The sequence below is a fragment of the Desulfohalobium retbaense DSM 5692 genome, assembly GCF_000024325.1.
Classification (GTDB): domain Bacteria; phylum Desulfobacterota; class Desulfovibrionia; order Desulfovibrionales; family Desulfohalobiaceae; genus Desulfohalobium; species Desulfohalobium retbaense.
Genome location: NC_013223.1, coordinates 2,598,850 through 2,656,520, shown reverse-complemented (window position 1 = coordinate 2,656,520; position 57,671 = coordinate 2,598,850). Strand labels below are relative to the sequence as shown.

Annotated in this window: 47 protein-coding genes, 2 tRNA genes, 1 pseudogene and 1 riboswitch (1 of these 51 running past the window's edge); of the genes and pseudogenes, 30 read left to right on the top strand and 20 right to left on the bottom strand. The window is 54.5% G+C overall.

Features of this window, described 5'->3' with window-relative positions; genetic code table 11:
- The first annotated feature begins 243 nt into the window (after positions 1 to 243).
- Positions 244 to 705, top strand: coding sequence for a PaaI family thioesterase (locus DRET_RS11700; RefSeq protein WP_015752751.1), 462 nt, complete (start codon positions 244 to 246; stop codon positions 703 to 705).
- A 293-nt stretch (positions 706 to 998) separates the two neighbouring features.
- Here DRET_RS11700 and DRET_RS13150 read toward each other — a convergent pair whose 3' ends face one another.
- The 5 genes and pseudogenes from DRET_RS13150 to nrdD all read right to left on the bottom strand — a co-directional run.
- Positions 999 to 2,735 (bottom strand): sensor domain-containing diguanylate cyclase, encoded by a 1,737-nt coding sequence (locus tag DRET_RS13150; RefSeq protein ID WP_015752750.1) that lies wholly within the window; start codon positions 2,733 to 2,735, stop codon positions 999 to 1,001.
- A gap of 234 nt (positions 2,736 to 2,969) precedes the next feature.
- Positions 2,970 to 5,852, bottom strand: coding sequence for a diguanylate cyclase domain-containing protein (locus DRET_RS13145; RefSeq protein ID WP_015752749.1), 2,883 nt, complete (start codon positions 5,850 to 5,852; stop codon positions 2,970 to 2,972).
- A complete protein-coding gene (locus DRET_RS11685; protein WP_015752748.1) occupies positions 5,852 to 6,985 on the bottom strand; it encodes an ABC transporter substrate-binding protein in 1,134 nt (377 codons plus the stop codon). The genes DRET_RS13145 and DRET_RS11685 overlap by 1 nt, the downstream gene beginning before the upstream one ends.
- 380 nt (positions 6,986 to 7,365) lie before the next feature.
- The gene (locus DRET_RS13975) at positions 7,366 to 7,926 is read right to left on the bottom strand and encodes a lipid-A-disaccharide synthase N-terminal domain-containing protein (protein ID WP_244147913.1); all 561 of its coding nucleotides are present in this window, start codon (positions 7,924 to 7,926) and stop codon (positions 7,366 to 7,368) included.
- 1,831 nt (positions 7,927 to 9,757) lie between these two features.
- Positions 9,758 to 9,982: pseudogene (nrdD, locus tag DRET_RS14065) on the bottom strand (anaerobic ribonucleoside-triphosphate reductase); the annotation flags it as partial.
- An 850-nt stretch (positions 9,983 to 10,832) separates the two neighbouring features.
- On the opposite strand from nrdD, the gene DRET_RS11665 reads away from it, so the two are divergent.
- Positions 10,833 to 11,171, top strand: coding sequence for a TraR/DksA family transcriptional regulator (locus DRET_RS11665; RefSeq protein WP_015752746.1), 339 nt, complete (start codon positions 10,833 to 10,835; stop codon positions 11,169 to 11,171).
- 42 nt (positions 11,172 to 11,213) lie between these two features.
- Here the strand turns inward: DRET_RS11665 and DRET_RS11660 are convergent, their stop codons facing one another.
- Positions 11,214 to 12,782 carry a sigma-54-dependent Fis family transcriptional regulator gene (locus tag DRET_RS11660; RefSeq protein WP_015752745.1) on the bottom strand — a complete coding sequence of 523 codons (1,569 nt, stop codon included), beginning with the start codon at positions 12,780 to 12,782 and terminating at the stop codon, positions 11,214 to 11,216.
- 269 nt (positions 12,783 to 13,051) lie between these two features.
- Here DRET_RS11660 and larAH5 point away from each other — a divergent pair, with 269 nt between their 5' ends.
- From larAH5 to DRET_RS11565, 20 genes are all read left to right on the top strand, one after another.
- A complete protein-coding gene (gene larAH5, locus DRET_RS11655; RefSeq protein WP_015752744.1) occupies positions 13,052 to 14,314 on the top strand; it encodes a nickel-dependent malate racemase, LarAH5 family in 1,263 nt (420 codons plus the stop codon).
- 45 nt (positions 14,315 to 14,359) lie between these two features.
- On the top strand, positions 14,360 to 14,638 hold the full coding sequence (locus DRET_RS11650) for a UxaA family hydrolase (RefSeq protein WP_015752743.1): 279 nt from the start codon (positions 14,360 to 14,362) through the stop codon (positions 14,636 to 14,638).
- Between the two features lie 3 nt (positions 14,639 to 14,641).
- Positions 14,642 to 15,805: a UxaA family hydrolase gene (locus tag DRET_RS11645; RefSeq protein WP_015752742.1), complete on the top strand. Its 1,164-nt coding sequence runs from the start codon at positions 14,642 to 14,644 to the stop codon at positions 15,803 to 15,805.
- Between the two features lie 62 nt (positions 15,806 to 15,867).
- Complete coding sequence (locus DRET_RS11640; RefSeq protein WP_015752741.1) at positions 15,868 to 16,722, top strand: NAD(P)-dependent oxidoreductase; 855 nt, start codon at positions 15,868 to 15,870, stop codon at positions 16,720 to 16,722.
- Between the two features lie 72 nt (positions 16,723 to 16,794).
- Entirely contained in the window at positions 16,795 to 17,793 is a 999-nt protein-coding gene (locus DRET_RS11635; RefSeq protein WP_015752740.1) for a TRAP transporter substrate-binding protein, read from the top strand.
- 33 nt (positions 17,794 to 17,826) lie between these two features.
- The gene (locus tag DRET_RS11630; protein WP_015752739.1) at positions 17,827 to 18,354 is read left to right on the top strand and encodes a TRAP transporter small permease; all 528 of its coding nucleotides are present in this window, start codon (positions 17,827 to 17,829) and stop codon (positions 18,352 to 18,354) included.
- Between the two features lies 1 nt (position 18,355).
- Positions 18,356 to 19,660, top strand: coding sequence for a TRAP transporter large permease (locus DRET_RS11625; protein ID WP_015752738.1), 1,305 nt, complete (start codon positions 18,356 to 18,358; stop codon positions 19,658 to 19,660).
- Positions 19,661 to 19,710: 50 nt separating this feature from the next.
- Positions 19,711 to 21,591 carry an aldehyde ferredoxin oxidoreductase family protein gene (locus DRET_RS13515; RefSeq protein ID WP_015752737.1) on the top strand — a complete coding sequence of 627 codons (1,881 nt, stop codon included), beginning with the start codon at positions 19,711 to 19,713 and terminating at the stop codon, positions 21,589 to 21,591.
- A 7-nt stretch (positions 21,592 to 21,598) separates the two neighbouring features.
- Complete coding sequence (locus DRET_RS11615; RefSeq protein ID WP_015752736.1) at positions 21,599 to 21,823, top strand: MoaD/ThiS family protein; 225 nt, start codon at positions 21,599 to 21,601, stop codon at positions 21,821 to 21,823.
- Between the two features lie 117 nt (positions 21,824 to 21,940).
- The gene (locus DRET_RS11610; RefSeq protein WP_015752735.1) at positions 21,941 to 22,582 is read left to right on the top strand and encodes a 4Fe-4S dicluster domain-containing protein; all 642 of its coding nucleotides are present in this window, start codon (positions 21,941 to 21,943) and stop codon (positions 22,580 to 22,582) included.
- 2 nt (positions 22,583 to 22,584) lie between these two features.
- Positions 22,585 to 23,487: a CoB--CoM heterodisulfide reductase iron-sulfur subunit B family protein gene (locus DRET_RS11605; protein WP_015750658.1), complete on the top strand. Its 903-nt coding sequence runs from the start codon at positions 22,585 to 22,587 to the stop codon at positions 23,485 to 23,487.
- Between the two features lie 85 nt (positions 23,488 to 23,572).
- Positions 23,573 to 25,555, top strand: coding sequence for a CoB--CoM heterodisulfide reductase iron-sulfur subunit A family protein (locus DRET_RS11600; protein WP_015752734.1), 1,983 nt, complete (start codon positions 23,573 to 23,575; stop codon positions 25,553 to 25,555).
- On the top strand, positions 25,522 to 25,968 hold the full coding sequence (locus DRET_RS13870) for a hydrogenase iron-sulfur subunit (protein WP_015750656.1): 447 nt from the start codon (positions 25,522 to 25,524) through the stop codon (positions 25,966 to 25,968). The genes DRET_RS11600 and DRET_RS13870 overlap by 34 nt, the downstream gene beginning before the upstream one ends.
- Before the next feature lie 27 nt (positions 25,969 to 25,995).
- The gene (locus tag DRET_RS11590; RefSeq protein WP_015750655.1) at positions 25,996 to 26,952 is read left to right on the top strand and encodes a 4Fe-4S dicluster domain-containing protein; all 957 of its coding nucleotides are present in this window, start codon (positions 25,996 to 25,998) and stop codon (positions 26,950 to 26,952) included.
- Positions 26,952 to 28,001, top strand: a complete 1,050-nt coding sequence (locus tag DRET_RS11585; protein WP_015750654.1) for a 4Fe-4S dicluster domain-containing protein — start codon at positions 26,952 to 26,954, stop codon at positions 27,999 to 28,001. The genes DRET_RS11590 and DRET_RS11585 overlap by 1 nt, the downstream gene beginning before the upstream one ends.
- Complete coding sequence (locus DRET_RS11580; RefSeq protein WP_015750653.1) at positions 27,994 to 28,839, top strand: FAD/NAD(P)-binding protein; 846 nt, start codon at positions 27,994 to 27,996, stop codon at positions 28,837 to 28,839. Before DRET_RS11585 ends, DRET_RS11580 begins: the two co-directional genes overlap by 8 nt.
- 15 nt (positions 28,840 to 28,854) lie before the next feature.
- The gene (locus DRET_RS11575) at positions 28,855 to 29,343 is read left to right on the top strand and encodes a ferritin-like domain-containing protein (RefSeq protein WP_015752733.1); all 489 of its coding nucleotides are present in this window, start codon (positions 28,855 to 28,857) and stop codon (positions 29,341 to 29,343) included.
- Between the two features lie 29 nt (positions 29,344 to 29,372).
- Entirely contained in the window at positions 29,373 to 30,134 is a 762-nt protein-coding gene (locus DRET_RS13510; protein ID WP_167317806.1) for a class II fructose-bisphosphate aldolase, read from the top strand.
- A 46-nt stretch (positions 30,135 to 30,180) separates the two neighbouring features.
- A complete protein-coding gene (locus DRET_RS11570; RefSeq protein WP_015752731.1) occupies positions 30,181 to 33,870 on the top strand; it encodes a pyruvate carboxylase in 3,690 nt (1,229 codons plus the stop codon).
- Positions 33,871 to 33,979: 109 nt separating this feature from the next.
- On the top strand, positions 33,980 to 35,434 hold the full coding sequence (locus tag DRET_RS11565) for an NAD-dependent succinate-semialdehyde dehydrogenase (protein WP_015752730.1): 1,455 nt from the start codon (positions 33,980 to 33,982) through the stop codon (positions 35,432 to 35,434).
- A 25-nt stretch (positions 35,435 to 35,459) separates the two neighbouring features.
- On the opposite strand, the gene DRET_RS11560 is transcribed toward DRET_RS11565, so the two are convergent.
- The 6 genes from DRET_RS11560 to DRET_RS11535 all read right to left on the bottom strand — a co-directional run bounded on the left by DRET_RS11560 (position 35,460) and on the right by DRET_RS11535 (position 39,922).
- Positions 35,460 to 36,899 (bottom strand): ATP-binding protein, encoded by a 1,440-nt coding sequence (locus DRET_RS11560; RefSeq protein WP_015752729.1) that lies wholly within the window; start codon positions 36,897 to 36,899, stop codon positions 35,460 to 35,462.
- Complete coding sequence (locus DRET_RS11555; protein WP_015752728.1) at positions 36,899 to 38,068, bottom strand: FIST signal transduction protein; 1,170 nt, start codon at positions 38,066 to 38,068, stop codon at positions 36,899 to 36,901. Before DRET_RS11555 ends, DRET_RS11560 begins: the two co-directional genes overlap by 1 nt.
- 610 nt (positions 38,069 to 38,678) lie before the next feature.
- Positions 38,679 to 38,756: transfer RNA gene (locus DRET_RS11550), tRNA-Glu, on the bottom strand.
- Positions 38,757 to 38,769: 13 nt separating this feature from the next.
- Positions 38,770 to 38,843 (bottom strand) — tRNA-Gln (locus DRET_RS11545).
- A gap of 173 nt (positions 38,844 to 39,016) precedes the next feature.
- Positions 39,017 to 39,361, bottom strand: a complete 345-nt coding sequence (locus DRET_RS11540; RefSeq protein ID WP_015752727.1) for a hypothetical protein — start codon at positions 39,359 to 39,361, stop codon at positions 39,017 to 39,019.
- 90 nt (positions 39,362 to 39,451) lie between these two features.
- The gene (locus DRET_RS11535) at positions 39,452 to 39,922 is read right to left on the bottom strand and encodes a DciA family protein (RefSeq protein ID WP_015752726.1); all 471 of its coding nucleotides are present in this window, start codon (positions 39,920 to 39,922) and stop codon (positions 39,452 to 39,454) included.
- A 221-nt stretch (positions 39,923 to 40,143) separates the two neighbouring features.
- Between DRET_RS11535 and DRET_RS11530 the strand changes: the two genes are divergently transcribed.
- The 4 genes from DRET_RS11530 to ltrA all read left to right on the top strand — a co-directional run bounded on the left by DRET_RS11530 (position 40,144) and on the right by ltrA (position 45,752).
- A complete protein-coding gene (locus DRET_RS11530; RefSeq protein WP_015752725.1) occupies positions 40,144 to 41,073 on the top strand; it encodes an ArsR/SmtB family transcription factor in 930 nt (309 codons plus the stop codon).
- A gap of 152 nt (positions 41,074 to 41,225) precedes the next feature.
- Complete coding sequence (gene ahcY / locus DRET_RS11525) at positions 41,226 to 42,641, top strand: adenosylhomocysteinase (RefSeq protein ID WP_244147942.1); 1,416 nt, start codon at positions 41,226 to 41,228, stop codon at positions 42,639 to 42,641.
- Between the two features lie 59 nt (positions 42,642 to 42,700).
- Entirely contained in the window at positions 42,701 to 43,870 is a 1,170-nt protein-coding gene (gene metK / locus DRET_RS11520) for a methionine adenosyltransferase (protein ID WP_015752723.1), read from the top strand.
- A 625-nt stretch (positions 43,871 to 44,495) separates the two neighbouring features.
- A complete protein-coding gene (ltrA, locus tag DRET_RS11515) occupies positions 44,496 to 45,752 on the top strand; it encodes a group II intron reverse transcriptase/maturase (RefSeq protein ID WP_244147912.1) in 1,257 nt (418 codons plus the stop codon).
- 133 nt (positions 45,753 to 45,885) lie between these two features.
- On the opposite strand, the gene DRET_RS11510 is transcribed toward ltrA, so the two are convergent.
- The 5 genes from DRET_RS11510 to DRET_RS11490 all read right to left on the bottom strand — a co-directional run bounded on the left by DRET_RS11510 (position 45,886) and on the right by DRET_RS11490 (position 50,150).
- Positions 45,886 to 46,824 (bottom strand): ABC transporter substrate-binding protein, encoded by a 939-nt coding sequence (locus DRET_RS11510; protein ID WP_015752722.1) that lies wholly within the window; start codon positions 46,822 to 46,824, stop codon positions 45,886 to 45,888.
- 332 nt (positions 46,825 to 47,156) lie between these two features.
- Entirely contained in the window at positions 47,157 to 47,909 is a 753-nt protein-coding gene (locus DRET_RS11505; RefSeq protein ID WP_015752721.1) for an ABC transporter permease, read from the bottom strand.
- Positions 47,891 to 48,673, bottom strand: coding sequence for an ABC transporter ATP-binding protein (locus DRET_RS11500; RefSeq protein WP_015752720.1), 783 nt, complete (start codon positions 48,671 to 48,673; stop codon positions 47,891 to 47,893). The genes DRET_RS11505 and DRET_RS11500 overlap by 19 nt, the downstream gene beginning before the upstream one ends.
- Complete coding sequence (gene thiD / locus DRET_RS11495) at positions 48,654 to 49,463, bottom strand: bifunctional hydroxymethylpyrimidine kinase/phosphomethylpyrimidine kinase (RefSeq protein WP_015752719.1); 810 nt, start codon at positions 49,461 to 49,463, stop codon at positions 48,654 to 48,656. The genes DRET_RS11500 and thiD overlap by 20 nt, the downstream gene beginning before the upstream one ends.
- Positions 49,464 to 49,615: 152 nt before the next feature.
- A riboswitch (TPP riboswitch) is annotated at positions 49,616 to 49,726 on the bottom strand.
- A 76-nt stretch (positions 49,727 to 49,802) separates the two neighbouring features.
- Positions 49,803 to 50,150, bottom strand: coding sequence for a TraR/DksA family transcriptional regulator (locus tag DRET_RS11490; RefSeq protein WP_015752718.1), 348 nt, complete (start codon positions 50,148 to 50,150; stop codon positions 49,803 to 49,805).
- Positions 50,151 to 50,404: 254 nt separating this feature from the next.
- On the opposite strand from DRET_RS11490, the gene DRET_RS11485 reads away from it, so the two are divergent.
- Both DRET_RS11485 and DRET_RS11480 read left to right on the top strand, forming a co-directional pair.
- Complete coding sequence (locus DRET_RS11485; protein ID WP_015752717.1) at positions 50,405 to 51,868, top strand: alkaline phosphatase; 1,464 nt, start codon at positions 50,405 to 50,407, stop codon at positions 51,866 to 51,868.
- A gap of 77 nt (positions 51,869 to 51,945) precedes the next feature.
- The gene (locus DRET_RS11480) at positions 51,946 to 53,136 is read left to right on the top strand and encodes a YibE/F family protein (protein ID WP_015752716.1); all 1,191 of its coding nucleotides are present in this window, start codon (positions 51,946 to 51,948) and stop codon (positions 53,134 to 53,136) included.
- Here DRET_RS11480 and DRET_RS11475 read toward each other — a convergent pair.
- Entirely contained in the window at positions 53,066 to 53,926 is an 861-nt protein-coding gene (locus DRET_RS11475; protein ID WP_015752715.1) for a DNA polymerase III, delta prime subunit, read from the bottom strand. The genes DRET_RS11480 and DRET_RS11475 overlap by 71 nt on opposite strands.
- Positions 53,927 to 54,020: 94 nt before the next feature.
- Positions 54,021 to 55,301, bottom strand: a complete 1,281-nt coding sequence (locus DRET_RS11470; protein WP_015752714.1) for an adenylosuccinate synthase — start codon at positions 55,299 to 55,301, stop codon at positions 54,021 to 54,023.
- Positions 55,302 to 55,402: 101 nt separating this feature from the next.
- On the opposite strand from DRET_RS11470, the gene DRET_RS13140 reads away from it, so the two are divergent.
- Positions 55,403 to 56,851: an MltF family protein gene (locus tag DRET_RS13140; protein ID WP_015752713.1), complete on the top strand. Its 1,449-nt coding sequence runs from the start codon at positions 55,403 to 55,405 to the stop codon at positions 56,849 to 56,851.
- Here the strand turns inward: DRET_RS13140 and DRET_RS13500 are convergent.
- Positions 56,765 to 57,097 (bottom strand): hypothetical protein, encoded by a 333-nt coding sequence (locus DRET_RS13500; protein ID WP_015752712.1) that lies wholly within the window; start codon positions 57,095 to 57,097, stop codon positions 56,765 to 56,767. The genes DRET_RS13140 and DRET_RS13500 overlap by 87 nt on opposite strands.
- Before the next feature lie 158 nt (positions 57,098 to 57,255).
- Between DRET_RS13500 and DRET_RS11455 the strand changes: the two genes are divergently transcribed.
- On the top strand, positions 57,256 to 57,671 hold the 5' end (the start) of the coding sequence (locus DRET_RS11455; RefSeq protein ID WP_015752711.1) for an IMP cyclohydrolase. The gene runs 862 nt beyond the window's last position; 416 of the gene's 1,278 nt are visible here — the first part of the coding sequence; its start codon is at positions 57,256 to 57,258; the stop codon falls past the right edge of the window.

The window sequence follows — 57,671 nt, the reverse complement described above, 5'->3', positions numbered from 1 at the left end:
CAGTTGTCGCTGCTTTTAAGTGCTATTTGCCGCGAACACTTGCAGCTCGGCTCCGGCGGAGCCGAAGCCGATACAAGTTGTTAATCCCTCAAGACATGAAGAGCCAGGCCGGCGCCTGGCGGTTCGAAGAGGATAGAAGCAGTTCGTACAAGGAGTATTTCCGGACCCTGACGATGCGATTTCTTTCAAGACTCTGTTTTACATGGACAAGGACGCCGACAGATAACCATCAAGGAGAGTATCGTGGCCACTACCCCGATTCAGCATCAGTATGACCCGGATTTTTGTCATTGTTATGGTTGCGGACGTATGAACGAGCACGGCCTGCAGCTCAAGAGCTATTGGTTGGGCGAGGAGGCGGTGGCCCGTTTTACGCCAAAGGACGAACATATGGCCTTGCCGGGCTTTGTTTATGGCGGGCTTTTGGCCTCGCTGGTCGATTGCCACGGCGTCGGCACAGCGGCAGCCGTGGCGGCAACTGAAAAAGGGGGGTGCAAGGATGAACCGTTGGGGCGGTATGTGACCGCCGCCTTGCAGGTCACCTTTCGCAAGCCGACACCGCTGGGGCCGGAACTCGTTCTTCGGGGGCGGCTCAAAGAGCGCCGCAAAAGCAAACTGGTGATCGGTGTGGAGATCGAAGCCGAAGGAGAAGTCACGGTCCGTGGCGAAGTAGTGGCAGCGCCGATGCCGGCAAGTATGGGGTAAGGGTTTCTCTTCGTTTCAGCCTCCCGCGTGGGGGCGTCTTGTCCTATGGCTCCGGCCATAATTTGAGCCCAGGCATGGGCTGCGGGAGGCCGCAGGAGCTTCCGTGAAGGTTCAACCACAGAGGACACAGAGAGCCCAGAGGGGGAACCGCGGCTAGGCGTTCTTACGAAAGCCAGAGGACGGCAAGAAGAGCAGCGTCGGCGCCCATAGGTACCGGTAATCGATTTTTATCCATGAAGCCGTTCGCCGCACCTCAGGGTGGCCTCGGAGGGCCGCGAGCTACGGGGGAACGCTCAGGAGGTAACCGTGCGGTTGCGTCCGGTGCGTTTGGCTTCGTAGAGGGCGTCGTCGGCGCGTTTGAGCAGGGCGTCGATGGTGTCGTTGTCCTGGATGTTCAATGCAGTGACGCCGAGACTGATGGTCGGATGCAAGCTGGTGGACTCCAACTCGATGGGAGTCCGTTCGAGTTCGCTCCGGATACGTTCGGCCAACTCGGTCGCTCCGGCACGGTCGGTGTGCGGGGCGATAAGCGCGAACTCTTCGCCCCCGAGGCGTCCCAGGCTGTCGGGTTGGCGCTTGCAGGCCAAAAGCTGGGCCGCAAGATGCTCCAGCGCGGCGTCGCCCACGGCGTGGCCATGCGTGTCATTGATAGTCTTGAAATGGTCGATGTCCAGGGAGATCAAGGCCAAGCTTTGTTCGTAGCGTTTGGCCCGCTCAATCTCGGTGTCCAAAATTTCCATGAAATGGCGTCGGTTATACAGCCCCGTGAGTTCGTCGGTGGTGGCCAGATAGCGCAGGTGCTCCTCGGCGCGTTTGCGTTCAGTGATGTCCTGGGCGGAGCCGACGATGGAGGTGATCCGCTCCTCCTCGTATACCGGGGTCAAGGTCGTGTGCCAGACCCTGGTGCCCCCCGGGAGGACAAGTTCTTCCTCATAGGAAAGGGGGGCCCCGGCATCAACACACCGCTGGTAGTTGGCACTGACCTGCGCCCCGGCCTCCTCACCGAGCAGTTCCAGAGGCGTTTTGCCCCGAACCGTCTTGAGTTCCAGACCGGTGGCTCTCTGGTGGGCCTTGTTGGTGCGTATGAACCGGAAGCCGCCTTCTTCCTCCACGGCGATGAGGAACATGGCGTCCTGGGTGCCGTGGAATACTTGTTCGAATTCTTTGGACATCTTTGCAAGCCGCTTTTCATCGCGCTTGCGCTTGGTGATGTCCCGGGCGATATGCACGCTGCCCAAAAGGCGGCCCTCTGCGTCGTGCAGCGGCGTGACAGTGATCAAAAAATCGCCGCCGAGATTGTCTTCGGTGATTTCGACAGGGGAAGAATCTCCCTCATCCAGAAGCTGGCTGTGGGGACAAAAGGCCGGAGGTGTCTCCCGATTGTGGACCACCGTATGGCAGGCACAACCGGTGAGTTCTGCAGCCGGGCGGCCGAGGCGTTCGGCCATGGCCCGATTGGTGCGGATAATGCGGTGGTCGGTGTCGATCAGGGCAATAAGGTCGGGAACGGCGTCAAAGGTCCGCTGCCATTGTCCGTGGGCTTGTTCGGCAGCGCGTTTTTGTTCTCGCAAGGCGTCTTCGGTCGCTATGCGCTCGGAAATGTCGGTATAAACGGCGACGATCCCGTGGAGCGTTCCGTCAGTGACGATGGGGGCTCCGGAGACGCGGACCTGCACGGGAGTTCCCGATTTGGTGAAGCGCACGGTTTCTGTGGTCACTACCGGCTGCTGGTCGAGCAGTTGTCTGGAGAGGCATTTGGCCTCACTGGCCGTTTCCGCAGAGGTGATCAGTGAATCGAGTTCATGCCCGCAGGCTTCCTCGCGGCTGTATCCAAAAATGCGTTCGGCGGCCGCATTCCAGTCGACCACCCTGTAGGTGGTGTCCAGGGTGACGATCGCGTCCGGTGCCTGATAGAGGACGGTTTCCAGAAATTCCTTGCGCGAAAAAAGTCGTTGCTGGATTTGCCAGGGTGTTTCCCGTTCTTCCAGCAAATCCTGAAGAAGCGCCTGGCAGGATGTCTTTTCGGTCATAGGCCGCACCGTTGAGCTGAATACGACGAATAGCCCCAATGAACAGGGTTGGGGCGCTGCATGAGCCAAAACTTCTCAAATGTAGAGGGAAAATCGGCGTGGTGCAAGGGGAACGAAGGGGCTGGCAGCGGGGGCTGGAGGCGACGGTACTGACCGGAGGCCGTGAGGGGGCAGACTTTGGGTAACCCTGGTTCGGTTGTTCAAAAGATATCCAAAGGTGCAACCAGAGGCTTTTCATGCTCCGGCAATGGACTCGGGGATGAAGGGGGCGATGGTCACGAACTTGCGGACGAGTTCGGGGTCGAACTGCGTGCCAGCGTTACGCTTGAGTTCGGCGATAGCTTGTTCGTGGGTCATGGCCTTGCGGTAGGGTCGATCGCTGGTCATGGCATCGTAGGCGTCGGCAATGGACAGGATCCGCGAGGGAAGCGGGATGTCCTCGCCTTTGAGCCCCAGAGGGTAGCCCTTGCCGTTCCACCACTCGTGGTGTTTGAGGATCCAGTCTGCCGTGGAACTGAGATCCGGGACCGCCCTGGCGATATCGTAGCCGATGCGACTGTGTTCACGCATTTCGGCAAATTCCTCTTCGGTCAACGGCCCGGGTTTGAAAAGGATGTCGTCGCGGATGCCGACCTTGCCCAGATCGTGGAAGCGGGCCAAAAGCAGGAGTTCGTTCTTGTCCTTCTCGGACAGATCGAGGCAGGCCGCCAGGTTCAGCACCGAGTCCTGGATGCGGTCGCAATGGCCATCTGTCACATGGTCCCGGGCCTCCAGGGCCTTAGTCAGGGCCTGGACGATGGCGCTGCGAGAACTTTTTTCCTGCTGCATCTTTTCCCGGTACATGGCGTTGTCGGCGTGTTCGAAGGTGGTGTGCAGGTTGGATTGGGTGCCGTCATTGAGGGCGTAACCGATGGAAAGGGAAATCTGGAGCGCCGGGTCCTGGTCATTGGCCTCCTCGGCGACCTGGCGTAGCCGTTTGACAATGGATTTCAGGGTGACGGTGTCGGTGTTCGGCAAAAGGACCGCAAATTCGTCACCGCCGATCCGGGCAATGATATCCTCGCGGCGGAAAGTCCGGGTCAGGATTTTCGCTGTCGTCCGCAGGAGTTGGTCTCCGGCTTCGTGCCCGAGCGTGTCGTTGGTCAGTTTCAGCCCATCCACGTCGCAGATGATGATCCCCAGGGGGAAGGCGCGGCTGGTGGACAGGCGGTGCATCTCCTCCTCAAAGAAGTTGCGGTTGTAGAGCCCGGTCAGGGCGTCGTGGAAACTCATGTACCGTAATTCGTCTTCGGCGATTTTACGATCGGTGATGTCCACATGGGTCCCAGTGATGCGGACGGGCTCTCCGGAATCGCCCCATTCGGTCACCTTACCTCTGGCGATGACCCACGCCCAGTGGCCATTTTTGTGTCGCATGCGCAGTTCGCAGGTATACATGGGCAATTCGCCATTGAAGTATTGGGTGAGCAGCCCGTCGGCCATCTTCAGGTCTTCGGGGTGGCACAGATCCCGCCAGGTCTGGATGCTGACCGGTTGGAGTTCTTCGACGCTGTAGCCGAGCATTTCCGCCCAATTGGCGTTGATGATCGCGGCGCCGGTCTGGACGTGCCAGTCCCAGAGACCGATGTTCCCCGCTTCCAGGGCCAGATTCAACCGTTCCCGGCTCTCCTTGAGCAGGGCGTCCTGGCGGACGTGTTCTGTTTCATCGCGAAAGACCATGACCACGCCGACAAGGCGGCCATCGGTATCGCGAATGGGCGCGGCCGTGTCGGCAATAGAATAGACGTGGCCGTCAAGGGCATGGAGTTGGGCGTGCTCGGGCAGGTCGCGGATTTCACCGGTCTGTAGAACCTCCTGGATTGGATCCAGGTGCGGCGTTGTCCGGTTTTCCCGGGTCAGGCGCAGGACCTGTTGAATGTGGTGGCCTTTGGCCTGCGCCTCCGTCCACCCTGTCAGTGTTTCAGCGACCGGGTTCATGCTCGTCAGCAGCCCCTCAGTGTCTGTGGTGATGACCCCGTCTCCGATGGAATGCAGGGTAATGCGCAGGTGTTCCTTGTTTTCCCACAGCGAAATTTCCCGGTCCCAGATGGCGTTCTGCATGTCTCGGAAATTCTCGTGCAACCGGGAGAGTTCGGTGAAGCTGTTGCCCAGAACCGATTCGGCCGGGGAGCCAGCCTGGGCGGGTTCCGCCCCCTGGGTCAGGCGATCAATTTCCTGGTTCAGAGCGTTCAAGGGGATGATGACCCGTTTGTGCATCCGCCGTTGGGCGGCCAGGGCGAACAAAAGCAGCATCGTCGCCAGGGCGGCAAAGGAAAGGGAAACTGGCCACAGCGCCGGAGTGAATAGGGCGAAAGCGTTTTGCTTGATCAAGATTTTCCATTTTTTCCCGGGCACAGTGGTGGCGCTGAGCAGCGACCAGCGGTCGTTGACCAGGGAGATCGTGGAACTTGTCTGCCCCTGGGGAAGGTCGGCCAGGATGTCCAGGTGGCCCAAATTTGTCTGCCGGTTGACCTGAGCCATTTCCGGGTGGGCCAGGAGATTGCCGTAGGCGTCGGCAATGATGGCCTGGCCGTTGGGAATCTGGTTGGTGAAGGCCCGGACCGCCTCCTGCAGAGATTTGAGATTGAGTTCGGCGAGGACCAGGTGGTTGTCGCGGGCAGGCGCGATCATACTGGTGACGATGGTCTTTGCATCACCGGAGTAGTAGGGGGCGGTGGTCATGCTCGCCGGTTGCGGCGGGAGATCACTCAAGAGGCCGGAAAAATCCCTGATGCGCGAGCCGTTCGGGACCGAGGCTTTGACCCGGCTCTGGCTGTCGAGCAGATACAGGGCTTGGAAATGGTCCTTATGCTTGAGCAGGGAGCGGATTTGTTCGGGAAAGTTCGCCTTTTTTTCAAGGCGCGACGCGATGTATCGCAAGTCCTCTTCGCAATCCTGCAGATAGTTGGCAACGAAACGACCCAGGGTCGTGGTTGTGTCCTGCTGATTGTGAAGGATGCCCTGGGCTTCGATGCCGCACCAGATAACCGTGCCGATGAGCAGCATGATCGCTCCGGGCAAAAGGATCCATTTGGCCAAAAAGCCGTGGACGATACGGGAAAGTTTTTGTGCTGCCATCAGGGAGAAGCCACCGTTTCGAGCAAGGCGTAGGAGCCGTTTTGGACCTGAAAGATATGCGTGGGCGCGAGCGCGTCGCCAAAAGCGTCAAAACCCAAAGGGCCAAAGAGGGACGGGAATTTTTCGATATTTGCCAGGGCTCGGCGTAGACCGTCACGTTGGCCACCGGTATCGGTCAGGGCCCGGGCAAGGACGCGGACGGCGTCATACCCGTTGACGGCGGCAAACGAAGGGAAGGCTCCGAACCGCTGGCGGTAGGCGTCAACAAAATGGCGATAGGCCGTGTTGCGTTCGGCCGGAAAATTCCGCTCTGCGGCGTAGACCTGGTTTGCCGAGGCGCCCCCCAGGGTCAGCAGAGAGCGGGTGGTTGCCCAACCGCTGCTGAGGATGACTCGTTGAGGCGCCTTGTGACGCAGTATGGGCAGCAGGCTAGCCGCATCACGGGCCGATGTCAGGAGCAAGATGCCGTCGCTGGGTGTCTGGAGCAGGCAGTCGGCCAGAAGCTGCCAATCCTGTTCCATCTCTGAATGGAAGCGACAATGCTGGCCCACCACTTGCCCGCTGTGACAAAAGGTGTCCTGAAAATTGGTCAGGAACGGGGTGGTGTAGGCCGCGTTGCTGGTGTCTTCGATAACGTTGATCCGTTGCAGATCGAGCTGGTTTCGGGCGTAGCGCCCCAGCGCTCGGGCGGCTTGGGCCGTACTGGTCTGGATGCGGAAGAAATAGTCGTCTTTCCCGGACAAGCGGGGCGTGGAGGTTGTCGGACTGAGCAGGACCACCTCCGCGTCGTTGACCACCGGCAAGGCAGCAACGCTCTGGCTGGAGGTCATATGGCCGATGATGGCCACAACACCACGTTCGATCAGTTCCCGGTCCACGGCTTTGGCGGTCTTCGGATCGTTGCCGTCATCGCGGACCACCAGGCGCAGCGGATGTCCGGCGATACCGCCCTGGGCGTTGATTTCTTCAATAGCCAGCGTGGCCCCGTTGCGGCCCTGGACGCCGAGATCGGAATAGCTGCCGGTCAAGGAACCGGTGAACCCGATGGGAATAGCGGTCTGGTCACAGCCGAACAGGGCTGCAAGCAGGAAAAGGAGGGCAGGGATCGTGAGTCGCTGTAAGACTGGGGGCATGGGGCGTCGTGTTGGTCCACTGGTTTAAAGAGCCTACCTTGACTTGGCCGATACGCTAATCCGTGGGAGACACAAAGGCTGTACCCTTTCGCAGGGACCTTTGTCTGAAGAGAACAGAGCAGCTCAGGCTTTGCTGAAGATGTGGCAAAGGTCAAGCCCCTTGTTTCGGTGTGCAGGCTGCCTTTGGCCTGCGAGACGGGGAAGAAGGGAGCCGAATGAGTGCACTCGTTCCAAGCCCCTCGAAGGGGATCTCAGCCACGTCACCCTGCGTGAAGTTCCGATTTGGCGAGCGGGGCGGAGAATTGCCATTGTCAGGCGATACGGCCGCTTTTTCCGGATTGGGCTGAAGAAGCGGTCGGGCTTTGTGAATGACAAGGCGCTCAGGAAGCGGTCAAGGAAGAGCGCCGCTCGCGGTAGATCAGCCGCAGATTGCGCAGGTAGATAAACAGGCCTGTGGATTGGCCGAGGATGCCGACGATGTCCTTGCGCCAGATAAAATAGAGCAGGAGCATGCAGGCCCCGAGCAGGCTCATCCACCAGAAGGCCACTGGGATCACGGACCGCCGTTTCCGCTCACTGGTGATCCATTGGACGACCATGCGGCCGGTGAAAAAGACCTGGCCCAGGAGGCCGACGGAGACCCACATGAGATTGACCCAGGAGGTGATATTGAAAATGACGAAGAGAAAGTTGGTCTCTTTGCGGTGCTGTTGGGCGTAGAGCTGGGCCAGGAAGCGCTCAGCGGATACGGCCTGGTCCTGGCCCTCAAGACGGATGGTGTAGGTGCCATTGTGGCGTTCGATCTGGAGTTGGTTCAGGCGCTTGTCTGTGTTCACGGGGCCAAGCCGGTTCGCTTCCTCAGCGGCGTGGCCGGGCGCGGCTGCACCAACGAGAAGAAGGGAGAGCAGCATCAGGGTCAGGGGAACAATATAGCGTGGCATGGCTGGTCCTGTTGCACGGGGAAAAAATTTATGGCCGCGGCTGTGCTGGACCGGGAGGCGGTCTCTGGCAAGGCGGAATTTGCGTGGCGTGATCATTGACGGAGTTGCCCGGGGCGTCAAGGCGTGGCGGCTGGAAAATCGAGATACGGATTCAGGCATCATGCCGGGGTGCTTTCGAAATCGAAATTGTTCTTTTTGTTCGCGAAGGGAGGAAAAGTGCTTGGGAAAATTGAGGAATTGAAGAATTGGGGCATTGAGGAATTCGAAAAAACTGAAGCCGGATGGCGGAGGACGGTAAGACGGCGGAAACAGGGAGTGCCGCGGAATACAAGAGCCAGGCCGGCGCCTGGCGGTCCGAAGAGGAAGATCGTTTCCCGCCCGCTCCCGTTGGTCGCCCGACAGGCGGGACGAGATGCATGTACCGCGGCGGACTGTTGCCGCGGGGAAAATCGCCCATAGGACCTCGTTATATTCTTGGCTGCGGCTGCTCTCGTCATTTGTGGAAGTGATAGCTTTCAATCCAGGAGACTAGGCAAAAGCACTGCCTTTTAGCGGCTTTTGTGCCCCTCAACGGTCTGCGGGGCGCAATCCCCGTCCGCCTTTTTGTCGAGTGAGCGGCAGCGAACGGGCGGCTATAGATTCTTACGATAGACAGTGGACCGTGGGCGACACGAATACCAGCGACAATGTCCGTCCAAATCGCTATTGGGATCGGTATTGGGATCGGTATCGAATTGGGTCCGCGAAGTTACGCGAATATGCGCGAAGTGAGGCAGATACCTTTTGTCCGTCCAGGGAGAAGACCCTGGCCGGTCAAGGGGCCCCCGATCATTGCCATTCACGATCGGAGCTTCTGGTTCCGTGGGAACCGGAAGAGTTCTGTCCGCTGATCACGCTGATCAGCGCTGATAGAGGCACCATGCGTGAACTACGGTACTGGCCTTTGCTCCCCTCCCCTTGCGAAGGGGAGGGGCAGGGGTGGGGTCCCAGTCGTGGGCAGAGCCGTCGGGCTACAACGATCGAACCCAGCACCCCCTCCCCGGCCTTCCCCCTTGGCAAGGGGGAGGGAGCCTGGAACCCCAGTTGTCGCTGTAAAATGACATTTGCCGCGAACACTTGCAGACTTCCACTTAACACCGTGGTTTGCCCTTTTCATCGTTTCCAGGCTCCCGCCTGGGGGCGTCTTATCCTATGGCTCCGGCCATAATTTGAGTCCAGGCATGGGCTGCGGGAGCTGCAGGAGCGTCCGTGAAGGTTCAACCACAGAGGGCACAGAGGGGGGAACGGGCGGCTAAATATTCTTACGATAGACAGTGGGCCGTGGGCGACACGAATACCAGCGACAATGTCCGTCCAAATCGTTATCGGGATCGCTATCGGGATCGGTACCGCAATCGATCTTTTTGGCCCACGGCCTCTACGATTTCCGATGCCTGCGGCCACGAAGACAGCGCAGCTGGATTGCCCGGCAAGCCCCGTCAGTGCTGCCCTGCACGCCCCGGGCAATGACGTTTTGAGTGAGGTCTGGGTGTCTTTTGTCTTCGTTCTTCGGACCGTTGCCGCAGTACAGGTCGTCCGGGGAGGAGTGCATTCATGTTTGTTGCCGTTGAAGGATTGGCAACGCGCTGTGCAGGGCCACGCCGTGCCGGCATGACCCTGCAGCACAAGTAACGGGCTTGGCGGGCCATTGAAAATTTCTCAATGGCAGCAAGGCTGCAACAGGTTCAACCTTGTACGTACGAATACGTACGCTGCGACCTTGAACGTTATTTAGCGCCGTCCTTTGGGGTTTTTGAACAACCTGTCGTATAAAGCATGTTTCAACACTCAGTTAGGAAGCGGGAACACTATCGGCGTGGGACTGGTCGTAGAACTTGCGGTCCTTGTATTCTTCGCGTTTGCCACGATTCCAGGCGCTAACCGGCCGGTAGTAGCCCACGATGCGGGTGTAGACCTCGGTGGGATTGTAATTGGTCAACTTGGGCTGGGCCGCATAGCAGCTGGCGCATTTGACAAAATATTCCCTCTCCCCGGAATTGAGGCGGGGATGGTAGCCAGCGGCGCCGTCCTGCGGGGTGAGGGTGGCGCCCTGGTCGTCCTTGCCAGCGGTGACCCGGACTGCGCCACCGCAATCGTGGCAAGTGAATTCAAGGTCTATGGCATCGGTGCCGTGCTGTTCAAAAAGGTGTTCGAGATGCATAAGGCCTCCCTTTGCAGGTGGTACGTTTGAGGTAAAGACGACGGGAGTTGGAATTTCGCACAGCGCAGTATGCGGTGCGCCCGGAGCGCCTTGGGGCTGCCAGATACGCTGCTGGCCGAGGGGCTGACCCCTGATCGGCGATCAGCTTTCCGACTGAGTCCTTTGGTGAAAGCCGTGAGCAGTATCGAAGTGCAGTGTTGGCAAGTCAAGAAAAAGAACTATTCCCATCTTAGCGCTTTCGCGATTGAACGCAAGAGGGCACTTTGAGGATACCGTGGGGAGCGTTTTGGCTTTCCCGGCGGCGCCTCACGGGCAGGCGGTAAGGCGGTCCCGCAGAGACGGGATAGGGACGCGCTGTTCGTTGTCTCCAAGATGCTGGACACAGGCATCGAGGTCAACGACTATCCATCACGGATGGTATCGTGGTAAACGGTAAGGGCGTTCCTGCACGCCTTGAGTGGGCAGGGAATCGTTCGTCACAGAGAATATAGCTGGCCGCGATGAGCTGGGCAGGCCCCGGAGGTTTCAGAACTGGAGTTGGCCGCTGGTCGGCGGTGCGCTCTTGGTCAAAAGCGCGTTGACGTTATGATCATGAGGCGCATACAGCCCTGTAGGCCGGTCACGCCGCCATCTACCGGCATCCCCGTTGCAGCTCGGTCATGAGCAATACACAGGGCAGAGCCCGAACACCACTAAAGGAGTATGTATGGATGAGGCGACCAAGAAAAAGATCCGTCAAGCGGTGTTGCAGCAGATGGAGATCTGCCGCCAGGAAATAGCTGACCTGGAACAACGCGCCGAGACGGTGGAACTGGACCAGCCCATCGGGCGCCTGTCCCGGATGGATTCCATGGTCAATCAGGGGATTGTCATGTCCAGCCTGAACAAGACCAAACACCGTCTCGCCCGCCTTGAACAGGCGCTGAAGCGCCTTGATGCGGATGACCCCGAATATGGTCTCTGCGTGGAGTGCGGCGAGGAAATCGCGCTCAAGCGGTTATTGGCGCTGCCTGAATCCGAGGTCTGCATCCACTGTGCGGAGTGATTTTATTTAATTGAAAAAAACTTTCATTAAGGATTTATAGAATTAAAAAGCTTTATAGTCAGATGGGTTTATGTTGTGCCGTTTAAGTCGATATTGCAAAGTAGATCTTTTCATTTGTAAAAGAGAAGCAGCTCCATTTTCTCCAGACAAAACACCTTTACAAATTCGTAGTGCATTAACAATGTGTTGTTTTTCCATTTCGTGCATGGGCAAGATATTGTTGTCATTATACTCAATTTCCTGTGAGTTGCCTAGATAAGATTTTACGTCACTAAGTTTAACATTTTCAGCTGATCTCTGTAAAAACATTCTATGAACAAAGTTTTTAAGCTCTCTGACGTTGCCTGGCCATGGGTATTGGCAAAGAGATTCTAAAACTTTGTCAGAATATTTTGGAGAGGGGCGGTGCAATCTTTTAGATATTTGATCAGAAAGATTGATAACTAAAACAGGTATATCTTCAGGTCTTTCTCTTAGAGAAGGTATGTGTATCTGGGCTGTGTTTAATCTATAGTACAGGTCGCTTCTAAAGGATTCATTATGAATAGCATGTAGCAGATCTTTGTTTGTGGCTGCAACAATACGGAAATCGGCGCTGATTGAGCGACTTTCACCGACTCTTTCAAAACACCTATCTTGAAGTACATGTAGTATTTTTGCTTGTTGCGGCATTGGAAGTTCAGCTATTTCATCAAGAAAAATTGTTCCATTGTTAGCCATTTCAAATCTGCCAATTCTTTGCTGCGAAGCACCTGTAAATGCTCCTTTAGTGTGCCCAAAAAGCTCACTTTCGAAAAGACTCGAGGCTAAGGCAGGGCAATTAACTTTTACAAGCAATGCGTCACTTCGTAGTGATGTATGGTGAATACAGTGCGCTATATATTCTTTACCAGTCCCTGTTTCGCCCGTAATTAGTACAGGAGCATCAGAAGCTGCAACATTCTTAACTTGTTGCATTACATCTGACATAGATTCAGATTTGTAGAAGAAATTTTCAGGATCAAAAGATCCATGAGCCTCCTTCTTTAAAAACTTTTTTTCATTTTTTAAGCTTTCATTTAGTCTTTTTAGCCTGTTGTGAGCTAGTATGTTGTAAACAGCAATGGCGACTTGAGGTGAGAGATCTTCAAAAAAACTATTAACCTCATCAAGGTTGTCGGGCCTATTCTTAAAAGAAAAATGAAGAGACCCAAGAACAGTATCTCTTACAATAAGTGGATATCCCATGGTCACGTTGAGGCCTGCTTCAATCATATTATTCATGTTTGAGAAATATGACTGGTTTTTAACATCAGGTATAATAAGAGGTTCTTTGGTTCTAATGACTGTTTGAGCGATCAATCCTTTTTCGAGGGGGCGTGTCATTTTCCCGCCGAGGGAAACACCCTTAGCCGAAGCAAAGTAGCTAAGCGATCGTAATTCGTGGTCATAGAGGTTAATGCTAAATCTGTCGTATTCAATGAGTTGGTAGATCTCATTTGAAAGGGCCTGAAAAAGTGACTCTCTGGTTGTCTGCTGGACTATAGCGTTGTTAATTCGCAAGAGTGTTTCGTATCTACGGGTTGGATTAAGAGTTACTCGGGTGGCTTTATCGTGACCATTATTTGTCATGCACCTAAGTCCTTGATTTAAAATGTTTTTATTTGTGTTCTAGGTAGCATAGAGATAAACAAAAGTGTAAGTCCCTGTGAAGATAGGGGGTTAAGCGGATTTGACTATGCCCAATATTCAGCACATGGTGCTGAATATTGGGCATAGTCTTTTTAGGTTAAAAAAGTCAATAGGGGATAACGTCCCTAAATTAAATAGAATTTGCTGATAGTTTTTTTTGGCACGAAGCTTGATAAGAAGCAAGGTAACGACTAACCGCAGAGGGATTTATGGAGATTAAGCTAAAGTATGGAAAAGGCTATAAAATAATCAATCTCCCTGATGGGGCCCAGGTTGATTATTTGAGTCCAGCCAGCAAGTCCAAGCTGGTGGATCTTGAGGGTAGTTTTTTGGATGTGCTGCAAAGTCCGATAGGCACAGTTGATTTGGGCCAATGGCCCGAGCCAAGAAGTCTTGCCATAGCCTTACCAGATGAGACGCGACCATTTCCGACAAAGAGAATCCTTCCAGTGCTTTTGAAATTCTTGACGGAAAAATGGCCAAGTTTAGAAATAAAAGAAATCTCGATTTTAGTTGGGGGAGGACTTCACCCGCCCTTGTCAAAAGAGAGACTGATAAAATTGGTCGGTCCAGAAATATATGAAAATTTTACAGTCTTCTCACACGATGCTAAAAAATCAAACTTTGTTAGTTTGGGGAAGACCTCGCAGGGAACGCCTGTAGAGATTAATCAGCACTTTGCTCAAGCCGATATAAAAATTGTGTTGGGTCAAATCGACCCGCATCAGTTTGTCGGATTTACTGGTGGAGCAAAGGGAGCCTGTATTGGCTTAGCGTCAGCTGAAATGATAAGAAAAAATCACTCACTGATGTTCGAAGATGGTGCAAATGTTGGCAGGCTAAAAGAAAATCCTGTAAGGCAGGATTTAAATGAAGCAGGTGATATTTTAAGTATTGATTTGGCGGTAAATGTCGTCAATAATACAGAAAAATGTCCTGTTTGGATACAAGCAGGAGCTCATAAAGAGGTATTAGAGGCTGGGGCTGAAATATGTTCTAAGGTTTATGGGGTCGAAATAAGCAATTTTTATGATATTGTTGTCGCTTCATGTGGTGGGAGCCCTAAGGATATATGTTTATATCAAGCCCAAAAGGGTTTAAATATGTCTTCAACGGCAGCTAAAATAAATGGAAAAATTTTATTATTAGCTTCATGCGATGAAGGCGTCGGTGATGACGATTATTATGAATATGTTTCAAATTTTAAAAATATTGATGATGTAGTTAATGATTTTCAAGAAAACGATTTTAGAATGGGTGCTCATAAAGCATATTTGTTTGGAAGAAGCTTAAAAGATTTTGAGGTTGTTGTTGACTCCAGCATTGAGAGTTCTTGTGCGATAAATTGCCATTTAAATTTAGGTAAAGCTCAGACAGTTATAAGCAATTGGCTGAAAAAGAGTAATAAAAATACGACAATAGCAGTTATACCAAACGCAAATACTACTTTTTTTTATAGAAAAAATGAGTGAATTGGTCACTTATTTTTTTATAATCAATCAACAGGAGGACCTAGAATGATCCAATTTTTAGTTCACGAAAAAGCCGACACGGTCGGTGTGGCCACGGTTGACATTAAAAAAGGAGAAACGGCCGAAGGTCTTTACATGGACTCTCAGGAGAAAATCCAAGTTGAAGCTCTAGATGACATTCCTCTTGGCCATAAAATTTCTCTAGTCCCAATGAAAGAAAGCGACACAGTGATTAAATACGGACATGACATTGGGAAGGTTGTTGCTCCTTTTGAAAAAGGCAGCCATGTCCATATTCAAAATCTTAAAACTAAAAGGTGGTAGAGAATGAGTTTCGGTAAAGTTCTTGGATATCGTCGCGAAAATGGTCGTGTTGGGGTTCGCAACCATGTAGCTATTTTGGCATTGGATGATTTGTCTAATGCTGCATGTGAAGCCGTTGAAAATAATGTTAAAGGAACTCTTGCTCTTCCACACGCGTATGGCCGACTTCAGTTTGGCGAAGATTTGCTGTTGACATTTAGAACATTGATTGGTCTGGGATCTAATCCAAATGTGGCAGCTTGTGTGGTTATTGGCATTGAGCCTGAATGGACTCAAAAGGTCGTAGACGGAATTGCAGCTACTGGAAAGCCGGTTGAAGGTTTTTCGATTGAGCGTAATGGTGACTTTAATACCATCAATATGGCAAGCAAAAAAGCAAAAGAATATGTGCATTATGCATCTGAAATAAAGCCTGAAGAGGTTGACTCTTCTGAGATTTGGATTTCTGTAAAATGTGGAGAGTCTGATACCACTTCTGGCTTAGCTTCCAATCCAACCGTTGGTAATGTCTTAGATAAGCACATTGAGAAAGGCGGTACTGCCGTTTTTGGTGAAACCAGTGAGATTACTGGTGCAGAAATGGTGTGTAAAGAACGGGCGGCTACACCAGAAGTTGGTGAAGCATTTTATAAAATGTTCAAAGATTATAACGAATTTATTAACGAAAATAAAACCGACGATCTTTCTGGCTCGCAACCTACAAAAGGAAATATCCGCGGTGGGTTGACGACTATTGAAGAAAAAGCTTTTGGGAATTTACAGAAAATTGGTAAAAAATGCCAGTATGTTGGCGTGCTGGAGCCGGCGGAGGCACCCACAGGTAAAGGGCTTTGGTTCATGGATTCCTCTTCAGCTGCGGCTGAAATGGTGACGCTTTGTGCTGCCGCTGGCTTCGTTGTGCATTTGTTTCCAACTGGGCAAGGCAACATTATTGGGAACCCGGTTGAGCCTGTCATCAAGCTTTCCGCTAACCCGCTGACATGCTCAACGATGAGCGAGCATATTGATTACGATTGTTCAGGGATTTTGCGTGGCGAGATGACCTTGGATGAGTCGGGTGATGGGCTTGTTGACTTGGTGAAGCGGACGTGCGGTGGAAGAAAGACATCTGCTGAGGTCCTTGGCCATAAAGAGCTCATCATTACTAAACTTTATAGAAGTGCCTAGCATTCTATGACTTTATGGGGGCGATATGATTTGCCCCCATAAAGATGTAAATGGAGTTAAGTATGCGTATAGGATTTATCGGTGTTGGTTTAATGGGTGGCCCGCTAGCTAGAAATTTAATTCGTAACGGTTATTCAGTTGATGTGTTTGACTTGAGTGCTGAAGCGATTGAAAAAACTGTATCAGTTGGTGAAAGCGGGAAAAAAGCTAATTCTATTGATGAGCTTAAAAGTTCCGATGTTATTTTCACTAGTTTGCCTTTGCCTCAACATGTAACAGATGTAATGTTGAACGATGGCGGTTTATATGAAAAGTTAAACGCCAATAGCACGCATGTAGAGTTATCAACTATTGATGCGAGTACAGCTGAAACGCTTGAAAAAGAAGCAAATAAAAAAAATATTAGCTACATACAATGCACACTTGGAAAGACACCTGCTCATGCTGAAAAAGCAGAAGAACCGATGTTTATTGGTGGCGATGAGAGAGCTTATGAAAAGATAAAAAATATACTAAGCTCAATTGGGATAGTGAATTATGTTGGACCAGTTGCAGCCTCATGTGCTGTTAAGCTCATTTCGAATATGATTGGAATGACCAATGTCGCAGTTTTAGCTGAAGGCATGAAAGTCGGTGATAAGGCCGGACTCGATAGGAAAAAATTGTTGGAGCTTCTTGCCGATACGGGGGCCCACAGTTTCCAGATGGATGTACGTGGCCCCTGGATAGCTGAAGAAGATTATAAATCAAGATTTCCTTTAGACTTAGCCCTAAAGGATATTCGAATTGGTCTGGAAATGAGTAAAGACTGGAATCTTGACCTTCAAACAATGGAGTCTGCGCTTAAAGAGTTTATGAGGGCACATGATGAGGGTTATGGCCAGGAAGACTGTAATGCAGTTTTCAAAGTTTTATAACCAATAACTTTTTTTGGGGAGTGTAGTGTAAATGTAAACGGCAATTTGTAAAATTTTTAATTTGGAGGCTTTATGAAGGCTAGATTATTGATTGCTCTTTTGTTTACGTGCTTCGTTTCAATTCCAATGCATGTAGCAGCCCAAGATTACAAACCGATGACAATCCGTGCAGCTACTGCAAACCCCGAAGGGAGTTTGCACACAACTGCCATTGATAAATTTAAAGAAATTGTCGAAAAAAAGTCTGATGGCAAGATAGAAGTAATTACTTTTTATGGCGGCTCAATGGGTGACGAGCAAGCTAATGTGAAGCAGTTGCGCTCCAATGAAATACAACTTGCTGTTTTGGCTGTCGGTAATTTGACGCCATTTTCTAGTCAAGCCTCAATTTATTACATGCCCTACATGTTTCCAAAAATTGAATCAGCTTATAAGCTTTTCAACCACGATGAGTTTAATAATGAAATAGCTGATCAGATTGCTCAAGAAAGTGGAACAAGGCCTCTCTCTTGGTTGATTGGCGGCTATCGTCATCTTACGAATTCAAAGCACCCTGTCACCAACATTGACGATCTTCAAGGCTTAAAAATTCGCGTACCTCCTGTGGATGTTCAAATTAAAAGTTTTAAATCATGGGGTGTGAATCCTCATCCTGTGGCATGGGATGAAACCTTTAACGCACTTCAACAGGGTGTGGTTGATGGGCAAGAAAACCCCCATTCTGTTAATCGCGACCAGAAATTTTGGGAAGTACAGGATTATATTACAGAATTGCATTACCTCCTTTGGGTAGGTCCAATGCTTTTCAGTGAAACTTGGTATCAAAATTTGCCTGAAGCAAATAAGCAGTTGGTTACAAGTGCCGCAAAAGAGGCTGCTCAATATGAATGGGATTGGTCTGCCCAAGAAGAACAAAAAGCTTTGCAGCAATGCCTTGATCACGGAATGGAGCTTCACAAACTTAATGACGAAGAAGTTTGGGAGTCCAAGGCTCGTGCTCTTTGGTCAGAATTCTATGATGAAGTTGGTGGCAAAGAGACTGTTGATAAGGTTGTCGACATCATCAAGTAAAGTCTGGTTATAGGTTATTGGAGGCATGCAATTATGAGATTTATACTTCGTTGGACACAAAAAATCTATGATTATTTTGAAGAGATAGTTTGCGTTTCCACTTCAGCTCTCATGGTTGCATGCCTCATTATACAGGTGAGTGCACGATGGTTCACAGGGGGTGGCATTGCCTGGACTGAAGAGCTTAGCAGGTTTTCTTTTCTTGCTACGGTCATCGTATCTGCTGCTTTGGTCGCTAAGCATGGTTCTCATGTGCGTATTACAGCACAATTTTTGGTTTTTTCATATAAAGTTCGTTTGTTTTTTAGGGTTGTAGCTGACGCCCTATGGGTTTCTGCTAATCTTTATATTGCCTGGTTAAGTTGGAACGTGATCCAAACGGCTCTTAAATATCCTGAAGTGTCTCCCGTACTGCACATCACTAAGGCCTATGTAGAACTTGTTGTTCCATTTGGTTTTGTTCTAATGAGCTGGAGAATTATTGAGGGTTATATAATTCGGCTTAAAAGAGGAACTCTCTCGGAGCTTGTTTTGCAAGACTTTGAAATGGAGGCAGAATAATATGGAATTCTCTGTACTCACAATAACTCTTTCCAGCTTGGTTGTTTTATTTTTGATCGGGATGCCTGTTTTCATGAGTCTTGCAATATCTTCAGGTATTGCATTGATATATGGTGGGTATTTGCCATTATCTGTAATTCATAACTCAATTTTTGACGGACTTAATTTGTTTCCTCTTTTGGCAATACCTTGCTTTGTAATTGCTGGAACTCTAATGGAGTATGGAAATATAACAAAGCAAATTGTTGACGTTGTGAATCAAATCGTGGGTAAAATTTCTGGAGGCTTGGGTATAACCACAATCCTGGCGTGTACTTTTTTTGCTGCAATTTCAGGTTCTGGCCCGGGAACTGTTGCTGCGGTAGGAACGCTTTTGGTTCCTGCTATGCTCAGAAATGGCTATAGTAAAGAGTATGCTGGAGCTACTGCATCCTCTGGTGGTACAATTGGTTTGCTTATTCCGCCAAGTAATCCAATGATCATATATGCTATCTTGGCAAACGTTTCTGTCACTGGCATGTTTACTGCAGGGTTTATACCTGGTTTTATTGTAGGGTTTGTAATGGTCACTACTGCTTGGCTTGTAGCTAGGCGCCAAGGGTTTTCTGGTGATCTAGAAGCTAAAGACTTTAAATTTAGTTATTTTTTGAAGTCGTGTTTTCGAAGTTTTTTTTCATTGGTGACTCCTTTGATAATATTGGGGTCTATTTACTCTGGTCTTTGTACCCCAGTTGAGGCATCAGTGCTAGCTATTGTTTACGCCTTATTTGTAGGTTTTTTTATTAATCGAGCACTTAATCTGTCATCTGTATACAAGTCTCTTCTTGAAGGTGCAATGATATGTGGCTCTGTTTTAATTATTGTAGGAACTTCTACCCTGTTTGGGAAAATATTAACTTTTGAGCAAGCTCCTCAGCGCTTGGCTCAGTCAGTGTTAGAGGTTTCTTCTGATCCTTATATCATAATGCTTATGATCATCGGTGTTTTGATCTTTTTGGGAATGTTTATGGAAACACTCTCAACAATTATTATTTTGGTGCCAGTTCTAATGCCGATGTTTTCTGTTGTTGGAATTGATCCGATACATTTTGGGATTATTCTTGTCGTAACTAATGAAATGGCGCTTTTAACACCTCCGCTTGGGGTCAATCTTTTTGTTGCATCAAGAATTGCTAATGTTTCTGTCGAAAGGCTTGCGATAGGTGTATTGCCTTTCTTGGTCGCCCTGCTCTTGTGTATCCTTCTTCTTACCTTTGTTCCTGACCTGTCAACTTGGCTTCCTGCATATTTAGGTTATGGTCAATAATTTAGAAGACTTTTCATATACTATAAATTTCAAATTTAGTGAGGTTTAAAATGGCGTCTGGTTATACTGGTAAAATTCTTCATGTTGATTTAACTAGTTCTGAAACTTTCGTTGAAGAACCAAGCGAGAAATGGTACAAAACCTATATGGGGGGTTCGGCTTTTGCCTCATATTATCTTTTAAAGATGCTCAAACCTGGTGTCGAACCTCTTAGTCCAGAAAATATTTTGGTTTTTGCTACAAGCGTTATATGTGGGGCTCCAATTTCCGGGTATAATCGCTATACAGTTGCTTCTAAGTCTCCTTTAACGAATTGTTTTGGGGAGTCAGAAGCCGGTGGGTATTTTGCACCAGAGCTTAAGTTTGCAGGATATGATGCAATTATTTGCAAGGGAAAAGCTCAATATCCTGTATATCTTAGTATTGTCGATGGGCATGTTGAGATTAAAGATGCTCGCAATGTTTGGGGGTTGGATAACTATCAGACATTGGAGATGATCAAGGAAGAACTCGGCGATAAAAAAGTTCGAGTTGCCAGTATTGGTCCTGGTGGTGAAAATCTTATTCGATTTGCCAATATTTCAAATGACATAGAGCATTTCAATGGTCGCACTGGCATGGGCTGTGTTATGGGCTCAAAAAACCTCAAGGCAATTGCCGTTCGAGGTTCACAAAAGCCTTCTTTCGCTGACCCTGAGGCTGTCAAGGAAATTAATAAATGGCATAGGAATAGACTTAAAAACCACCCACCAAATAAGGGATTGTCGACTGGCGGCACATCTGTTTTGGTAAAAGGTTTGAATGCTTCAGGAATTTTGCCTACCAAGAATTTCAAATACGGCACTTTCGATCAGCACGAAAATCTTGAATGGGAAAACTATGAAAAAGAAATTTTTCATAAACCTAGTACTTGCTATATGTGTTCAGTAGCTTGCAAGCGCTCTGTAAAGAGTGATGATCCTAAATTTCCTCTTGATCCTAAGTATGGTGGTCCTGAGTATGAAACACTGGCTGCTTTTGGAAGCAACTTACTTAATGGTAATATAAAATCTATTGCCCGAGCTAATCAAATTTGTAATTTGTATGGTATAGATACAATTTCTACAGGTAACATGATTGCCTTTGCCATGGAATGTTTCGAAAATGGAATTTTATCTTCTTCAGATATCGGATGCGAACTTCAGTGGGGTGATGCGGAGTCTATTTGCTGGCTAGCAGAAACTATTGCTCGTAGAGAAGGGATCGGAGACATCCTAGCTGAAGGAATGATTAGAGCTTCTGAAAAAATTGGTAAAGGGTCTCATAACTATGCTTTCCATATTAAAGGCAACGATCTTCCTCTTCATGACGGTCGGGGAAAGACCGGGATGGCTATGGGCTATGCCCTGAGCTCAACTGGTGCTGACCATGTAGAATGCCCCCATGATACTGCTTTTCAGGGGGAAGGTTTTAAGGCTTTAAGTGCTTTGGGTGTAACAGATCCTGTCGAACCCCTTAGCACAGATGAAGCCAAAGTTCGCTTTTTTCATTTAGGACAGTTGGCGTGGGGTATAAACAACTTGCTATCTATCTGTAATTTTTGTTCAGTTCCTATCCATGCCATGACATTTCATAATTTAGTTGAATCTGTAAGGGCTATAACTGGTTGGGATACAAGTTTATTTGAAATTGTAAAAGCCAGTGAGCGTTCCCTTGTGATGAGTCGTCTTTTTAATATTAGAGAAGGGCTTGGTTCTGATGATGATCGTGTCATTTCGCGTTGGCATGAGCCTTTTCCCGATGGCCCTCTTGCAGGTCAAAAGATTGATGAACAAGAATTACGTGATGCAATAGAACTATACTATAAGGTTTGTGGTTGGGATCAAGAAGGTCGTCCTTCTCATGCTCGGCTTGTTGATTTAGATATAGATTGGATTGAAGATTACATGTGAGGGGCTAATGATTGTTAATGTCAAATTTTTTTCGAACTTAAATACCAACTTAGTCTCTACTGGTAAGGTGGAGGTTTTAGATAATTCTACGGTTTCTGATATACTTAAAAAGTTTGAAATTAATGAATACGATGTGGCAATTGTTGTAGTTAACGGTCAGATATCCCAATTTGATACTAGGCTTACAGATAATGACAATGTCATGTTGATTCCTTCTATTGGCGGTGGTTAAGTGACTCGGTTCCCTCTTTCGCTAACCTCCTTAAGGCATGCCAGTAAATAAAATTTACTGGCATGCCTTATATTTTTTTGATTTCAAATTTGACGAAGTGCGAGGAAAAGACGCCCTATGCAGACCATCAATCTTTCCACCCACACCGACCCTGCCTTTACCCAACAGGTCAACGAGGAAAGTCACCAGGATGTCGCCCTGTGCTACCAATGCGGGAACTGCACGGCGGGCTGTCCTTACACCTTCGTCTATGACATCCCGGTGCACCAGATCATGCGCCTCGTTCAGGCGGGACAAAAAGACACGGTTCTGCGCAGCCGGTCGCTTTGGCTCTGCGCCACCTGTCAATCCTGCACCACCCGCTGTCCCAACAATATCGATGTGGCCCAGGTCATGGATGTTTTACGGCATATGGCCCGCCGGGAAGGCTACGTCACTGAGCGCAACGTCAAACTCTTTTATGACGCCTTCCTGGAATCGGTCCACAAACACGGCCGGGTCTATGAACTCGGGGCCATGTCCTCGTACATCGCCCACAGCAAACGGGTCATGACCGATGCCGAATTGGGCCCCACGGTCATGGCCAAGGGCAAACTCAGCTTCACCCCCCACAACATTGAGGGCAAGGAGCACGTCGCCGCAATTTTTGATCGCTATATGGAAAAACAGGAACAAGGGCGGGAAGCCTACCGTCCGTTTCAGGCCGAACGTATGAGTCCAGTGGCCGCGTGGCTGCGCCGACTGAGGAGGGAAGAGTAAGCATGCGCTCCGAGACCATCTATGCGTATTATCCTGGGTGCTCCCAGATAGGAACCGCCACGGATTACGACAAATCCACCCGGGCGTGTTGTGACAAACTCGGCATCCAACTCCGGGACATCCCGGACTGGAGCTGCTGCGGTTCGACACCGGCTCACACCGTTGACCACACGCTCTCCGGAGCCTTGTCCCTGCGCAATCTCCAGTTGGCTCAGCAACTCGAGCCGACCTGTGTGACCACGCCGTGTCCGAGTTGCCTGACCAATCTGAAGGTGGCCGCCCGCAAGGCCGAGGATCCCGACAGCCTCACGGCGATGAACGAACTTTTGGAAACGCCGTATGCAGGAAACCTCGAAGTCAAATCCACGCTGCAGATCCTTGTCGAGGACATCGGGGTGGACGCCCTGGCCTCCAAGGTCCAAAAACCACTGACCGGTCTGCTCGTGGCCCCGTATTACGGCTGCATCATGAATCGTCCCCCTGATGTCATGCAGTTCGACGACCCCGAGAACCCCACGGCTATGGACCGCGTCCTGGAGGCCTGCGGGGCTACGGTACTGCCCTACCCGCTCAAGGTCGAATGCTGCGGGGCCTCCTACGGGATCCCGCGCAAGGACGTTGTCACCCATCTTTCCCATAAATTGTTGTCGTTGGCCGAAGATGTCGGCGCCATGGCCATGGTCACGGCCTGCCCGCTGTGCCAGATGAACCTTGATCTGCGGCAGAAACAGATCAACAAGGCCCAAAACGCCAACCACAACATACCGGTCTTTTACTTCACCCAGCTGCTGGGGCTGGCGCTGGGCCTGCCGGGACGAGAACTCGGATTGGAAAAACTCGCGGTGAGTCCCAAGGATGTCCTGAACAAGGCCAAGGCCAGGGCCATCGCCGAGGCCGCCTCCTGACCGGGGTCAGGTATCCGCTCACCTAACGGCAACCGTCGCGACCGAGCCCCGTTTATCGGGGCAGCCTAAGCAAGGAGTCAACGCAATGCGAATCGGCGTTTTTGTCTGCCACTGCGGCAGCAATATCGCGGGAACAGTCAACGTCCAGGAAGTGGCTGAAACCGCCCGGGACTTTCCGGAAGTGGCCTTTGCCACAGACACCATGTACGCCTGTTCCGAACCGGGCCAGGAGGGGATCGTCCAGGCCGTCCAGGAAAAGGGGTTGGATGGCGTGGTGGTGGCCTCGTGCACCCCGCGCATGCACGAGCCAACCTTTCGCCGGGCGGTGCAACGCGCCGGCCTCAATCCGTACATGTTTGAGATGGCCAACATCCGCGAGCACGTCTCCTGGGTCTCCAAGGACGTCGCCGCCAATACGGACAAGGCCTCTGAACTCATCCGCATGGCCGTGGAAAAACTGCGCCGCGACCGGCCTTTGATCTCGGAAAAATTCGACGTCACCAAACGGGTCATGGTCATCGGCGGAGGCGTGGCCGGCATTCAGGCCGCCCTCGATTGCGCTGACGGCGGCCTTGAGGTCGTGCTGGTCGAAAAGTCCTCCACGATCGGCGGGAAAATGGCCAAGCTCGACAAGACCTTCCCCACGGTGGACTGTTCCTCGTGTGTCCTTGGGCCCAAAATGGTCGACGTCGCCATGCATCCGAACATCACCCTGTACGCCTATTCGGAGATCGAGTCCCTGGGCGGTTATGTCGGCAATTTCGAGGCCACGGTCAGGCGCAAGGCCACCTATGTCGACTGGGAGAAGTGCACCGGCTGCGGCCTGTGCATGGAAAAATGCCCCAGCAAAAAGGCCTACGACTATTTCAACGAAGGCATCTCGACGACCACGGCCATCAATATCCCCTTCCCGCAGGCCACACCCAAGAAAGCGACCATTGACGCGGACTATTGCCGTCGCTTCACCAAAGGCAAATGCGGCGTCTGCGCCAAGGTCTGCCCGACCGAGGCCATCAACTTCGAGATGCAAGACGAGATCGTCACCGAAAAGATCGGCGCGGTCATCACCGCCACCGGCTACGATCTCTTTGACCATTCCAAATACGGTGAATACGGCGGCGGGCGGTTTGCCGACGTCATCACCTCCATGCAGTACGAACGAATCCTGAACGCCTCCGGCCCCACGGGGGGGCATATCAAACGCCCCTCTGACGGCAAGGAACCGGAAAACGTCGTTTTCATCCAATGCGTCGGCAGTCGGGACAAGTCCGTAAACCGGCCCTATTGTTCCGGCTTTTGCTGCATGTACACGGCCAAGCAAACGATCCTGACCAAGGACCACCTCCCCGAATCCCAGTCCTATGTCTTCTACATGGACATCCGGGCCCCTGGGAAAATGTACGACGAATTCACCCGGCGGGCCATGGAGGAATATGGAGCCAACTATATCCGCGGCCGGGTCTCGATGATCTACCCCAAGGGCGAGCGCTATGTTGTGCGGGGTGTGGACACCCTGCTCGGCACCCAGGTGGAGATCGACGCCGACCTGGTCGTTCTCGCGGTCGGAGCGGAATGTGCTGACGGCGCGGAAAAATTGGCCGAAACCCTGCGCATCTCCTACGACACCTATGGCTTCTACATGGAAAGCCACCCCAAGCTGCGCCCGGTGGAGACCAACACCGCCGGTGTCTATCTCGCCGGAGCCTGCCAGGGAGCCAAGGACATTCCAGCCTCTGTCGGACAGGGGTCCGCGGCGGCCTCCAAGGTCCTGGCCCTGTTTTCCAAGGATCAACTCGAAGCCGATCCGCAAGTGGCCCAGGTCCAACTGGCGCGCTGTGTGGGCTGTTTCAAGTGTGTGAACACCTGTCCTTTCGGCGCCATTCAGGAAAGCCAGGACCGCGGCGGCAACCCCAAGGCCGAAGTCATCGCCTCGGTCTGCCAGGGCTGCGGCATATGTAACGTGACCTGCCCCCAGGGCGCCATCCAGCTCCAACACTTCACCGACAATCAAATCCTCGCGGAGGTCAGTGCCTTATGTCAGCCCAAGATGGAAACAAGCTCCGCATAGTGGGCTTTCTGTGTAATTGGTGTTCGTACGGCGGGGCGGACACCGCCGGTGTCTCGCGCTTCGAACAGCCGATGGATTTGCGCATTGTGCGGCTGCCCTGCACCGGGCGCGCCAACCCGCTTTTTATCATGAAGGCCTTTTTTGGCGGGGCGGACGGTGTGCTCGTTTCAGGCTGCCACCCTCGGGACTGCCACTATTCTGAGGGCAATTACTACGCCCGCCGGAGGCTGGAGCTGCTCAAACGGACCTTGCCGGTGCTGGGCATCGATCCGGAACGATTTGAGTACACCTGGGTCTCCGCCTCTGAGGGCAAACGGTGGCAGACCGTCGTTACCCGCTTTACCGAGCGCATCCACACCCTGGGACCGGCCCCGGCCATTGAAAAGCAATGCGCTCCGGCCCTTCAAGCCTAGCATCCATCGAACCCAGAGGAGGACAGGGTGTCGCAACTGGAACAATTACAAGACGCAATCCGGCACAAACTGCCGGAGTTAGACATGGTGATCGCCTGGGGCACGGGGTTCGATCCCTTGCATGCCACCCCGCTTTTCATTCGTGAACAGGGCGATCTGGACAAGATGACCTGGGGGCCGCTGTGCGTGCACAATCTGGCCACCTATCTGCCGGGACTCAAGGGCAAAAAGGTCGGGGTCGTGGTCAAGGGCTGCGACAGCCGCTCCATTGTCCAATTGCTCGAGGAATCCTTGATCGAGCGGGAGAACCTGACTGTTTTCGGACTGCCCTGCGAGGGCATCGTCGATCTGGCCAAGGTCGAAGAAGCCCTCGGGCCAGAGGCTGGCTTTGTTCGCGAGGTCCGCGAGGAAGGTGACGCTCTGGTGGTGCAGACCGACTCCGGGGACCACCGGCTCTCTATTGCGGAGCTGCGGCCCCAAAAATGCCTCTCCTGCCGCTACCCCAACCCGATCATTGCCGACCAGGTCCTTGGCGAGCCGCGGGAGCCGGTAAAGGATCCGACGGACCCGGATCTCGAAGCCCTCGAGGCCATGAGCTACGACGAACGCATGCAGTACTGGACAGCCCAGCTCGATCGCTGCATCCGCTGTTACGCCTGCCGCAACGCCTGCCCCATGTGCGTCTGCCGTGACCATTGCATCGCCCAGACCCGGGACCCGCAATGGATCAGTCAGGAGACCGGAGTAGCTGAAAAATGGCTTTTCCAGATCATCCACGCCCAGCACTTGGCCGGCCGGTGCACCGAGTGCGGGGAATGTGAGCGGGCATGCCCCATGGATATCCCCATTTTGACGCTCAAGCGCAAAATGAACAGGGAGATCAAAGAGATGTTCGATTTCGAGGCAGGCACAGACCCCGAAGCCACACCGCCGCTGTTCACGTTCCAAGTGGAAGAGGCGAAGATCAACGAGAGAGGATGGTAATGGGTGCGACCAAATTCATAGCCGCTCAGGATCTCCCGCGTTGGCTGACCGAATTGCAACAGACGCGACAGGTCTATGTACCGGTTCAGGACAAACAGAGCGTGGTCTTCGCCCCCTTTTCGGAGCAGGCCGAGCTCGTGCTGGACCGCCAGCCGACAACCCCTCCTAAAGAGGTCGTTTTCCCGCAGACCGAGGAGCTGGTGCATTACAAATACACCAAACGCGAGGACGATCCGGGCCGCAACGACATCGAGATCGAATCCCGCCCCGAGGCTCCGGCCGCAGTGGTAGTCGGCTGCCGGCCTTGCGGTGCCCGCGGCTTTGCCACGTACGACCGGGTCTACACCTCGGACGCCGTGTGTGACCCGTTTTACAAGTCTCGTCGGGAGCAGACCGCGTTTGTCAGTATTGCCTGCAAACGTCCTGAGAACTCCTGCTTTTGTCATTGGACGGGAGGCGGCCCTGCAGACACCACTGGTTCAGACGTCCTGCTCACGGAAGTTGAGGGCGGCTACGTCGCCGAAGCGTGCACCGACACCGGAGAGGCCCTGCTCTCCTCCACCCTCTTTGGCGAGGCCGGAGGCAAAGAAGCGGCGGCAAAGACCCAACACGAAGAAGCCCTTGCGGCCATGGGCACTGCCCCCGATCTTTCCGACGTCCCGGCCAAGCTCCTCAAGCTCTTTGAAGACATGGACTTCTGGGAAGCTATGTCCGCGAAATGTATCGCCTGCGGGGCGTGTACCTATCTGTGCCCGACCTGCTACTGCTTCAATATCACCGATGAAGGCAGCGGGTATGAAGGGCGCCGAGTGCGGACCTGGGATACCTGCATGTCCTTTTTGTTCACCCTGGAAGCCAGCATGCACAACCCCCGACCGACCAAGGCCCACCGCTTGCGCAACCGGGTGGGGCACAAATTCTGCTATTACCCGGATCTGCATGAGGGGGCGATCGCCTGCTGTGGATGTGGGCGCTGCATCAAACACTGCCCGGTCGCGGTCGATATCCGGGAAATAGTCCTGCGCGCCAAGGAGGAGGCCAATGGTTAACTATTGTACCAACGACAACCCCTACCTCCCGGAACTGGCGACTATCCAGGAGGTCATAGAGGAAACCCAGAATATCAAAACCTTCCGGGTCACCCTGGACGACGAGGAAAAGATGCGTTCCTTTTCCTTTGAGCCGGGCCAGGTCGGCCAACTTTCCGTCTTCGGTACTGGCGAGTCGACCTTTGTCATCAATTCTCCGCCAAGCCGCATGGAATATCTCCAGTTCAGCGTCATGCGAGCCGGAGAAGTGACCACCAAGCTCCACGACCTCAGAGCCGGGGACAAGGTGGGTGTCCGGGCGCCGCTGGGCAATTGGTTTCCCTACCAGCAGATGCAGGGCAAAAATATCCTTTTTATCGGCGGCGGCATTGGCATGGCCCCTTTGCGGACCCTGCTTTTGTACATGCTCGACAACCGCGACGACTACGGCCAGATCAAGCTCATCTACGGCGCACGCGGACCGTATGACCTGACCTACCGCGGGGAGATCCCTGAATGGGAGGCCCGCGACGATCTGGACCTCGTTTTGACCGTAGACCGCGAACACCCGGACTGGGACAAACGCGTCGGGCTCATCCCCCACGTTCTTCTTGAGGAGGAACCTTCTCCGGAAAATACGGTGGCCGTGACCTGCGGCCCGCCGATCATGATCAAGTTTACCATCGAAGCCTTGAAGAAACTCGGCTTCGAGGACGAGCAGATCATCACCACGTTGGAAAAACGGATGAAGTGCGGCATCGGCCTATGTGGCCGTTGCAACATCGGCACCCACTATGTCTGTGTCGATGGGCCGGTGTTCTCCTACGCCCAACTCAAACAGCTCCCTTCGGAGCTCTAGTCTGCGGAGGTTGTCATGGCGGGAATTTTTACAGCCGGCGATATCGTTGAGGCCGCGATTCAGGTCGAGACCAAAGGCGAGAGCTTTTACAAGCGGGTAGCCGGCAAGGCGGCCAATGAGCAGGTCCGTGATCTGTTTCTCTATCTCGGCGGAGAGGAGATCAAACACCGGGAGACCTTCCAGGGCCTGCTGCAGCGGGTTGGTCAGTTTGAACTCCCAGCCTGGTCCACAGACCAGGAATATCAGGAATATCTCGAATCCCTCGTCGAATCACACATCCTGTTCGGCGACGGGCTTGGGGACACCATTTTGACCCATATGCAAAGCGAGGCCGAGGCCTTGCGCTTCGCCATGGGTTTTGAGAAGGACACCATCTTGTTTTTTATGGAAATGCGTGAACTCGTGCCCGAAAGTGAAAAACGGTTCGTGCAGGAGTGCATAGAAGAAGAAAGCGACCATCTGCGCAAGTTGCGGACCATGCTCAAATTATATAAGAAGATTTAGTATAATGTTAAATTTAAATGGTGAATGATATGAGTTTGGTAGAATCAAAAAGAATATTGACAGAAGCAAAGTCGAATAGCACATCTGTTGGGTGTTTTAGTGTTTATGATTTTGATTCGATCAGTGAAGTAATAAGTGCAGCAGAGTTTTTGGGCGTTCCTTTGATGTTGTCTGTGGATAGCAATGATTTTACTCCAAAAAGTCTTAAAGCCCTAGGTCTGCAAGCCATAAAATCTGCGGAGAAATCATTTGTTTCTGTTGCTGTGCATTTAAATCATGCTAAAGATATAGATGCTGTCTTGATGGCTTTAGATATGGGATTTAGTTCTGTTATGTATGACGGGTCAAATCTTCCATTTTATGAAAATATGAAGCATACAAGAAAAGCTGCTTGCTTAGCCCATGCATCAAATTCAAATATAGAAGGGGAACTTGGGGATTTAACAAATTTGATGGTTTTAGGAAATTATGGTTATAATGGTATAGATATAGCTAACGAATTTATAGCTAAAACAAATATAGATTTTTTGGCTTTGACAATACCAAAGTCAGGTTTAAAAGATGTTAGTGTTTTATCGTATATGTGTAAGAATATAGAAATACCTATAGCAATTCATGGAGCTAGCAGGATAAAAGAAAATGGCCCTAAGACTGCTGCGAAGCTTGGGGCTTCAAAAATAAATTTTCATTCTGAAATAAAAAAATATATTTTAAATAAAAAGAATAGTGACAATAAATATAGATTGTCGGAGCTCATATACAAGCATCTTGTAAGTATTAGCTTTGTATGATATATTTTTATAAATTTCAATATATGTAAAAAAATATGAGGTCAGCATGCAGGAAAAAGCTTTTGAGAGCGTTGTGGAGGAACTACGTGATCAGCCAATATTAGTAGCAAATCGTGGAATTCCTGCAAGGCGCATTGCTCGTTCTATATTAGAGGTTTTTCAGGCCGTTCCAATCATAACGGCAACAGAGGAAGATAAAACCGCTCCCTTTACCACCGGTGCTCAAGAATTGTTGCTCCTTGGGTCTAACCCCCAAGCGTATCTAGATATAGATTTAATCATAAACAGGGCCAAGGCGCGCGGGGTCAAAGCGATCCACCCCGGCTGGGGGTTCGCCTCTGAAGATGAGGCCTTTCCGGAAAAATGCCGGGCCGCTGGCCTGGTGTTTATCGGTCCGCCTTCCAGACCGATGCATATCCTGGGCAACAAGGTCCAGGTCCGCAATCTGGCCAAAGAGCACGGGGTCCCTGTCGTTCCGGGGTCTGACGGTGCGGTGAGCATTGACGAGGCCCGCCGGATTGCCGAGGACATCGATTTTCCGATCATGCTCAAGGCTGAAGGCGGCGGCGGAGGGCGCGGCATTTACGAAGTCTACCAGCAAAGCGAACTCGAACGCGCCTTTGCCAAAGCCTCCTCCCTGGCCCAAGCCTCCTTTGGCAACCCCCGCCTGTATGTCGAAAAGCTCCTGACCTCGATCCGGCACATCGAAATCCAGGTCATCGCCGACCAGCACGGGAATGTCTTCGCCTTTGACGAACGCGACTGCACCGTTCAGCGCAATCACCAGAAGCTCGTCGAGATCACGCCCTCGCCCTGGCCGGTGATGACTGAGGAGTTGCGCGAACGGCTCAAGGAGTACTCCCGTCGCCTGGTCAGCGCTGTGGGCTACCATTCCCTGGCCACCGTCGAATTCCTGGTGGACATGGAGGGCAATCCCTACCTGATCGAGGTCAATACCCGGCTTCAGGTGGAGCACGGCATCACCGAGTGCCGCTATGGCATCGACTTGGTCGAGGAACAGATAGCGGTGGCTTTTGGCGCCAAACTCCGTCTGGACGATGCCAAGCCTTGTCCCGGGAACCACGCCTTGCAGGTGCGCATCAACTGCGAAGACCCGCAGGACGGTTTCGCGCCCAATGCCGGGCGCATCACCCGCTACCTCTCTCCAGGCGGACAGGGGGTCCGTGTGGATTCCTGTCTTGCCGCCGGGTATGAATTCCCTTCCCAGTACGATTCGGCAGCCTCCCTGCTCATCGCCTACGGCCGGGACTGGAGCAAGGTCCTCGGGGTCATGGAGCGGGCTCTGGGCGAATATGTCATTTCCGGGGTCAAAACGACCATTTCCTTTCACCAGCGGATTATTGCCAATCCGCAATTCCGGTCCGGCGATTACGATACGACCTTTGTGGGCAAGACGCCGCAATTGCTCGAATACGTCAGCAAGGAGGCGGAAGCGCAGCGTTTGGGCCGACTGGTTTGCGAAATTTCGGCCTACGGCCACAATCCCTTTGTCCAACTCGGGGAATACCGGGGCCGATCGGACAAGCGCCTCGGTGCCCTGGACGTGGTCCAGCCGGAAGTCGATTTCGACGCCATCGAATCGCCGTATCCCCGGGGAGACCGTCAGGCCTTGCTCGATTATGTTCGGGATACTGAGCATGTCCATTTCACGGACACCACGACCAGGGACATCACCCAGTCCAACAGTGGCAACCGGTTCCGCCTGGCCGAGGACCGGCTTATCGGCCCCTATCTGGACAATTGCGGATTCTTCTCCTTGGAAAACGGTGGCGGGGCCCACTTCCACGTGGCCATGCTGGCGAACATGACCTATCCCTTCACCGAAGCCAGGGAATGGAACGAGTTCGCTCCCAAGACCCCGAAGCAGATCCTGATCCGGTCGACCAACGTTCTGGGCTACAAGCCCCAGCCCAAAAATCTGATGCAGCGCACCGGGGAGATGATCTGCGAGCATTACGATATCATCCGCTGTTTTGATTTTCTGAACCATATCGAGAACATGCGGCCCTTTGCCGAAGTGGTTGCCAATAGTCGAGGCAATGTTTTTGAGCCAGCCTTGTCCATAACTTGGGCGAAGGAGTTTGATGTCGATCACTATATGCAAGTTACTGAGTCTGTAGTTCGTCTCATGGCAGATGTGACAGGGACAAATACATACCAGGCCAGCCGGTTATTTTGTCTCGGGCTAAAAGATATGGCAGGGGCGTGTCCTCCACGATTCATACGTAGGCTTGTCGAGTCTATTCGGAAAAAATATCCTGATTTAGTCCTCCATTATCATCGACATTATACAGATGGATTATTTGTACCCGCACTTGGTGCTGCTGTTGAAGCAGGTGCACACATTGTGGATACTGGTATTGGATCTACAGTTAGGTGGTATGGACAAGGAGATGTTCTTGCTACGGCAGCGTATATTGAAGGTGAGATTGGGGTCGATAATAATTTGAACAAGGATATGATTCGAAAAGCCAATTTTGTTGCTAAGCAAATAATGCCTTATTATGATAGATATACAGCGCCACATTTTCAGGGTATTGACCATGATGTCGTTTATCATGGTATGCCCGGAGGTGCGACCTCTTCGTCCCAAGAAGGGGCCATGAAGCAGGGGTATATCCATCTTTTGCCTTATATGCTTCGTTTTTTGGCCGGGAGCCGGAAGATTGTGCATTACCATGACGTGACCCCCGGCTCCCAGATAACATGGAACACAGCTTTTCTGGCAGTAACTGGAGCGTATAAGCGTGAGGGAGAAAAAGGAGTTCAACGTCTACTACGCATTTTAGAGACAGTGGTCTCAACTCCAGAAGATTCCCTGTCTGAAGCTTTGCGTACGGCTCGTCTTGAAATATATCAGGATAGCAACGATGCATTTCGGCAACTGTTGCTGGGTCGTTATGGGAAGTTGCCTTTGGGGTTTCCCCCTGATTGGGTGTATGAATCAGCTTTTGGTGAAGAATTCAGGAAATTTTTGGAAAAAAGAACATCCTATTCACCTTTGCCATACTTACAAGATATTAATATAGAAAATGAAAAAAAAGCTCTACAAAAAGAAATAGGCCGTGAAGCATCTTCAGAGGAAGTTGTTATGTATTGCAATCATCCAGGAGATGCATTGAAAACAATCGATTTTATTAATAAATATGGTGATCCTAATCAACTGCCTTTACATGTTTGGTTTGAAGGCTTGCAAGCTAATGAAGAAATTTATTTTAAAGATCGGCATGGCAAGCCCCATCATCTTTTTATGAAAGATATTACAGGCCCGGATGAAAGTGGAATCAGTACTGTTCGCTATACATTAGATTCTGAATCTTTCACTCACTCAGTACAGGTTGCTGAGCCTTCAGGAGGAGGAATCACCGAAGTAGAAATGGCTGATCCCAAAGATCCGTGTCAAGTAGCAGCGCCAAGCACTGGGGATCTTTGGGTAATGCATGTGCAGCCTGGAGATCAGGTGAATAAGGGAGACGAGATATTTAATATTTCAATTATGAAGCAAGAGAAGGCTGTTTTGGCGCAAGTAAACGGAATGGTTGAAAGGGTAGTTAAGGCAGCTAATTATATGGAAGATAAGAAAATGGTACCGGTCAAAGAGGGTGAGCTTTTGGTTGTCATAGGAAAAGGTAAAATCAATTGTGTTGAGTGTGGAGAGACCTTTCCGAACCAGGATTGTATATTTTGTCCATGGTGTGGGAAGAAAAATATATAGTTCATTGTACGATACTAAAAATATATGAATTTCTCTCGCATGAGGGTGTTGCATGTGAGTTATTTATGGCTCTAATTTTTAGGGTTTTAGAGAAAAAGGGGCATTTTTAATGAATATTGACGAGGAAATTCTTTCCCGTACGAGTTGCCTAATTGGTGATGAGATGGTTTTTTCCGATAGTGGGGAAATGATCCAGGTAGACAATCCAGCAACCATGGGCATTATTGGTCATGTACCGAATTGCGGAAAGGAAGAGACCGACCGCGCAATTTCGATAGCTGCGGATGTGTTTCCCGCTTGGCGATCACGAACAGCGCTTGAGCGGGCAAATATCATGCTAAGTTGGTATAATTTAATAATGGAAAATCAGGAAGGCTTAGCGCGCCTTATGACTCTCGAACAAGGAAAGCCCTTGAAGGAAGCACGAGGGGAAATAGCTTTTGGCGCTAGCTTTATACGGTGGTTTGCCGAGGAGGCTCGCCGAGTTTACGGTGAAATTGTGCCGCCACCTGCGGTAAATAAACGAATACATATTACCAAAGAGCCGGTAGGGGTCGTTGGAATAATAACTCCTTGGAATTTCCCAATGTCTATGATTGCGCGTAAGGTGGGGCCAGCCATGGCAGTTGGGTGTCCTTCAGTTATTAAGCCTGCAAGTCAAACTCCATTTTCAGCCTTGGCAATGGCCCGACTTGCTCAGGAGGCAGGTGTGCCAGCTGGTGTGATCAATGTTATAACCGGTGATTCTCGTGCTATTGGGGGGCAACTGACGGGCAATCCGATAGTGAGAAAGGTGAGTTTTACTGGGTCAACGAGGGTTGGGAAGGTTTTGTTGCAACAATGTGCAGGAAGTGTGAAAAAGGTATCGATGGAATTGGGGGGTAATGCGCCATTTATTGTTTTTGGGGATGCTGATATTGACAAGGCTATAGAAGGGGCAATGTTAAGCAAATATAGAAATTCTGGGCAAACATGCGTGTGTACAAATAGATTTTATGTCCAGTCAAATATATATGATCGTTTTCTGACAAAATTTAGACAGGCTGTTTCCTCACTTAAGGTTGGTGATGGATTAGAAGAAGGCGTTTCCCAGGGCCCTCTTATCGATAGTAATGCAATTAAGCATGTAAGTGAGCAAATTGAAGATGGATTAAGTAAGGGGGCACGTTTAGTTATAGGTGGGAAGCGTCATTCATTAGGGAGGAATTACTTTGAGCCTACCATATTGGCAAATGTCACACAAGATATGAATGTTGCGCATGAAGAGACTTTTGGGCCTTTAGCACCTGTTTTCGAATTTGAAACGGAAAAAGAAGTAATATCATTGGCTAATGATACTGAATATGGTTTGGCAGCCTATATCTATACAAGTGATATAAATCGATCTTTCCGTGTTTCGGAAGCGTTGGAGTATGGATTGATAGGGGTTAATGATGGACACGTATCAACATGCGAAGCCCCTTTTGGTGGAATAAAAGAAAGTGGGCTTGGTCGAGAAGGGTCTCGTCATGGAATTGATGACTATACTGAAATAAAATATACGAGCTTTAATATCGATATGTAGTTATAATTGTTTCGAAAAATAGCAGTCAGCGCCTTGATGCCTTATTTTGGATAATCGCCTTGTGCATCTTCGTGTTCAGGACGCCAAAATCGACCGGTTTGGTCATGACCCCATCCGCACCGGCCTGTTCGCACTGGTTGTGTATCTCCGGGACCGTGTGGGCGGTCATGGCAAATATGGGCACGGTGCTGGCCGCCGATCCATTCCGTATTTCGCGAATGACCTCGATGCCGCTTTTTGTTGGCATCTCCACATCCATGAGGACAAAATCAAAGCAGGAGTGCCCCAGGGCGACCAAGGCGTCGTCGCCGTTTGGGGCATGGATGATCGAATGGCCATGATTGCGCAGGTAGTGCGTGGCCACTTCGGCGCTCAAGGGATGGTCTTCCACCAGCAAGATACGCAAACTTTCAGAGGCCCCGGGTTCTGGGATGAAGCTGTTTGTGTCACCTGTCCCCGGGCAGGGAACGAAGGGGAGGTGGACTGAAAAGAGACTGCCCTTGCCCTCCTGGGACGAGACTCGGATCGTCCCGCCCATCATCTCGGCCAGATTGGCGCAGATCGACAAGCCCAATCCACTGCCGCTCTGCCGCCTGGCCTGTGTCTGGTCCAGTTGGATGAAGCGTTCGAAAATGGTCTGCAGCTTATCCGGCGCGATACCCGCCCCGCTATCCTGGACTTCGATGGCATACATGTCCGTACCCGTGGCCGTGCCGCATGGCTCAAGGTGGGCGGACAGTTTGACAAATCCGCTTTCCGTGAACTTGATGGCGTTGTCCACGAGATTGAAAAGGATCTGTCGCACCCGGTAGGGATCCCCGCGCTGGTACCCCGAAAGCGTCTCGGCAACTTCAGTGCTCAGTTCCACTCCCTTCTCGGCCGCGCGGGGCTCAAGGCACTGGACAATAAGCCGAGCCATTTCCTTGAAGGAAAACGAGGTTTCCTCCAACTGGAGCATGCCGGATTCAATTTTCGAAAAATCCAGAATGTCACCGATCACGCCTTGAAGGTGGCTGCTTGCGTCATGCGCGATGCGGAGCTTGCGCTGCACTTCCGCTGGGAGGTCCTCTTCCAAAACAATGCCCAACATGCCCAGCGCCACATGCAACGGAGTGCGAATTTCGTGGCTCATGGCAGCGAGAAAGGCGCTTTTTTCTTCGTTTGCCTCCTCAGCCAGGTCCCGAGCCTTTTTCAGCTCCGATTGTGTCGCTAGGTGCTGCTCGATTTCCAACTGCAGTTTTTTGTTGGTCAGCTCCAGGGCCTGCAAGGTCTCGGCTCGCTCGGTGGCCAGCTGCTGCAGCCGTTCGTTGGCGTTCTCCAGTTCTTTCAGGCTCTGTTCATATTTGTCATTGACGCTTTTGAGGAGATGGCATTGTTGGTCGTAGACCCGCTCTTGCTGTTTTTGCTGTTTGCGAAGCCTTGCGATTTCCCGGCGCAGGCTGTTCTCTGAAGCCGAATCTTCCATCACGCCTCCTCTTCACCCAGACAAATCGTAATCACGGAACCGTTATGGAAAAACGGAAGACTGTTTTGCACCAACGGCGCGATTTCACCGTAGGTGTAAAAGCCGGCGAAGGGTGTTTCAGGGCCGAAAACACCCCCCAGGTGGTGCTGTTCCTCAGCAATGCGGGTGCCCAGAATCTGTTTTCGTGAAGCGCAGGAAAATGAGAGGATCGCGTCAGGCTGGGAGCCGGGGTAATTCGACAGCGCCTGTTGCGCCGCCTGTTGGGCGGCCTGGGCGATTGCGTCGCGGCCGAAGGCGGTCATCTTGAATTGCGTCTCTTCCGGGACCTGGCCCGCAAAGAAGAGGATCTCGTTTTGGTCATCCACGTGGGCCGGGGCACGAAAATAGTAGGATTGGCTGGACTCGTCGTACAGGGCGATGGAGAAGGGGGAGATTTCACCGATGTCGAGATGCTGGACGCCCAGATAATCCTTGTACAGGGAAAAGATATCCTGTCCGTCCACACGGGTGACTCCGGACCCAGTGGACTGCGTCACAGTGTGCGTTGGTCCCACGGGAGTCCAGCCACTGGCCAGGCCGTACCCAAAACGCACGCCCTCTCCGAAAAGCAGGAGGCCGACCGCATCGGTGTAGATCTCCCCGTTCACAAACTGGAAGGTCTGCTCGATCCGGAAATCGTCGCCGGCTGTTCCCCCAAGCACAGGGACGTTGGGGCCGAATTCTTCGCCAAGGCACTCGGCCACTGGGTTGGTGAAGGAATGCAGGCCGTCAGGAAGCGCCAGGCACAGTTTCGGTTCGCCCTTGAGCTTGTGGCGTGCCTGACGTGCCGCCCGGCGGACAGCGCCACGAGTATTCGTGGAAAGAGCATCGCCGATGCCCACGGCGATTTCCATGCGGCTGGAACACAGCAGGGAAAGGACCAGCGAGTCTTCGCTCACGCCCCGCACATTGCTGAACTCGCCATCCGTTGTGCAACCGAGCAAAGGGGTATCGGGGAACGCCTGGGCGATTCGGGAAAGGACACTTTCCAAATCAGCATCAAGCATCGAGGTGAATACGAGGGCAAGAGAAGGGGCGTCGGTGCCAACCTCCTGCTTGCATTGGTCAATCACTTTCGTTGCCGTCTGTAACGGATCCGTTCCTTCTGCCTGGCCATTGACCATGCGCATGGTGCACTCCCTGGATTTGCGGCTGTACTTTGATCCGGCAGCCTGTTGGAAATCGCCCCAATGAGCAAAAGGCAGAGCATTCAGGCTCATGACCACTACGGACCCAATGCCGTGAACCTCTTGCGGCAGTCATTTGCGTTTTGGGCACGGGCTGCGGGATTTCAGTATTTTTCAGCAACCAACTGGGCTGGAGATCGGCGAATGCCATGCATAGACGAAAAACATGCCCCAAGGCAATTTGATTGTAGCTCTCTGTATATGCAGGAGATTTGCAGGCGCTCATTGGCGGGCGAAGGCGGCAGGCCAGAAAAGGGGATGCAGCCAGTTCAAAAGCGGGAGCAGATTTGGGGATGAGGCCCTGTACCTGGATCCAAATGGCTGGGCCCCATGCACAGGGAAAAGGAGCCTCTCCAGGCAATGCGGAGAGAACGCGAAGCGAGTGGCAAGGGGGGGGGCGACTCTGAGGCCCGCCCCGGGCATAGTCGCAGAATTCGGTTGGTGTCTGCGATCTTTATCGATCCAGGTGGCAGGTACAAAAAAAGCCCTCGGCAGGATATCCCGAGGGCTTTTGAAAGATTGCAACCAGATTGCAACCACTGAATAGTAAATTTGGCGTCCCCAAGGGGATTTGAACCCCTGTCGCCGGCGTGAAAGGCCGGTGTCCTGGACCAGGCTAGACGATGGGGACGCAAATATGTGAATGGCTGGGGGACTAGGATTCGAACCTAGGCTGACGGAACCAGAATCCGTTGTCCTGCCCCTAGACGATCCCCCAGCGAGGAAGCACCGTATTTAAGGAAAGTGCCGGTGTCTGTCAAGAAAAGATTTCACGAGATGAAATTTTTTTCTTGGCCTGACGCGGGGTGCGTCTGAAGTCGTTGCTTGTAAAGAAATCTGTGGTCGCTGTCTACCCCTGGAAAAGGGGTTTTTTGCCTTGCGCCAAAAATATTAGCTGGCCGCCAAACGACGGGTGCGCTTTTTCAGCCGGCTGATCTGTTTGCGCAGCTGGTCGCGCTCTTTTTTCTTGTCGTTGCCGAGCTGCAACCGTTTGCTTTGCAAGTCCTTCATCTGGCGTTTCAGGGCCCAGATATGTTCCTTGTAGGCGTTTTTGGCATCCTCTTCCTCAATACCGAGCAGCTCTTTGATCTCGGACAGGAGCTGGTCCTTGTCCATGCCGGAGGCGCCCTTGATTTGGGGCAGTTTTTCGATGACCAGCTCGCGCAGTTCTTTGGCGGTCATTTTTTCCAGCGGTTTTTTCAGATCCAGGGATTCAAGGGTCAGTTCGTCGCTCATGGTGTCTCCTCCTATTGGCAACTGCCTTGCAGGGATCCGCATCAATGGCGGAGGTCGGCCTGCAGGATATTTATTGGTATCCGCTGCATATCAGCGGTGGTCGGATCCATTCTGGCGCTGCTTCTGCCAAAACCGCACATAGGCCCGGTAGCAAGAGGCAAACGCGGAGTCCTCATCCATTCCGTCCAGGGGCAGATTGCCGACCTCAGGGATAGCGTGCGGCACCGGTGGGCTGATACGGGGCCCAACCTGGACTTCGGACAAGGGAGTTCGGTTGGATAACAGTTCGAACTTGACTTTGTCAAAAGGTTGTCGGCCAAAAAAAGCGGCAATTTCGTCCAGGATCTCCTCCTGGGCGAAGGAGGCCTCCTGGAGCGTGACCGCGTCCTCGGCCCCGAGAATGAGGGTGGCGTTGCGGTGGCCCAGCGGCTTGACCAGTTGAGCGGTCTCCGCGCCGATAATATCCGGCCAGTTGCGCCACAGACGGACGAGGTCCTGCTGGATGCTGGTGGCATCTTTATCGTGAAGCAGCGAGCCCAGGGCCTCTTTGATGTCTTGCATGGATCCGCCCTCCGGTGCCTTGACGGGTGGCACCTGATCGCGTAGCACGTTATCAACTTTTTCAGATATGGTTATGCATCGCCTTGAGCGCGGCCCAGAAGGCGACGGACACGTGTTGTTGCCTCTACAGGGCCACTAATTTGCGGCAGCGTCAAGGGGCGGCACGACGGGCCTTGGGGCATTGTGTTTGCCAGGGCCCACGACAGCAATTGTGGATTTACATGGAAAGTGTTCATTTTTTCAAAGCCCTTGCCGATCCTACCCGGGTGCGCCTGGTCCATTTGCTCCAGCACTATGAACTCAATGTGGGTGAGATCGTGCAGATCATGGATATGGGGCAGTCACGGATTTCGCGGCACCTGAAGATTCTCGCCGACTGTGGTCTGTTGACCTCGCGCCGGGACGGGATGTGGGTCTTTTACCGCGGGGCCCGCCGAGGCAAGGCCCAGGCCTTTTTGCAAGCGCTGGCTCCGTTTCTGGCCGCGGAGGAGGACCTTGCTCCGGATCTGGTCCGGGCGGCCGAGGTCACCCGGCAGCGGGTCCATAGCACGCAACAATTTTTTGACGGTGTGGCCGCCCAATGGGGGGATGTCGGGCGCGAAGCCCTCGGCGGCTTTGATATCGCTCCGCATGTGGAGCGGATCATGCCCGAATGCGAGGCGGCGGTGGATCTGGGCTGCGGCCCCGGTGAACTGCTGCCGGTGCTCACCAAGCGGGCCCGACGGGTTATTGGGGTCGATAACTCGGCCAAGATGCTGACCCTGGCTCGAACGCACCTGCCCGGTGACCTGGACATCAGTCTCCGGCTCGGCGACCTGGCCCATCTGCCACTGCGCGATGGCGAATGCGGGTTCGCGGTCTTGTCCATGGTCCTGCACCATCTGGTCAGCCCGGGAGCGGCCTTGGGCGAAGCGGCTCGTATTTTGTCCCCCGGCGGCCAACTGGTGCTGGCCGATTTCGCCCCCCATGATCAGGAGGCCATGCGCGCGGCATACAGCGACCGTTGGCTCGGTCTGAGCCCTGAGGAAATTCAGCATTGGCTCGAGGGTGCCGGGCTGGCGGTGACCAATCTCTCCCGCGTCCCTGCGGATCAGGGATTAGAAGTTGTCGTCTATACCGTGATCAAACCCACTGAGGGGACCGCCCAATAGAACGTTTTCCTGAAGTTGTGGATTCGAGGTGGTCTCGGTCACGGCCAGACGGGGCCAACAGATTTTTGGATCAAGGACAGAGGGCGTCGTGCCTACGCCATAGCGCTGCGCCTCACGTATAATCAGAAACCGAGAAGGAGGTTGCCGTGGCCATTGCATTGGATCCGGCACGGGAATCGAAAATAGCCGACCCGGGACAGGCCCATTGGGGCCGGCAGGAAATGCGGCTGGCGGAAAAGGAAATGCCGGGGCTCATGGCCCTGCGGGAAAAGTACGGTCCGGATAAGCCGCTTTCAGGAATGAAAATCACCGGCAGTCTGCACATGACCATTCAGACCGCCATGCTTATCGAAACCTTGTACGCCCTGGGCGCAGACATCCGTTGGGCGTCCTGCAACATCTTTTCCACTCAGGATCACGCGGCTGCGGCTATTGCCGAAGCGGGCACGGCCAAGGTCTTCGCCTGGAAGGGGGAGACCCTGGAAGAGTATTGGTGGTGCACGGAGCAGGCCCTGACCTGGCCCGACGGCAGCGGCCCTGACCTCATCGTGGACGACGGCGGCGACGCGACGCTGTTCGTCCATCAGGGCGCCAAGATGGAAAAAGATCCGGCGTTGCTTGAGCAAAAGACGGACAACAAGGAATTTCAGTGCGTGCTCGACCGGCTCGTGGACAGCTACAACCGGGACCCGCAGAAATGGACCCGCATTGCGGCCAACATCCGCGGGGTCTCCGAGGAAACCACCACCGGCGTGCACCGCTTGTACCAGATGGCGGAAAGCGGCGAGCTGCTTTTCCCGGCCTTCAATGTCAACGATTCGGTGACCAAATCCAAGTTCGACAATCTCTACGGCTGCCGGGAATCCCTGGCCGACGGCATCAAGCGGGCCACAGACGTGATGATCGCCGGCAAGATCGTGGTCGTCTGCGGCTACGGTGACGTTGGCAAAGGGTGCGCCCAAGCCATGAAGGGGCTCGGTGCCCGGGTCCTGGTGACCGAGGTCGACCCCATCTGCGCCCTGCAGGCGGCCATGGAAGGCTATGAGTTGACGACCATGAACCAGGCGGCTTCGCTTGGCGACATTTTCGTCACCGCCACCGGCAACTACCACGTCATCACCGGCGCGCATATGGAGCAGATGAAAGACGAAGCCATCGTCTGCAATATCGGGCATTTCGATAACGAAATCGAGATGAATTATCTCGAGGACAACCCCAATTGCCATAAGGATAACGTCAAGCCCCAGGTCGATAAATGGACCCTGGAGTCCGGCAATTCCATCATTGTCCTGGCTGAAGGGCGACTGGTCAATCTGGGGTGCGCCACCGGACACCCGAGTTTTGTCATGTCCAACAGCTTCACCAACCAGGTCTTGGCCCAGATGGACCTGGCCCGGAACGAATATGAGCCCCAGGTCATGGTCCTGCCCAAATACCTGGACGAGGAAGTCGCTCGGTTGCATCTGGAACGTATCGGAGTGGTGCTGGAGAGCCTGACCCAGGAGCAGGCCGACTACATCGGCGTGCCGGTCAACGGACCTTTCAAGCCCGAGCATTACCGGTATTAACACCTTCGGTCCGGTGGGATCATGCCTGCCGGTCCTTTTAGATACCAAGGAGTAGAACAATGATCGCGAGTATGGAAAAGTATCTTTTTACCTCCGAGTCGGTCACCGAAGGGCACCCGGACAAGGTCGCCGACCAGATTTCGGATGCGGTCCTGGATTCCATTCTGGCCCAGGACAAAAACGCCCGGGTGGCCTGCGAAACGCTGGTGACCACCGGTCTGGCCTTTATCGCCGGAGAGATCAGCACCACCGCCTACGCAGACTTTCCGAGCATTGTCCGGGATACAGTCCGGGAGATCGGCTACACCAGTTCGGAAATGGGCTTTGACGCTGATACCTGCGGGGTGATCTCGTCCGTCGACAAACAGTCACCGGACATCGCCCAGGGCGTAAACCGGGAAAAGCCCGAAGAACAGGGCGCCGGTGACCAGGGCATGATGTTCGGCTTTGCCGTCAACGAGACCCGGACCCTGATGCCCGCCCCCATTTACTACGCCCATAAGCTCTCCCGCCGGCTGTCGTATGTGCGCAAGAAAAGTATCCTGGATTTTTTGCGCCCCGATGGGAAGACCGAAGTCTCCGTTGAATATCAGGGCGGTGTGCCGCAGCGTATCGACACCATTATCGTTGCCGCGCAGCATGACGACCAAATCGCCCAGGACGATCTGGTCGACGCCATCAAGAGCGAAGTCATCGGCAAGGCTCTGCCCGAAGAAATGATCGATAAGAATACCCGGATCTATATCAATACCACCGGCCGGTTTGTCACCGGCGGGCCCTTGGCCGACTGCGGCCTGACCGGGCGGAAGATTATCCAGGACACCTACGGCGGTATGGGCAATCATGGTGGCGGCGCCTTTTCCGGCAAGGATCCTTCCAAGGTCGATCGCTCCGCCGCCTATATGGGACGCTATATCGCCAAGAATATCGTCGCCGCGGAACTCGCGCAGCAATGCGAAGTGCAACTGGCCTATGTGATCGGTGTGGCCGAGCCGGTTTCTGTCCTGGTCAACACCGGAGGCACCGGTGAGGTTCCGGACGAGCGGTTGACCAAGGCCGTGCGCGACGTCTTTGACCTGCGACCCTATCACATTGTCCAGCGGCTGGATCTTTTGCGCCCCATTTATAAAAAGTCGGCCTGCTATGGCCATTTTGGCCGTGACAACACCGATTTTACCTGGGAGCGTACCGACGCGACCGAGGATTTGCGTACGGCGTGCAAGATCTGATTCCAAGGTGGCGCCAGAAATAGGCACTAAATGCAAAAAGGCCGCGGTCAAACGACCGCGGCCTTTTTCTTTGGTGCGCCCGGCAGGGCGCACCCACTTGGAGGTGAAAGTCCTCTACAGGCCCGACAAGGGGAACTGTTAGCCGGACGGCAAGGGTGTCCACCGCGAGGTGGGATCTGAAGGAAGCCGCAGGCAAAACGCTGGCCTGACGAACAGGAATCGCATACGAGGCGGCCATGCCGGGTAAGGAGTCCATTATCTTCAAAGCCCTGTACTTGTACGGAAAGCATGGACGTATATGCGGCGGGCATAAGCGTGAAGGTGGGTGCGCATTACCCGGGGAGGTCTGTCCGCCTGCCATGTGCTACCGGCGTCGCGAGGCGTCGGGACGGGCGGGCAGAAGTCAGCCGAGTGCATAGTAGGTCCCCCGACCGGACTGAAGGCCCGAACATCTAACACGGGACGGGAGCCCGAAATTTCGATGACGAACGGAGCCGCAGAAGGACGGGCTGGGACGCCCGTCGCCACACCCGAGGGTAGGGGACGGAATCCCCGAGAGTACGGTAGTGGTGCGTCAAGCGTCACGGCAACGAAGGAGTACTCCCATCCGGAGCAGCAGAGTTTGATGGAAGCGGTGGTCGGACGCGAGAACATGCTTGCGGCCTACAAGCGTGTACGCGCCAACAAAGGCGTCCCCGGAGTCGACGGCATGAGCGTCAACGACGTATGGGGATATTGCACGCTCAACTGGGCCCGAATCAAAGAGGAGTTGCTGGACGGACGGTACGAGCCGCAGCCGGTGCTCGGGGTGGAAATCCCTAAACCCGGCGGCGGGGTGCGCCAACTGGGCATCCCGACGGCGCTGGACCGCCTGATACAGCAGGCGCTGCACCAGGTGCTCTCCCCCATTTTCAACCCTCACTTCTCCGAATCCAGCTACGGCTTCCGGCCCGGTCGAAGTGCGCATCAGGCCGTGCTCAAGGCACGGGAGCATGCTGCCGCCGGCAAACGGTGGGTCGTGGACATGGACCTGGAGAAGTTCTTCGACCGCGTGAACCACGACGTGCTCATGGCGCGCGTGGCCCGCAAGGTGAAGGACAAGCGGGTGCTCGTCCTCATCCGGCGTTACCTGCAAGCGGGGCTGATGCAGGGGGGAATTGCATCGAAACGAAAGGAGGGCACGCCGCAAGGCGGCCCCCTCTCGCCGCTCTTGTCCAACATCCTTCTGGATGACCTGGACAAGGAGCTTGAACGCAGAGGCCACGCGTTCTGCCGATACGCCGACGACTGCAATATCTACGTGCAAACAAAACGGTCCGGCGAACGCGCAATGGCCTCGATCACCCGGTTTCTGACAGAGCGGTTGAAGTTGAGGGTCAACGCGGATAAGAGCGCGGTTGACCGGCCATGGAAAAGGAAATTCCTTGGGTACTCGATGACCTGGCATACGCAGCCGCGGCTCAAGGTTGCGCCCAGTGTGGTCAAACGCCTGAAACAGGCGGTACGGGAGGAATTTCGACGTGGGCGGGGACGGTCGCTCAAGAAGACGATAGACACCCTTGCGCCGAAACTGCGAGGCTGGATGAACTACTTCAAGCTGGCGGAGGTAAAGGGAGTTTTTGAAGAACTGGACATGTGGATTCGCCGCAGATTGCGCAATATCCTGTGGCGGCATTGGAAACGACCCTACGCCCGAGCAAGGAACCTGATTCGCCGGGGACTGACTGAAGAGCGCGCCTGGAAATCCGCCATCAACGGCCGCGGGCCATGGTGGAACTCCGGCGCATCGCATATGAACCAGGCATTCCCCAAGAAATACTTTGATTCACTTGGACTCGTGTCACTGCAAGATCAACTTCGCAAAGCTCAAAGTGTCAGGTGAACCGCCGTGGTACGGAACCGTATGCCCGGTGGTGTGAGAGGACGGGGGCCGCAAGGCCCCCTCCTACTCGATGGAAATGGGACCTCAAAAAGGGGCGAAGCAGCCAGACGGGAGTATGGGCTGCACCTGGCGATTATTCGGGTTGCCAGACGAGGGTGTCCAGGTCCACGGGGTTGTTCAGCAACCCTTTGTCGCGCATGAAGGTCTCCAGGGCTTCCCACCGCTGCCGGGTCTGGGCGGGGCTGCCCTTGAAAAAGGGCAGTGTGGCTTCGAAAGCGCGCCGGTTGAGTTCATTGGCGCTATCGGGATAGCTGGCGAAAAAAGCTTCTCTGGAGCGCTTTGGGTGTTCCAGGGTCCACTCGGTGCCCTGCTTTAAGGCATTGATCAGCCCGGCGACCTTTTCTGGTGCTTCGCTGACCGTTTTGGCGTTGGCGATCAAAACGAGTTCGTAGAAATCCGGCACACCGTATTCTTCAAAGGCGAAGACCCCGACGTCGAATCCCTCCAGTTCGGCCTGCACCGCTTCGTAATTGCGAAACGCCCCGGCGGAACCGGCGATCTTCCCGGACAAAAGTGGCTGGGTCAGATTGAAGCCGACGCGAACGGTCTCGTAGTCCTCCGGAGTCAGCCCGGCGTGTCCGGCCACAGTTTCAAACAGGACCCGGTACAGCGGCTCCACCGAATAGCCGATCCGTTTGCCCTTGAAGTCGGCTGGCGAGGTGATGCCTTGGTCTTTGCGGTACAAAACGCAGCTTAGGGGGTGCTGGACCAGAGCGCCGACAGCGACCACCGGGAGCCCTTCGGCTCGGGCCTGGAGCACGGTCGGCTGATAGGAGACGGCGAAGTCGACCTTGCCGGCAGCCACCAATTTCAACGGATCATTGGGATCGGCCGGGACCTGGAGATCGACCTCCAGTCCTTGGTCAGCAAAAAATCCCTGGGTCTTGGCCGCGTTCAAGGTGGCGTGGTTGGGATTGGGGTACCAGTCGAGCATGAGCGAGGTGGCACTGTGGGCCGGGAGGACCGAGGCCAGCAGGAATGTCAGCGTCAAAAGGGCACAACGTAAATGCATATACAACCTCCGTGGTGATTGGGTGAATACAAAAGGGGTTTGCCAAAGGCTCGGGGGCAAGGCTCGGGATTGTCGCCGAGCCGGTTCTGAAAATTTTGCCTGCGGCCTGAAAAAACTCGCTCGAAGGCAACGTAGTCCTCCTGCCTGCCGCGAGTGGAGCCGCCGTGGGAGCTTGTGTTTGTATTGTTGCGTATTGCCAGGTGGTGTGCCGGCAGGAGCAAACGCGGCCGAACTCGCTCAGACAGCTTTCAGGCCGTATTCAAAATCTCCAGAACTGGATTTCCAAGTTTGGAATTGACGCTGATTCAGTTCTGGAAAGCGTAACCCCGCGGTCAGGTCCGTCGCCAGGGAGTGAGCCAGCGTTCGACAAGCACGACCAGGGCGTAGAGGCCCACACCGATCATGGAGAGCAGGACAATGGCCGCAAAGACACGGTCGACTTGCATCTGGGCGTTGGCCTGGACCATATAGTACCCCAGTCCCTGCCTGGCCCCGACCCATTCTCCAATCACCGCGCCGATGACGCTGACGGCCATGCCGATCTTGGCTCCGGCAAAAATATGCGGCAGGGCCTGGGGCACCCGCACGGTCCAAAATATCCGCCACCGGCCGGCTTCCAAAACCCGCAGCAGATCCAACAGATCCCTGTCCGCGGCCTTGAGTCCCTGGACGGTGCTGACGGTGATTGGAAAAAAGACGATCAGGGCCGCCATGACCACTTTGGACCCAATGCCGTAGCCGAACCAGAGCACCAGAAGCGGGGCAATGGCGAAGACGGGGATCGTCTGGGAACCGATGACCAGCGGCAGCAGGGCCCGTTCCAGGATGCGTGAACCGGCGATGCCGGCACCGAGGAGCAGTCCGGCTGCCAGAGCGACCCCGAAACCGAGAACGATCTCGCTGCAGGTGGTCAGCGCGTGGGGCACGAGCCGGGGCCAGTGGGCGAGCAGGGCCTGGGCAATCCGGGATGGTGGCGGCAGGATATAGTGCGGCATATCCCATACGGCGACGCCGATTTCCCAGAACACGAGCAGGCCGGCCAGGACCGCCAGGGGCCAGAGGCAGTTCAGGAAACGGCGGCGCATGTAGGAGAGCTCCAGGTGTCCAACTGCTCCAGCAGGAATGCTTTGTGCTCCACAAAGGCCGGGTCCGTGACTTGGCGCGGGCGGGGCAAATCGACGGCAAGACTGGTCTGGACCTGGGCTGGGCAGGGGGTGAGGACCAGCACGGTGTCAGCCAGGATCAAGGCTTCGTCCACGTCGTGGGTCACGAGGATGATTGAGGCCCCCAAGGCGCGCCAGACTTGCAGAAGTTGGTCGTGCATGGCCCGGCGGGTGATGGCGTCCAGCGCGCCGAAGGGCTCGTCCAAAAGGATGACCGGCTTGCTGCACAGCAGGGTGCGCAGCAGCGCCGCGCGCTGGCGCATGCCTCCGGAGAGGTGGTGCGGATAGCTTCCGGCGGCCTCGGCGAGCCCGAACCCGGGGAGATGGTCGCGGACGGTTTGTCGGGCGGCCTTTTTGGGATGGCCCTGCATGAGTAGCCCCAGAGCGGCGTTGTCCTCAACAGTGCGCCAGGGCAGAAGCAGATCTTTTTGCTGCATGTAGCTGACACGGCCCCGCAGGTCGGAGACCGGCTTTTGGCCGTAGGTCACACTTCCCTCGTGCGTGGGCAAAAGCCCGGCCAGCACGTGGAGCAGAGTCGATTTGCCGCAGCCGCTGGGCCCAATCAGGGCGAGGCATTGTCCCGGGGGCAGGGCAAAGGTCATCTCGGAGAAGACCGTGCTCCCGTCCGCAACATAGCGAGCGGCCAGTTCGGACACGGCGATATGCTCAGGCGGATGCATGGGCATCGTCGGTTCCGAAGACGGCGGCGTAAGGGTTGGTCGGTCCGCGGCCGTGGCCCAGCGGTCCGGCTGCGGCGATGGCTCGGGTGATAAACCGCTTGGCCTGGGTAACGGCCTGGACCATATCCCCGGACTGGGCCAGGAAAGTGGCGATGGCCGCGGAGTAGGTGCAGCCGGTGCCGTGGGTGTGCACCGTGTCTACGCGGTGGCCCGGCAACCAGATGCCTTGGTGGCCGTCGAACAGGAGGTCCGCGGCATCGTCGACGAGGTGGCCCCCTTTGAGCAGCACATAGGCTGGCCCTCGGGCGTGGATAGCTGCGGCCGCCTGTTCCATGCCGGCCCGGTCGGTGACCGGAAAGCCGCAGAGCAGTTCGGCCTCGCCGAGATTGGGGGTGACCACAGCGGCCAGGGGAAAGAGGTTGTCCTGCAGCGATTGACGGGCGTCTTCGGCAAGAAGGGGATCACCGCTGGTGGCGACCATGACCGGATCGAGTACGAGCGGGGCGGCAGTGAGCGCCCGCAGCCCCTCGGCTACGGTCCGGACGATGCCGGCGGTGGCCAGCATGCCGATTTTGAGGGTATCGGTTCCGATGTCCGTGAGCACGGACTCCATCTGCTGCCGGATAAATGCCTCGGGTACGGGATGGACCCCCTGGACGCCGAGGGTGTTTTGTGCGGTCAGGGCGGTCAGGACACTGGTGCCGTGCCCGCCTAACAAAGCGATGGTTTTCAGGTCGGTTTGGATTCCGGCGCCGCCGCCGGAATCGGATCCGGCGATGGTCAAAATTTTCTTCATGGCTGCCTCCTTGTCGATGCCGGTGGCAATCGGTCCCGGCGCGCGATCCGAGGTCGGATTGCGCGGGCGGCAATCCCTGCGGCACAAAAAAAACCGCTTCCCTGATCAAAGGGAAGCGGTACGGCAGCGTTTTGGCAGACACCGGGTCTGACTCACGTGTCGACTCGCTTCCCTGCGCAGGTATTACCCAGTTCAGGTTCCAAGGGTCTCCCGATCGGTGTCGGGACTCTCAGGGGATATACTCCCCTCCCCTAGCGAAAGATTCACGCTAGCAGATCATTATGCTTTCTGTAAAGCGACCGGGCCACAGGGAATGTGTACCCGGGAGTGGATGGTTTTTTACGCGGCGCGTTCCAACTGTTCCTGGCATTCGATGCACAACCGCGCGCTCGGGCAAGCCACCAGCCGGGGCACGCCGATCTCCTCTCCGCATTCCTCGCACAGACCGTATTCCCCGTTGGCGAGTTGGTGCAAGGCCTGCTCCACTTCATGGAGCTGGTGCAACAGCCGTTGCTGGCGAAGCAAGGCGAGTTGGCGGTCGGTGGAGAGGGTGGCCTGATCTGCAGGATCTGCCAGATTATGGGGCATGGTGGCCAGGTCGTTTTGCATCTGGCCGATGGCCTCCTCCAATTCCTGCTTTTTCTGGGACAGTACAGTGTTCATGTGGTGCAATTGCTCGCGGTCCATACTGGTCTCCTTTTTTCAGGATGGCAACGAAGGGCTGGACTTGTGGACCCGTCCATTGTCCGCCTTGTAACCACCATGATCACTGTGTGCATGACCGTGCGGTGTCGAATGCAGCACAATAGAATGACGGTGGCCTTGTAAACGGCACACAGGCGCCATGCCTGTGTCACCGAAACGGGCCATAGCCTGAGGTGCGGAGGGAGACCGTGTGTGAAGGTATCGTGTTCTGTCGTTTTTGCGCAAAGGAGGAAGATATGCGCATGCTCAAAAAGCAATTTCTGCTGCGTCTGGCACTGTTTCTTGTGGTTGTGTCCCTGCTGCCGAGTCTGGCACTGGCCAAGCAGGCCAAGTACGTCTTTTTGTTTATCGGGGACGGCATGGGATTGCCGCAGCGCAGTGCAGCCGCTGAATTTATCCAAGGGGAATTGTTGATGGACAGTTTCCCGGCCCAGGGTATCACCTCGACCTATGCCGCGGACCGCTTTATCACCGGTTCGGCTCCGGCGGCCACGGCCATGGCCAGCGGCCAGAAGACGAACATCGGCGTGGTCGGTCTGGACACCCAGCTGCGCCCGGTGAAAACATTGGCGGAAATGGCCAAGGAGCAGGGCAAGAAGGTCGGGATTGTCTCCTCGGTGTCCATCGACCACGCCACGCCTGCGGCCTTTTATGCCCACGTCAAAGCTCGCGGCCAATACTATGATATTGATGTGGCCCTGGCGGAAAGCGGCTTCGACTACTTCGCCGGTGGGGGGTTAAAGGATCCGGACAACTCCCGCGACAATTCCGCAAATTACGTCGGCAACGCCCTCGATCTGGCCAAGGAAAACGGGTACACCCTGATCAATTCCAAGCCGGCCTTCGCAAAATTGGGCCCGGCTGACGGCAAAGTTTTGGCCTGGAATGACTGGCTGCAAAACAGCAAGGCCCTGCCCTACGAGATGGACCAGCGCCAGGATCAGGACATCTCGCTCAAGGAATTCACGGCCAAGGGCATCGAGTTGTTGGACAACGAGAAGGGCTTTTTCATGATGGTCGAAGGCGGCAAGATCGACTGGGCCTGCCACGCCAACGACGCCACCGCTGCCATTCACGACACCCTGGCCTTTGATGCCGCGTTGAACGAGGCTTACACATTCTATGAACAGCATCCGGAGGAAACCCTGATCGTGGTCACCGGTGACCACGAATGCGGCGGTTTGACCCTCGGTTTTGCCGGTACAAAGTACGCCACCAATTTCGAGGTCCTGGGCAAGCAGAAGATCTCCTTTCGCAAATTTACGCAGCAGGTTCTGCCGGCCTTCAAGGAAAACGGGGAAGCGAGCTTTGCGGACATCAAGCCGGTGATCGAAGACAATTTCGGCCTGCGCTTTGATGGTCCGGCCGAAGACCCCATGACCCTGGCCGCCCATGAGGTTGCTCAGATCAAGGAGGCCTTCGGGCGCTCCATGGGCGCGGAGAAGGTCAGCTCCGAGGACAAGCGGACCTACCTCCTCTATGGTGGCTACGATCCCCTGGCCGTGACCCTGACCCACATCCTGGACCAAAAAGCCGGCATGGGCTGGACTTCTTACAAGCACACCGGTGTGCCGGTCTCTACCTCGGCCATCGGAGTCGGTGCCAAACAGTTCAACGGGTCGTATGATAATACCGATATCGCCACGAAGATCATGGAAAGCATGGGCATCGCGCCCAAGGTCTATCTGGCGACCAACTAAATCCGAGTACCGCAACGAAGAAACAGACAGGGCGGCGGGCAAGTTCCGCCGCCCTGTCTGTATTCCGGGGAGGGGATATGGATTTCGTGACCCACTATCTGCGGCCCGAGAGCCGCGCGGATTGGATCTGCTGCCTGGGGTTCGTGCTGCTCAGTGCTGTCTTGTATTTGTTGCCCACCGGATTCGAAGATCAGGTCGACAGTCGAGGAGTGCGCTGCCGCGGGGAAGTGCTTTCAGTGGACAACAGCGAAGTGATCAAGACCGGAATGGTCAGTCAGGGGACGCAGGAACTGGAATTGGAACTGCTCGATGGGGCCAAGAAAGGCCATATTGTCGAGGCCAGCAACCATTTGATGGGGCAGATGGACCGCGACGAGATCTTCGCCCCCGGCGACGTCGCCCTGGTTGTGCTGACTCTCTCTCCAGACGGGTCCATCCAGTATGTCAATGCACAGGCCCAGTACCGTATCGGTGGAGAAATGGTCTTGCTGGGAGGATTTGCGGTGCTGCTGCTCCTCTTTGCCGGCTGGACCGGGGCCAAAGCCTTGTTGTCCTTTGCTTTTGCTGCCCTGGGAATCTGGAAGATTCTGGTCCCGGCGATGCTCAAAGGGGCTGATCCGGTGCTGGTCTCCCTGGCCGTGGTCGTCGGCTTGGCGGCGGCGATCATTTTTCTCGTGGCGGGGGTGAATCGGCGGGGATTGACGGCGTTTACCGGCTGTATTCTGGGGGTGGGCATCAGTTGCCTGCTTGGGCTCTATTTTGTCGAGAGCCTGCACATCCACGGCGCAGTGCTGCCCTTTTCCGAGACGCTGCTGTATTCCGGGTTCGCCCACCTGGATCTGGAGCGGGTCTTTATCGGGGCCGTGTTTCTGGCAGCCTCGGGAGCGGTCATGGACCTGGCTGTAGATGTGGCGGCGAGCATGGAGGAGGTGGCGGCCAAGAAGCCGGACATTTCCCGGACCGAACTCATCCGCTCCGGGCTGCACGTGGGGCGGGCGGTGGTCGGCACCATGACCACGACACTCTTGCTGGCCTACTCCGGGGGGTATGTGACCCTGTTTATGGCCTTCATGGCCCAGGGCATTCCCATGGTCAATTTTTTCAATCTGGTCTATGTGGCCGCCGAAGTGCTCAAGACATTGGTCGGCAGCCTGGGGCTGGTGGCCGTGGGACCGCTGACCGCGGTCGCCGGAGGGTTTATTCTGGCCCGCGGCGGGTCGCCCGCCAGAACTGCAGCGCCAGCCAATCCAGGACAAGCGCCGGGTTGACGTTGTGCTGCAGGGCCTCCTGGGCCTTGTGCAGGGTCTGGTCCAAAACGGGAAAGGTCGCCGGAGCGATGCGCTCGCGAAACAGGGAAGCCATCTTTGCTTCCGGTTGAGCGGACTGGGTCATGGCTGCCAGTAGTTCCCGCTGGCAGCGCGCGATGACAGCTTCGACGGTCAGTCGGTCCAGGCTGCCTTTGCGGCCGGTATGCTCAAAAAGTCCTTGGGAACGGACCCAGAAGGCCAAGAGCCGCTCGACCCATTGCTCGAGCTCCGGAGCCTCTTCAGCCGTATCCGCGTGCCAGTTCAGGGTCAGGACCCAACTCCGTGACACCAGCGTGGGCAGGATCCATTGCCGCTGGGGAGCGGTGAGAACGAAGGCGTTGCCAGGTGGGGGCTCCTCCAGGGATTTCAAGAGGGCATTGGCTGCCTCCTGGGTCAGCGACTGGGCCTCGTGGATGAGAATGACCCGAGTGCCCCCGTATTCTGGCCGGCTGGCCAACTCACGGCGCATGGTGCGAACCGGATCGATGCGGATGCTTTCCTGGCGCCCGTCGAGCACGATCAGGTCGCGGAAGATTTCTTCGGCGATCTGCTGGCAGGTCGGGCAGTGTCGACAGGGCGCTTCAGCCTGGAGGCAGTTGAGGCGGGCCGCCCAGTACAGGGCCAGGGCCCTGCGTTCGGGTTCGCGTCCTCCCTCAAGCAATAGCGAGGCGGGAACCGCTGTGCCGAGCCGGTCCAGATACCCTTTGAGGCGGGGCTGATGGTCGCTTGCTGGGAGGAAGGTCTGGGCCATGGTCTGCCTTGGCCGGGTGCAGCCGGCCTGGTGTGCAGGAAACAAAGCGTGCCCGGGCGGGACGGAAAATCCGTCCCGCCCGGGCATTTACATGCTAGAGAAAAAGGGTCTGGTTGCGATCCGGTCCAACGGAAACCATACCGACGCGCACGCTCAGGAGGTCTTCGATGGCCGTGATGTATTGCTGAGCGGCATGGGGAAGATCGCCCCAGGAGGTCACCTGACTCACGTCCAGATTCCAGCCTGGGAGGGTCTGATAGATCGGTTCGACGTGGGCGAGAGCGTTTTCCCGTTGCGGCGGGTGCGGCCATTCCTGGCCCTCAAAGCGGTACCCGACACAGATCTTGATCTCTTCCAGCCCGCTGAGGACATCAAGTTTGGTCAGGGCGATTTCCGCGGGGCTGTTCAGGCGGACCGACTCGCGCAAAAGCGGGATGTCCAGCCAGCCGCAACGGCGTTTACGTCCTGTAGTGGAGCCGTATTCAGCTCCTTTTTCCAGGAGGTGGGTGCCGGCTTCATTGTCCATCTCTGTCGGGAATGGGCCGGAGCCTACCCGAGTGGTGTAGGCCTTGACGATGGCCAGGACCCGGTCGATGGTGGCGAAGCCAACACCGCTGCCTGCCGCGGCATTGGAGGCGACAGTGTTGGAGGAAGTCACAAAGGGATAGGTGCCGTGATCGATATCCAGATGGGTGCCCTGGGCGCCCTCGAAGAGGACGTTCTTGCCGGTGACGCGGGCCGCCTCGATTTCGGCCGAAATGTCAGCCAGGTAGTCCCGAAGACGTTCGGCCCAGGGGCGGATCTCCTCAAAAACCTCGTCCGGATCAAGGGGCTCCGTGCCGTAGCAGTGAGCGAACAAGGCGTTCTTCTCTTTCAGGGCCAGTTCGATCTTCTCTCGCAGGAGATCGAAATCCAGGACATCGCAGGCCCGGATGCCGACTCGGGAGGCCTTGTCCTCATAGGCCGGTCCAATGCCCCGTCCTGTCGTGCCGATTTTTTCCTTGCCGGTCTTGGCCGCTTCTCGGGCCGCGTCCAGCCGTTTGTGATAGGGAAGGATGAGGTGGGTCTTGGGGCTGACCTTGAGCCGTTCGGGGCCAATCCGCACACCGTGACCACGCAGGCCGTCCACCTCATCGCACAGGACCTGGGGATCGAGAACAACCCCGTTGCCGATGCAACAGGTCTTGTCTTCATGCAGAACCCCGGAAGGAATGAGGTGCAGAATAACTTTCCGGTCGCCCACGACAAGGGTGTGGCCGGCATTGTTTCCCCCCTGGAAACGGACAATGAGATCGGCATTCTCCGTCAGCAGGTCAACAATCTTTCCTTTCCCCTCATCGCCCCATTGGGCGCCCATGACCACAATATTTGACATTTCCTACTCCTTCAGGAAGAACTTCAAGCCTGTACACCAGCACTTTGTGAGTAAAGGAACAAAACGGGGCTCGTCAATCCATTGGCCCCTGTATTCCGTCTATGCAGAATAAAAAACACCCGTTGTCCTATGAAATACCCCTGATTGCGGTTTTGGTGCTCGTGCAGATCGGGCTTGTCCTGTGGTATCTGCACCGCACAGGCCAGGTATTTCAATTTCAAACGGGTGTCACGATCATTTCCTTGGACCAGTCCCGGGAGCCGGGCCGTTTGAGCCCCTACGGCCCGGGCTTCGAGCGGGAACTGGTGGACTCTTTCGCCCGCGAAAGCGACCTCGCCGTTCGCTGGAACGAGGCCGACACCTGGCAGGAGGCCAGGGAAAAACTTCTCAACGGTAGCGGCGACCTCCTTATCGCGCCCGGAGTGCCGCCTATTTCCTGGCCAATCGACGGTCTGGCCGCCGGCCCGGTCTATCTGGACTCCCCCAGCCTGCTGGTCCACCATACCCAGCGTTTCGGCCTGCGATCCATCTACGATCTGTGCCAGGTCCCTTTGAACGTCCCAGCCATTCCGGCCCTGAATTCGCTGGTCTTCGATGCCGAAGTGGAGATCCCCTGCCGTCCGGAGGTCGTCACCCGTGGGGGCGGGGGGGTGCAGAGCCTCCTGGAGTTCATGGAGGCAGAAGAGGCCCGCTTTGCTTTGGTGGACAAACACCGTTTCCAGGCCTGGGCCCCGTTTTACCCGGAAGTGCGCCAGACCTACACGTTTCCTGACCAGGCCAGTCTCGGCTATCGCTGGTATTGGGCGACTGATCGGCCCGAAGTCAGTCAGGCGCTGAACGCGTTCTGGGAACGCCCGGAGCAGGCCACCGTTTTGGCCCAGCTCCGGGAGCGCTATGCCGGCTTTTTCCCGGCGCAGCCGGATTACTATGAACTGCGCCACCTGTCCAAAGTCTTGCGCAACCGGCTCCAGCGGTACCTGCCGACCATCCGCCAAGCCGCCGAGGAAAATGGCCTCGATCCTTTATGGTTGGTGGCCATGATCTACCAGGAATCCCATTTCGATCCCCAGGCCACAAGCCATACAGGCGTCCGGGGGCTGATGCAGATCACCCGGAATACGGCCCGAGAACTCGGCATCGACAACCGGCTGGATCCCGAACAGAGCATTCTCGGCGGGGCACGGTATGTAAAATATCTCTGGGAGCGTTTCGAGGGCCAGGGACTGGAGGCATGGGACCGGTGGTTCATGGCCCTGGCTGCCTACAATCAGGGCTACAACCACGCCCGCGACGCTATGCGCCTGACAGAACAACTCGGCAAGGATCCCCACTTTTGGGGGGACATCAAGAGTGTCTTTCCGCTTTTGAGTTACAGCCGCTACCACTCCCGAGTCGAAGCCGGATACGCCCGAGGCTTCGAGGCTGTGGACTACGTCCAAAGCATCCGTTTGTATTATTACATCCTACACGGATTCGTCTCCCTTTCGCGTCCGGAAAGTGAGTACCTTGCCCCGTTGCTTGGGCTCGTCCCCCGGGGCTGGCCCGGTTGACGTCTTTTCCGGCTTTTCAGGGGCCACCTCTGGCGCGGGTGGCTGGGACTGGGACCAATAATGGTTGAACAGCTGGTTTTTCCAGCGCACCGTTTGGATCATACCCAGGATCAGCACCGCTTCCTCCCAGGACCGGGTCGGTTGAAAATCTTCGACAATCGCCTGATATTTTTCCCACAAGGCCATGAGCGAAGCCTCGTCGTAGTCGCAAAGTTGTTTTGCCAGTTTTTCGAGCGCTTTCTCCACGATAGTCTCCTTGTCTCTCTTCAGGGGAGGCGGGGGGTCTGAAATTGCCCCGCTGCAAGCCCTGTGCTAGAAATCTTTCCTTGTCCAAAAAACGGTTTCCGGTCAACTCACCGGCTTTGTGCGTAACCATGTCCCCTAACGCAAAGAGATGGTGCCTTATGGCTGATTTGAAAAAAAAGTATCACACGATCCAACAGGACCCTTTCCCAGACACTATGCGCCTCGTTATCGGCGATCAGGAGCTGGTTTTCGCCAAGCGCACCTGGACGATCGAGGGGGAGGCCAAAGGGCTGCGGTATGGCGAGAATCCGGACCAGCCAGCGGCATTGTATGCCCTGGAAGCCGGCAGCCTCGAACTCGGCGGCGTCACATTCCGCGAACAGGGGCAGGGACTGGTCTCGGCCTTGACCGAAGAGCATATACTGCAATCCGGAAAGCATCCGGGCAAGATCAATCTGACCGATGTCGATAACGGGATCAATATTCTCCAATATCTGGGGGCCAAGCCGGCGGCCGTGATCCTGAAGCACAACAACCCTTGCGGCGCGGCCTGGTCCGACCAAGGGCTGGCCAC

Excerpts from the sequence above, each read along its gene's own strand:
- DRET_RS13150 (WP_015752750.1), bottom strand. The coding sequence starts at position 2,735 with ATGACCGAAAAGACATCCTGCCAGGCGCTTCTTCAGGATTTGCTGGAA.
- DRET_RS13145 (WP_015752749.1), bottom strand. The coding sequence starts at position 5,852 with ATGGCAGCACAAAAACTTTCCCGTATCGTCCACGGCTTTTTGGCCAAA.
- DRET_RS11685 (WP_015752748.1), bottom strand. The coding sequence starts at position 6,985 with ATGCCCCCAGTCTTACAGCGACTCACGATCCCTGCCCTCCTTTTCCTG.
- DRET_RS13975 (WP_244147913.1), bottom strand. The coding sequence starts at position 7,926 with ATGCCACGCTATATTGTTCCCCTGACCCTGATGCTGCTCTCCCTTCTT.
- DRET_RS11665 (WP_015752746.1), top strand. The coding sequence starts at position 10,833 with ATGGATGAGGCGACCAAGAAAAAGATCCGTCAAGCGGTGTTGCAGCAG.
- DRET_RS11660 (WP_015752745.1), bottom strand. The coding sequence starts at position 12,782 with ATGACAAATAATGGTCACGATAAAGCCACCCGAGTAACTCTTAATCCA.
- larAH5 (WP_015752744.1), top strand. The coding sequence starts at position 13,052 with ATGGAGATTAAGCTAAAGTATGGAAAAGGCTATAAAATAATCAATCTC.
- DRET_RS11650 (WP_015752743.1), top strand. The coding sequence starts at position 14,360 with ATGATCCAATTTTTAGTTCACGAAAAAGCCGACACGGTCGGTGTGGCC.
- DRET_RS11645 (WP_015752742.1), top strand. The coding sequence starts at position 14,642 with ATGAGTTTCGGTAAAGTTCTTGGATATCGTCGCGAAAATGGTCGTGTT.
- DRET_RS11640 (WP_015752741.1), top strand. The coding sequence starts at position 15,868 with ATGCGTATAGGATTTATCGGTGTTGGTTTAATGGGTGGCCCGCTAGCT.
- DRET_RS11635 (WP_015752740.1), top strand. The coding sequence starts at position 16,795 with ATGAAGGCTAGATTATTGATTGCTCTTTTGTTTACGTGCTTCGTTTCA.
- DRET_RS11630 (WP_015752739.1), top strand. The coding sequence starts at position 17,827 with ATGAGATTTATACTTCGTTGGACACAAAAAATCTATGATTATTTTGAA.
- DRET_RS11625 (WP_015752738.1), top strand. The coding sequence starts at position 18,356 with ATGGAATTCTCTGTACTCACAATAACTCTTTCCAGCTTGGTTGTTTTA.
- DRET_RS13515 (WP_015752737.1), top strand. The coding sequence starts at position 19,711 with ATGGCGTCTGGTTATACTGGTAAAATTCTTCATGTTGATTTAACTAGT.
- DRET_RS11615 (WP_015752736.1), top strand. The coding sequence starts at position 21,599 with ATGATTGTTAATGTCAAATTTTTTTCGAACTTAAATACCAACTTAGTC.
- DRET_RS11610 (WP_015752735.1), top strand. The coding sequence starts at position 21,941 with ATGCAGACCATCAATCTTTCCACCCACACCGACCCTGCCTTTACCCAA.
- DRET_RS11605 (WP_015750658.1), top strand. The coding sequence starts at position 22,585 with ATGCGCTCCGAGACCATCTATGCGTATTATCCTGGGTGCTCCCAGATA.
- DRET_RS11600 (WP_015752734.1), top strand. The coding sequence starts at position 23,573 with ATGCGAATCGGCGTTTTTGTCTGCCACTGCGGCAGCAATATCGCGGGA.
- DRET_RS13870 (WP_015750656.1), top strand. The coding sequence starts at position 25,522 with ATGTCAGCCCAAGATGGAAACAAGCTCCGCATAGTGGGCTTTCTGTGT.
- DRET_RS11585 (WP_015750654.1), top strand. The coding sequence starts at position 26,952 with ATGGGTGCGACCAAATTCATAGCCGCTCAGGATCTCCCGCGTTGGCTG.
- DRET_RS11580 (WP_015750653.1), top strand. The coding sequence starts at position 27,994 with ATGGTTAACTATTGTACCAACGACAACCCCTACCTCCCGGAACTGGCG.
- DRET_RS11575 (WP_015752733.1), top strand. The coding sequence starts at position 28,855 with ATGGCGGGAATTTTTACAGCCGGCGATATCGTTGAGGCCGCGATTCAG.
- DRET_RS13510 (WP_167317806.1), top strand. The coding sequence starts at position 29,373 with ATGAGTTTGGTAGAATCAAAAAGAATATTGACAGAAGCAAAGTCGAAT.
- DRET_RS11570 (WP_015752731.1), top strand. The coding sequence starts at position 30,181 with ATGCAGGAAAAAGCTTTTGAGAGCGTTGTGGAGGAACTACGTGATCAG.
- DRET_RS11565 (WP_015752730.1), top strand. The coding sequence starts at position 33,980 with ATGAATATTGACGAGGAAATTCTTTCCCGTACGAGTTGCCTAATTGGT.
- DRET_RS11560 (WP_015752729.1), bottom strand. The coding sequence starts at position 36,899 with ATGGAAGATTCGGCTTCAGAGAACAGCCTGCGCCGGGAAATCGCAAGG.
- DRET_RS11555 (WP_015752728.1), bottom strand. The coding sequence starts at position 38,068 with ATGCGCATGGTCAATGGCCAGGCAGAAGGAACGGATCCGTTACAGACG.
- DRET_RS11540 (WP_015752727.1), bottom strand. The coding sequence starts at position 39,361 with ATGAGCGACGAACTGACCCTTGAATCCCTGGATCTGAAAAAACCGCTG.
- DRET_RS11535 (WP_015752726.1), bottom strand. The coding sequence starts at position 39,922 with ATGCAAGACATCAAAGAGGCCCTGGGCTCGCTGCTTCACGATAAAGAT.
- DRET_RS11530 (WP_015752725.1), top strand. The coding sequence starts at position 40,144 with ATGGAAAGTGTTCATTTTTTCAAAGCCCTTGCCGATCCTACCCGGGTG.
- metK (WP_015752723.1), top strand. The coding sequence starts at position 42,701 with ATGATCGCGAGTATGGAAAAGTATCTTTTTACCTCCGAGTCGGTCACC.
- ltrA (WP_244147912.1), top strand. The coding sequence starts at position 44,496 with ATGGAAGCGGTGGTCGGACGCGAGAACATGCTTGCGGCCTACAAGCGT.
- DRET_RS11510 (WP_015752722.1), bottom strand. The coding sequence starts at position 46,824 with ATGCATTTACGTTGTGCCCTTTTGACGCTGACATTCCTGCTGGCCTCG.
- DRET_RS11505 (WP_015752721.1), bottom strand. The coding sequence starts at position 47,909 with ATGCGCCGCCGTTTCCTGAACTGCCTCTGGCCCCTGGCGGTCCTGGCC.
- DRET_RS11500 (WP_015752720.1), bottom strand. The coding sequence starts at position 48,673 with ATGCCCATGCATCCGCCTGAGCATATCGCCGTGTCCGAACTGGCCGCT.
- thiD (WP_015752719.1), bottom strand. The coding sequence starts at position 49,463 with ATGAAGAAAATTTTGACCATCGCCGGATCCGATTCCGGCGGCGGCGCC.
- DRET_RS11490 (WP_015752718.1), bottom strand. The coding sequence starts at position 50,150 with ATGGACCGCGAGCAATTGCACCACATGAACACTGTACTGTCCCAGAAA.
- DRET_RS11485 (WP_015752717.1), top strand. The coding sequence starts at position 50,405 with ATGCGCATGCTCAAAAAGCAATTTCTGCTGCGTCTGGCACTGTTTCTT.
- DRET_RS11480 (WP_015752716.1), top strand. The coding sequence starts at position 51,946 with ATGGATTTCGTGACCCACTATCTGCGGCCCGAGAGCCGCGCGGATTGG.
- DRET_RS11475 (WP_015752715.1), bottom strand. The coding sequence starts at position 53,926 with ATGGCCCAGACCTTCCTCCCAGCAAGCGACCATCAGCCCCGCCTCAAA.
- DRET_RS11470 (WP_015752714.1), bottom strand. The coding sequence starts at position 55,301 with ATGTCAAATATTGTGGTCATGGGCGCCCAATGGGGCGATGAGGGGAAA.
- DRET_RS13140 (WP_015752713.1), top strand. The coding sequence starts at position 55,403 with ATGCAGAATAAAAAACACCCGTTGTCCTATGAAATACCCCTGATTGCG.